The sequence below is a fragment of the Bradyrhizobium sp. AUGA SZCCT0160 genome (assembly GCF_018130105.1).
In the GTDB taxonomy this organism is placed as follows: Bacteria; Pseudomonadota; Alphaproteobacteria; order Rhizobiales; family Xanthobacteraceae; genus Bradyrhizobium.
In genome coordinates this window covers 1-53,870 of record NZ_JAFCMD010000035.1, presented here as the reverse complement: position 1 = coordinate 53,870, position 53,870 = coordinate 1, and the positions used below count along the sequence as shown (strand labels likewise).

Annotated in this window: 58 protein-coding genes and 1 pseudogene; 26 read left to right on the top strand and 33 right to left on the bottom strand. The window is 63.3% G+C overall.

Annotated features, from left to right (window positions below; all coding sequences use genetic code 11):
• Nucleotides 1–297 precede the first annotated feature (297 nt).
• Together JQ558_RS34850 and JQ558_RS34845 are read right to left on the bottom strand one after the other, a co-directional pair.
• Nucleotides 298–1,155 carry a PCC domain-containing protein gene (locus JQ558_RS34850; protein WP_212296529.1) on the bottom strand — a complete coding sequence of 286 codons (858 nt, stop codon included), beginning with the start codon at nucleotides 1,153–1,155 and terminating at the stop codon, nucleotides 298–300.
• 35 nt (nucleotides 1,156–1,190) lie between these two features.
• Entirely contained in the window at nucleotides 1,191–2,831 is a 1,641-nt protein-coding gene (locus tag JQ558_RS34845; RefSeq protein WP_212296528.1) for an acyl-CoA synthetase, read from the bottom strand.
• Between the two features lie 193 nt (nucleotides 2,832–3,024).
• Between JQ558_RS34845 and JQ558_RS38020 the strand changes: the two genes are divergently transcribed.
• Nucleotides 3,025–3,153, top strand: a complete 129-nt coding sequence (locus JQ558_RS38020) for a hypothetical protein (RefSeq protein ID WP_283813479.1) — start codon at nucleotides 3,025–3,027, stop codon at nucleotides 3,151–3,153.
• Nucleotides 3,154–3,276: 123 nt separating this feature from the next.
• On the opposite strand, the gene JQ558_RS34840 is transcribed toward JQ558_RS38020, so the two are convergent.
• The 3 genes from JQ558_RS34840 to JQ558_RS37680 form a co-directional block, all read right to left on the bottom strand.
• Complete coding sequence (locus tag JQ558_RS34840) at nucleotides 3,277–3,681, bottom strand: SPW repeat protein (protein ID WP_212210449.1); 405 nt, start codon at nucleotides 3,679–3,681, stop codon at nucleotides 3,277–3,279.
• A gap of 145 nt (nucleotides 3,682–3,826) precedes the next feature.
• The gene (locus JQ558_RS37690; protein WP_312015064.1) at nucleotides 3,827–4,177 is read right to left on the bottom strand and encodes a tetratricopeptide repeat protein; all 351 of its coding nucleotides are present in this window, start codon (nucleotides 4,175–4,177) and stop codon (nucleotides 3,827–3,829) included.
• 137 nt (nucleotides 4,178–4,314) lie between these two features.
• On the bottom strand, nucleotides 4,315–4,770 hold the full coding sequence (locus JQ558_RS37680; protein ID WP_249142766.1) for a tetratricopeptide repeat protein: 456 nt from the start codon (nucleotides 4,768–4,770) through the stop codon (nucleotides 4,315–4,317).
• A 98-nt stretch (nucleotides 4,771–4,868) separates the two neighbouring features.
• Between JQ558_RS37680 and JQ558_RS34830 the strand changes: the two genes are divergently transcribed.
• Nucleotides 4,869–5,138, top strand: a complete 270-nt coding sequence (locus JQ558_RS34830; protein ID WP_212210453.1) for a GNAT family N-acetyltransferase — start codon at nucleotides 4,869–4,871, stop codon at nucleotides 5,136–5,138.
• 20 nt (nucleotides 5,139–5,158) lie between these two features.
• Here JQ558_RS34830 and JQ558_RS34825 read toward each other — a convergent pair whose 3' ends face one another.
• Nucleotides 5,159–5,947: a fumarylacetoacetate hydrolase family protein gene (locus tag JQ558_RS34825; protein WP_212296527.1), complete on the bottom strand. Its 789-nt coding sequence runs from the start codon at nucleotides 5,945–5,947 to the stop codon at nucleotides 5,159–5,161.
• A 171-nt stretch (nucleotides 5,948–6,118) separates the two neighbouring features.
• Here JQ558_RS34825 and JQ558_RS34820 point away from each other — a divergent pair, with 171 nt between their 5' ends.
• Nucleotides 6,119–6,283, top strand: coding sequence for a DUF1127 domain-containing protein (locus JQ558_RS34820; RefSeq protein WP_212296526.1), 165 nt, complete (start codon nucleotides 6,119–6,121; stop codon nucleotides 6,281–6,283).
• Between the two features lie 82 nt (nucleotides 6,284–6,365).
• On the opposite strand, the gene JQ558_RS34815 is transcribed toward JQ558_RS34820, so the two are convergent.
• Nucleotides 6,366–6,743 (bottom strand): DUF3597 domain-containing protein, encoded by a 378-nt coding sequence (locus tag JQ558_RS34815; RefSeq protein ID WP_211996720.1) that lies wholly within the window; start codon nucleotides 6,741–6,743, stop codon nucleotides 6,366–6,368.
• Nucleotides 6,744–7,037: 294 nt separating this feature from the next.
• On the opposite strand from JQ558_RS34815, the gene JQ558_RS34810 reads away from it, so the two are divergent.
• A complete protein-coding gene (locus JQ558_RS34810) occupies nucleotides 7,038–7,967 on the top strand; it encodes a DUF2189 domain-containing protein (protein ID WP_212274934.1) in 930 nt (309 codons plus the stop codon).
• A gap of 275 nt (nucleotides 7,968–8,242) precedes the next feature.
• On the top strand, nucleotides 8,243–9,058 hold the full coding sequence (locus tag JQ558_RS34805; RefSeq protein WP_212210461.1) for a lytic murein transglycosylase: 816 nt from the start codon (nucleotides 8,243–8,245) through the stop codon (nucleotides 9,056–9,058).
• Between the two features lie 58 nt (nucleotides 9,059–9,116).
• On the opposite strand, the gene JQ558_RS34800 is transcribed toward JQ558_RS34805, so the two are convergent.
• A complete protein-coding gene (locus tag JQ558_RS34800; protein WP_212296525.1) occupies nucleotides 9,117–9,380 on the bottom strand; it encodes a hypothetical protein in 264 nt (87 codons plus the stop codon).
• Between the two features lie 876 nt (nucleotides 9,381–10,256).
• Here JQ558_RS34800 and JQ558_RS34795 point away from each other — a divergent pair.
• From JQ558_RS34795 to JQ558_RS34785, 3 genes are all read left to right on the top strand, one after another.
• Nucleotides 10,257–10,409 carry a DUF1127 domain-containing protein gene (locus JQ558_RS34795; protein ID WP_016846063.1) on the top strand — a complete coding sequence of 51 codons (153 nt, stop codon included), beginning with the start codon at nucleotides 10,257–10,259 and terminating at the stop codon, nucleotides 10,407–10,409.
• A gap of 152 nt (nucleotides 10,410–10,561) precedes the next feature.
• Complete coding sequence (gene trmFO / locus JQ558_RS34790) at nucleotides 10,562–11,995, top strand: methylenetetrahydrofolate--tRNA-(uracil(54)-C(5))-methyltransferase (FADH(2)-oxidizing) TrmFO (RefSeq protein WP_212296524.1); 1,434 nt, start codon at nucleotides 10,562–10,564, stop codon at nucleotides 11,993–11,995.
• A 4-nt stretch (nucleotides 11,996–11,999) separates the two neighbouring features.
• Complete coding sequence (locus JQ558_RS34785; protein ID WP_212296523.1) at nucleotides 12,000–13,124, top strand: serine/threonine protein kinase; 1,125 nt, start codon at nucleotides 12,000–12,002, stop codon at nucleotides 13,122–13,124.
• On the opposite strand, the gene JQ558_RS34780 is transcribed toward JQ558_RS34785, so the two are convergent.
• From JQ558_RS34780 to yajC, 5 genes are read right to left on the bottom strand one after another with little or no spacing between them, the layout of a single operon-like run.
• The gene (locus tag JQ558_RS34780) at nucleotides 13,121–13,984 is read right to left on the bottom strand and encodes a phytoene/squalene synthase family protein (protein WP_212296522.1); all 864 of its coding nucleotides are present in this window, start codon (nucleotides 13,982–13,984) and stop codon (nucleotides 13,121–13,123) included. The two genes, JQ558_RS34785 and JQ558_RS34780, sit on opposite strands and share 4 nt — an antisense overlap.
• A complete protein-coding gene (locus JQ558_RS34775; RefSeq protein ID WP_212296521.1) occupies nucleotides 13,981–14,376 on the bottom strand; it encodes an Mth938-like domain-containing protein in 396 nt (131 codons plus the stop codon). Before JQ558_RS34775 ends, JQ558_RS34780 begins: the two co-directional genes overlap by 4 nt.
• Before the next feature lie 45 nt (nucleotides 14,377–14,421).
• Nucleotides 14,422–15,426, bottom strand: a complete 1,005-nt coding sequence (secF, locus tag JQ558_RS34770; protein ID WP_212296520.1) for a protein translocase subunit SecF — start codon at nucleotides 15,424–15,426, stop codon at nucleotides 14,422–14,424.
• Between the two features lie 13 nt (nucleotides 15,427–15,439).
• Entirely contained in the window at nucleotides 15,440–17,038 is a 1,599-nt protein-coding gene (secD, locus tag JQ558_RS34765) for a protein translocase subunit SecD (RefSeq protein WP_212210476.1), read from the bottom strand.
• 39 nt (nucleotides 17,039–17,077) lie between these two features.
• Entirely contained in the window at nucleotides 17,078–17,443 is a 366-nt protein-coding gene (yajC, locus tag JQ558_RS34760; protein WP_192739505.1) for a preprotein translocase subunit YajC, read from the bottom strand.
• A 178-nt stretch (nucleotides 17,444–17,621) separates the two neighbouring features.
• Between yajC and JQ558_RS34755 the strand changes: the two genes are divergently transcribed.
• The gene (locus tag JQ558_RS34755; RefSeq protein WP_212296519.1) at nucleotides 17,622–18,593 is read left to right on the top strand and encodes an ATP-binding protein; all 972 of its coding nucleotides are present in this window, start codon (nucleotides 17,622–17,624) and stop codon (nucleotides 18,591–18,593) included.
• Nucleotides 18,594–18,728: 135 nt separating this feature from the next.
• Here JQ558_RS34755 and JQ558_RS34750 read toward each other — a convergent pair whose 3' ends face one another.
• Nucleotides 18,729–20,111, bottom strand: a complete 1,383-nt coding sequence (locus JQ558_RS34750) for a peptidoglycan DD-metalloendopeptidase family protein (RefSeq protein ID WP_212296518.1) — start codon at nucleotides 20,109–20,111, stop codon at nucleotides 18,729–18,731.
• 109 nt (nucleotides 20,112–20,220) lie between these two features.
• Nucleotides 20,221–20,865, bottom strand: a complete 645-nt coding sequence (locus JQ558_RS34745) for a protein-L-isoaspartate(D-aspartate) O-methyltransferase (RefSeq protein ID WP_409363424.1) — start codon at nucleotides 20,863–20,865, stop codon at nucleotides 20,221–20,223.
• Between the two features lie 256 nt (nucleotides 20,866–21,121).
• Here JQ558_RS34745 and JQ558_RS34740 point away from each other — a divergent pair, with 256 nt between their 5' ends.
• Complete coding sequence (locus JQ558_RS34740; RefSeq protein WP_212210483.1) at nucleotides 21,122–21,499, top strand: response regulator; 378 nt, start codon at nucleotides 21,122–21,124, stop codon at nucleotides 21,497–21,499.
• Nucleotides 21,500–21,628: 129 nt separating this feature from the next.
• Here JQ558_RS34740 and surE read toward each other — a convergent pair whose 3' ends face one another.
• The 12 genes from surE to JQ558_RS34680 form a co-directional block, all read right to left on the bottom strand.
• Entirely contained in the window at nucleotides 21,629–22,396 is a 768-nt protein-coding gene (gene surE / locus JQ558_RS34735; protein WP_212274940.1) for a 5'/3'-nucleotidase SurE, read from the bottom strand.
• A 98-nt stretch (nucleotides 22,397–22,494) separates the two neighbouring features.
• Nucleotides 22,495–23,040, bottom strand: coding sequence for a hypothetical protein (locus JQ558_RS38015; protein ID WP_212296517.1), 546 nt, complete (start codon nucleotides 23,038–23,040; stop codon nucleotides 22,495–22,497).
• Nucleotides 23,041–23,051: 11 nt separating this feature from the next.
• On the bottom strand, nucleotides 23,052–24,386 hold the full coding sequence (gene serS / locus JQ558_RS34725; protein WP_212210489.1) for a serine--tRNA ligase: 1,335 nt from the start codon (nucleotides 24,384–24,386) through the stop codon (nucleotides 23,052–23,054).
• 81 nt (nucleotides 24,387–24,467) lie between these two features.
• A complete protein-coding gene (gene tatC, locus JQ558_RS34720) occupies nucleotides 24,468–25,292 on the bottom strand; it encodes a twin-arginine translocase subunit TatC (RefSeq protein ID WP_212210491.1) in 825 nt (274 codons plus the stop codon).
• The gene (gene tatB / locus JQ558_RS34715) at nucleotides 25,289–25,807 is read right to left on the bottom strand and encodes a Sec-independent protein translocase protein TatB (protein ID WP_212210493.1); all 519 of its coding nucleotides are present in this window, start codon (nucleotides 25,805–25,807) and stop codon (nucleotides 25,289–25,291) included. The genes tatC and tatB overlap by 4 nt, the downstream gene beginning before the upstream one ends.
• A 153-nt stretch (nucleotides 25,808–25,960) precedes the next feature.
• Complete coding sequence (locus JQ558_RS34710; RefSeq protein ID WP_192739514.1) at nucleotides 25,961–26,200, bottom strand: twin-arginine translocase TatA/TatE family subunit; 240 nt, start codon at nucleotides 26,198–26,200, stop codon at nucleotides 25,961–25,963.
• Between the two features lie 231 nt (nucleotides 26,201–26,431).
• Nucleotides 26,432–27,163, bottom strand: coding sequence for an SMC-Scp complex subunit ScpB (scpB, locus tag JQ558_RS34705; RefSeq protein WP_192739515.1), 732 nt, complete (start codon nucleotides 27,161–27,163; stop codon nucleotides 26,432–26,434).
• A 21-nt stretch (nucleotides 27,164–27,184) separates the two neighbouring features.
• Nucleotides 27,185–28,015 carry a segregation and condensation protein A gene (locus tag JQ558_RS34700; protein WP_192739516.1) on the bottom strand — a complete coding sequence of 277 codons (831 nt, stop codon included), beginning with the start codon at nucleotides 28,013–28,015 and terminating at the stop codon, nucleotides 27,185–27,187.
• On the bottom strand, nucleotides 28,012–29,034 hold the full coding sequence (gene nagZ / locus JQ558_RS34695; RefSeq protein ID WP_212296516.1) for a beta-N-acetylhexosaminidase: 1,023 nt from the start codon (nucleotides 29,032–29,034) through the stop codon (nucleotides 28,012–28,014). Before nagZ ends, JQ558_RS34700 begins: the two co-directional genes overlap by 4 nt.
• A 47-nt stretch (nucleotides 29,035–29,081) precedes the next feature.
• A complete protein-coding gene (locus JQ558_RS34690; protein ID WP_212296515.1) occupies nucleotides 29,082–30,548 on the bottom strand; it encodes an SPOR domain-containing protein in 1,467 nt (488 codons plus the stop codon).
• Nucleotides 30,549–30,668: 120 nt separating this feature from the next.
• Nucleotides 30,669–32,462, bottom strand: coding sequence for an arginine--tRNA ligase (gene argS / locus JQ558_RS34685; RefSeq protein WP_212296514.1), 1,794 nt, complete (start codon nucleotides 32,460–32,462; stop codon nucleotides 30,669–30,671).
• A gap of 23 nt (nucleotides 32,463–32,485) precedes the next feature.
• Nucleotides 32,486–33,694 (bottom strand): deoxyguanosinetriphosphate triphosphohydrolase, encoded by a 1,209-nt coding sequence (locus tag JQ558_RS34680; protein ID WP_212296513.1) that lies wholly within the window; start codon nucleotides 33,692–33,694, stop codon nucleotides 32,486–32,488.
• Between the two features lie 107 nt (nucleotides 33,695–33,801).
• On the opposite strand from JQ558_RS34680, the gene erpA reads away from it, so the two are divergent.
• Complete coding sequence (gene erpA, locus JQ558_RS34675; RefSeq protein ID WP_192739521.1) at nucleotides 33,802–34,131, top strand: iron-sulfur cluster insertion protein ErpA; 330 nt, start codon at nucleotides 33,802–33,804, stop codon at nucleotides 34,129–34,131.
• Nucleotides 34,132–34,137: 6 nt separating this feature from the next.
• Here erpA and JQ558_RS34670 read toward each other — a convergent pair whose 3' ends face one another.
• The 3 genes from JQ558_RS34670 to JQ558_RS34660 are packed head-to-tail and all read right to left on the bottom strand — an operon-like array spanning nucleotide 34,138 to nucleotide 39,257.
• Complete coding sequence (locus JQ558_RS34670; RefSeq protein ID WP_249119770.1) at nucleotides 34,138–34,977, bottom strand: amidohydrolase family protein; 840 nt, start codon at nucleotides 34,975–34,977, stop codon at nucleotides 34,138–34,140.
• A 17-nt stretch (nucleotides 34,978–34,994) separates the two neighbouring features.
• A complete protein-coding gene (locus JQ558_RS34665) occupies nucleotides 34,995–38,123 on the bottom strand; it encodes an efflux RND transporter permease subunit (RefSeq protein WP_212296512.1) in 3,129 nt (1,042 codons plus the stop codon).
• A 3-nt stretch (nucleotides 38,124–38,126) separates the two neighbouring features.
• On the bottom strand, nucleotides 38,127–39,257 hold the full coding sequence (locus JQ558_RS34660; RefSeq protein ID WP_212210505.1) for an efflux RND transporter periplasmic adaptor subunit: 1,131 nt from the start codon (nucleotides 39,255–39,257) through the stop codon (nucleotides 38,127–38,129).
• A gap of 352 nt (nucleotides 39,258–39,609) precedes the next feature.
• Here JQ558_RS34660 and JQ558_RS34655 point away from each other — a divergent pair, with 352 nt between their 5' ends.
• The 15 genes from JQ558_RS34655 to xth all read left to right on the top strand — a co-directional run bounded on the left by JQ558_RS34655 (nucleotide 39,610) and on the right by xth (nucleotide 50,386).
• The gene (locus JQ558_RS34655; RefSeq protein ID WP_212296511.1) at nucleotides 39,610–40,812 is read left to right on the top strand and encodes an integrase arm-type DNA-binding domain-containing protein; all 1,203 of its coding nucleotides are present in this window, start codon (nucleotides 39,610–39,612) and stop codon (nucleotides 40,810–40,812) included.
• Nucleotides 40,813–40,947: 135 nt separating this feature from the next.
• Nucleotides 40,948–41,169 (top strand): AlpA family transcriptional regulator, encoded by a 222-nt coding sequence (locus JQ558_RS34650; protein WP_212296510.1) that lies wholly within the window; start codon nucleotides 40,948–40,950, stop codon nucleotides 41,167–41,169.
• On the top strand, nucleotides 41,166–41,369 hold the full coding sequence (locus JQ558_RS34645; protein WP_212296509.1) for a hypothetical protein: 204 nt from the start codon (nucleotides 41,166–41,168) through the stop codon (nucleotides 41,367–41,369). Before JQ558_RS34650 ends, JQ558_RS34645 begins: the two co-directional genes overlap by 4 nt.
• Complete coding sequence (locus JQ558_RS34640) at nucleotides 41,366–41,629, top strand: hypothetical protein (protein WP_212296508.1); 264 nt, start codon at nucleotides 41,366–41,368, stop codon at nucleotides 41,627–41,629. The genes JQ558_RS34645 and JQ558_RS34640 overlap by 4 nt, the downstream gene beginning before the upstream one ends.
• The gene (locus JQ558_RS34635) at nucleotides 41,626–43,146 is read left to right on the top strand and encodes a primase-helicase family protein (RefSeq protein ID WP_212296507.1); all 1,521 of its coding nucleotides are present in this window, start codon (nucleotides 41,626–41,628) and stop codon (nucleotides 43,144–43,146) included. The genes JQ558_RS34640 and JQ558_RS34635 overlap by 4 nt, the downstream gene beginning before the upstream one ends.
• A 167-nt stretch (nucleotides 43,147–43,313) precedes the next feature.
• Nucleotides 43,314–43,622 carry a MarR family transcriptional regulator gene (locus tag JQ558_RS38460; protein ID WP_409410619.1) on the top strand — a complete coding sequence of 103 codons (309 nt, stop codon included), beginning with the start codon at nucleotides 43,314–43,316 and terminating at the stop codon, nucleotides 43,620–43,622.
• A gap of 119 nt (nucleotides 43,623–43,741) precedes the next feature.
• On the top strand, nucleotides 43,742–44,092 hold the full coding sequence (locus tag JQ558_RS34625) for a hypothetical protein (RefSeq protein ID WP_212296505.1): 351 nt from the start codon (nucleotides 43,742–43,744) through the stop codon (nucleotides 44,090–44,092).
• A complete protein-coding gene (locus JQ558_RS34620; RefSeq protein ID WP_212296504.1) occupies nucleotides 44,089–44,523 on the top strand; it encodes a hypothetical protein in 435 nt (144 codons plus the stop codon). Before JQ558_RS34625 ends, JQ558_RS34620 begins: the two co-directional genes overlap by 4 nt.
• Nucleotides 44,520–44,729, top strand: coding sequence for a hypothetical protein (locus tag JQ558_RS34615; protein ID WP_212296503.1), 210 nt, complete (start codon nucleotides 44,520–44,522; stop codon nucleotides 44,727–44,729). Before JQ558_RS34620 ends, JQ558_RS34615 begins: the two co-directional genes overlap by 4 nt.
• Before the next feature lie 78 nt (nucleotides 44,730–44,807).
• Complete coding sequence (locus tag JQ558_RS34610; protein WP_212296502.1) at nucleotides 44,808–45,788, top strand: hypothetical protein; 981 nt, start codon at nucleotides 44,808–44,810, stop codon at nucleotides 45,786–45,788.
• Nucleotides 45,789–45,852: 64 nt separating this feature from the next.
• The gene (locus JQ558_RS34605) at nucleotides 45,853–46,125 is read left to right on the top strand and encodes a hypothetical protein (protein WP_212296501.1); all 273 of its coding nucleotides are present in this window, start codon (nucleotides 45,853–45,855) and stop codon (nucleotides 46,123–46,125) included.
• Entirely contained in the window at nucleotides 46,125–46,298 is a 174-nt protein-coding gene (locus tag JQ558_RS34600) for a hypothetical protein (protein WP_212296500.1), read from the top strand. The genes JQ558_RS34605 and JQ558_RS34600 overlap by 1 nt, the downstream gene beginning before the upstream one ends.
• 220 nt (nucleotides 46,299–46,518) lie before the next feature.
• Nucleotides 46,519–48,669 (top strand): phage tail tape measure protein, encoded by a 2,151-nt coding sequence (locus JQ558_RS34595; RefSeq protein ID WP_212296499.1) that lies wholly within the window; start codon nucleotides 46,519–46,521, stop codon nucleotides 48,667–48,669.
• Between the two features lie 57 nt (nucleotides 48,670–48,726).
• Complete coding sequence (locus JQ558_RS34590) at nucleotides 48,727–49,452, top strand: hypothetical protein (RefSeq protein WP_212296498.1); 726 nt, start codon at nucleotides 48,727–48,729, stop codon at nucleotides 49,450–49,452.
• A 142-nt stretch (nucleotides 49,453–49,594) separates the two neighbouring features.
• Nucleotides 49,595–50,386, top strand: coding sequence for an exodeoxyribonuclease III (gene xth / locus JQ558_RS34585; protein WP_212274948.1), 792 nt, complete (start codon nucleotides 49,595–49,597; stop codon nucleotides 50,384–50,386).
• 49 nt (nucleotides 50,387–50,435) lie between these two features.
• On the opposite strand, the gene JQ558_RS34580 is transcribed toward xth, so the two are convergent.
• The 3 genes and pseudogenes from JQ558_RS34580 to JQ558_RS34570 form a co-directional block, all read right to left on the bottom strand.
• Complete coding sequence (locus JQ558_RS34580; protein WP_212210509.1) at nucleotides 50,436–51,296, bottom strand: tetratricopeptide repeat protein; 861 nt, start codon at nucleotides 51,294–51,296, stop codon at nucleotides 50,436–50,438.
• A pseudogene (locus tag JQ558_RS34575) lies at nucleotides 51,283–51,927 on the bottom strand (dihydroxy-acid dehydratase); the annotation flags it as partial. The pseudogene JQ558_RS34575 and the gene JQ558_RS34580, both read right to left, overlap by 14 nt.
• Before the next feature lie 213 nt (nucleotides 51,928–52,140).
• Nucleotides 52,141–53,457 (bottom strand): cytochrome P450, encoded by a 1,317-nt coding sequence (locus JQ558_RS34570; protein ID WP_212296496.1) that lies wholly within the window; start codon nucleotides 53,455–53,457, stop codon nucleotides 52,141–52,143.
• Between the last annotated feature and the right edge of the window lie 413 nt (nucleotides 53,458–53,870).

The following is a 53,870-nucleotide window of genomic DNA, read 5'->3' as shown; positions in this document are numbered from 1 at the left end:
TGCAGCTTTGTTTGCACTATTCGCACACGAGACCGCGGGTGCAGCGCGCATCCGGCATTCCCTGCGCCCTCTGAATTTTTTGGGGGCGAACGATTTCAAGCACAACTCGGGCGCAACGCGTCGCGAGAATGCGAAGCCACATCCACGTGTCGTCCCGGCGAAGGCCGGGCCCCATAACCCCAGGGAGTAGTTTTGCGAATGGTCTCTGCTACCGAGCTTCATAGAGAGATCACGCGGTATGGGTCCCGGCCCCCCGTGCGCAATTGCGCACTAGGCCGGGACGACAGCAGAAACCGATCAAATCACCTCGAGCACCAGCTCCATCGTCATCAGCACCGGATTGTCGCCGCGCATCAGCCGGCCTTCGGCGATGCCGCCGAGATAATCCACCAACGCAATATCCAGCGTCGCCTCCAGCGTACCGTCGGCGGTTGACGTGATGGTGCCCGAGCGGATCGCAAGCTCGGTCGCGAACGGCACCACGGATCGGCCATCGCTGAACTGCGCGCCGATCGTGCTGCCGACCCCGCCATGAATCCGGGCCTGAAATATCCCGTGTTGCCGGCAGAATGCTTCCAGCGCACAGGCGAAATCCTGGTTCGGCCGCAACCGCAGCGCAAAGGCCCGGCTCGTGGTGTCGGCACCGGTCGCCTCGCGCGGCACCGGCCCGAACAGTTTGAAATTGGTCTCGCTATCCACCTCGGCGGTGAAGACAGCGCCATCGATCCCGAACGCTTCCACCGCGAACGGCTCGGCGACGATGCTCTCCTCGGGCAGGATGTGACCGCCATGCAGGTCGCCATCGGTCTCGGTCCACAGGCCATGGCAGTGGAAAAACGGCGCGCCGTCGCGCTCGCCAAGAGTCATCGCCGCGAACTTGAGCTGCGTGACGCCTTCAGGCCGGAAAGTGTCGCTGTAGAACGCGGCGTTGGCGCCGGTCTTGGACAGCGCCGGCATCACATAGGCAAACGGCCCGAGCGCCCCGCCCCGCATGCTCAGCACGCCGCCGGCAAATCCGGCCTCGGCAAAGCCGCGACGCGCGGCTTCCAGCAGCGGCAGGCCGGCTTGCAGCGTGAACGAGAACGCGCGGCCGCGCGCCTCGACCCACTGGATGCGTTCAGGGTTGGGCGGACCGGGCTGGACGATGCTTCGCATTGCTTCCGGCACCGGCCGGTTTGCCTTCGCCGCCGTCATCGTGGCGCGTCTTGATTGGTGAGGTCGAGCAGCCCGCGCGCCTCGAGTTCGTCGCGCACCAGCCGCTTCGGGATCTTGCCGTAGCCGGATTTCGGCAGCGCCTCCCAGAAGAAGAAGCGCTTCGGCATTTTGTAGCGCGGCACCTTCGGCGACAGGAATGCGGCCAGCTCAGCCTCGCTCACCGCAGCGGCGCCCTCGCGCGGGACGCAGACGGCAACACCGACCTCGCCCCAGAACGGGTCGGGCACGCCAAGCACCGCGACCTCGCCGATCCCGGGATGAGTCAAAATCTTCTCCTCGACCTCGCGCGGATAGATGTTCGATCCGCCCGAGATGTACATGTCGGAGGCGCGGCCGGTGATGTAGACGAACCCCTCCTCGTCCATATGGCCGAGATCGCCGGTGCGGAACCAGCCATCGCGAAAGGCCTTCGCATTGGCATCGGGGTTGTCGTAATAGCCGGCGAACACGGCGGGGCCGATCACGCAGATCTCGCCGGTCTCGAACGGTTTGAGTTCGCGCCCGTCATCGCCCTGGATCGAGACCTGCATGCCGGTGCGCTCGAAGCCACAGGTGCCGATCCGCGCATGCGGAGAGTCCTCGGGGTCGTGCAGATTGGCCGGCATGACGGTGATATTGCCGGTGACTTCGCCGAGCCCGAAATACTGCACCAGCACCTTGCCCAGCTTGTTCAGCGCGGCCTTCTGGTCCTCGCGGTACATCGGCGCGCCGGCATAGATGATGAAGCGGAGCGAGGAATGGTCGTAGCGGTCGACCGCGGGATGCTCGACCATCATCTTCAAAATGGTCGGCACCGTAAAAATGTTGCTGACGCGATGCGCCTCGATCAGCCGGAACGCCTCGTTGATATCGAATTTTTCCGACGGCAGCAGGATGGTCGGCACGCCCCGCGCCGCCTGCACCAGCTGGTGCACGCCGGCACCGTGCGACAGCGGCGCCACCACCAGAGAGGCGTCCTGCTCGGTGGTGCCGGGCATCAAATCGGCGAGATGGTTGGTGACCACAAAGGCCATCTGGCCATGGGTCAGCACCGCGGCCTTGGAGCGGCCCGTGGTGCCTGACGTGAAGAAGAACCAGCAGGGGTCGTTGTAGTCGACCGCGGTATTGGCAAAACTCTCGCCGGCATGCGCCGCAATGGCGGCGCTCACCGACTTCTCGCCAAAGGCGCCCTCGCCGATCCGCCAGATGAACTCCAGTGCGGGGTTGGCGACGGCGGCGGCGTGTTCCGGGAAATCGCCGTGGCACAAAAACCCCTTGGCACCCGAGGCAGTGGCAAGATAGGCGACCTCGTCCGGCATCAAGCGGAAGTTGGTCGGCACCCAGACCACGCCGAGCCGGAACGCCGCAAACATCGACCAGAACATCTCGTCGCAATTTTTCGAATGCACCAGCAGTCGGTCGCCCTTGACGAGGCCGCGTTCGGCAAGCGCGGCTGAAAGCCCCGAGACGGCGCGGTCGATCTCGCGCCAAGTCCAGGTCCGGTCGCCGTAGACAAAGCCGGTGCGATCGCCATGGCGGCGGGCATTCTGGGTCACCAGATGCGCCAGGTTCATCACCCGGTTCGACATCCGCACGAGGCCGCCGCGCGGCGCGGCTGTGGTTGCGGTTCCCGTCACGTCGGCACCGCTGCACTGCACAAGCCAAGCAAAATCATCATCGTTACGCTTCTCAACGCTGATCTGAACATTCCGGCCGGACGTTAGCAGAAAGCCCGGCCTCTGCCAGCGCGTCCAGGTACAGGCTGCGTGCTTATAGACGCGGCTGCATGGCTGGCCCATGGTGCCATCAGCCAAACGCCGGGAGATCAAGATGGCCAATGAAAAAGGCCCGAACATCAAGAAGAAGCAGAAATGCAAGAATTGCGAGGGCAAGGGCCTGGTGAAGAAGGGCGATAACGTCGTGAAATGCCAGCGCTGCAAGGGGACCGGCGTGCGCTGACCTCCCGATTTCCCACGCCGAAACAGGACCACCCGGCGGGTCCCGGGCGATCCTGTCGTCATCGTTACCACGCTGCCACGCAGGCCTGCCGACGAGAAAGCCGGCAGGCCCGATCGCAAGCCATTACTGCGGATGGTTGGCGAGTTCCTGGTCGGTCAGGCGCCAATCCTGCCACAGCTGAAGCGCGCCGAGCAGAGCCACGACTGCGCCGAGTATCGCGTGCCAAGCCGGCAGAAACGTGTCGCCGGAATAGCCGAAAATCCACGGTGAAGCGATCAGCCAGAGCCCGAGGACGATCTCCGCCACCTCCTCCCAGCGCTGCAATGCGACATATTCCAGCTGGGCGAGGCCGAATACCAGCATGCCGACCACGAAGGTGTTGAGAATCATGGTGCTGCGATCGGCGGTCATGACCTCGTTGGCCGGTTGCACGGGAAACCAGGGCGACACCACGATCAGCACGCCAAGTAGCATGCCGAACCAGTCCTCCCACGATCGATGTGTTCTGAAGAAACGAAAGTCCGACATAGTAAACCTCCCATTGAAAAGAGGCATACGTCAGCGGCCGGCAATCCCTGACATTTCCGATCTCGAACCATATCCGGCCGCATCGGGGCGTATGTCTTGCAAAAGACGTAGGTACACCCTAACCGGTTGCAAGACCACGAACCATCTATTGCGCTGCGCCAAGTTGCTGCAGGCCTTCACGGGCGGTGCGCAGGCTGGGGTTGATCTCCAGGGCTTTGCGGAAATCCGCGACCGCGCCGGCCTTGTTGCCCAGCCGCATCTTGGCCTGGCCGCGGTTATTCCAGGAATAGGCGTCAGCCGGATCGTATTGCAACGCCTTGTCGTAATCGGCAATGCCGCGCTTGGTATCGCCCTGATACAGCCGGATCATGCCGCGGTTGCGCCAGCCCCGGGCATCGGTCGGCGCGATTTTGGCCGCCGCACCGTAATCGGCGGCGGCACGCTCCAGTTGCTCGGTATCGCGATAGACATTGCCGCGGTTGATATAGGCCAGCACGTCCGGCTTCAGCTTGATCTGAATGCTGTAATCGGCGATCGCGCGGGTGGTGTCGCGCTTGCGATGATGGAGATAGCCGCGGTTGCCATAGGCGATGGCGAGCGACGGGTTATGTTTGATGGCGGCGTCGAAATCGGTCAGCGCGCGATCGAGGTCGCCTTTTCCGACCCAGCGTCGCCGCGATTGTTGTAGGCCAACGCGAAGGTCGGATCGATTCGGAGCGCCGCGTCATAGTCGGAAATGGCGTGATCGAGTTCGCGCTTGAAGGCATAGACCCGTCCGCGATTGGTATAGGCGCAGGCATAGTCCGGATCGAGCTTGATCGCCTCATTGAGGTCGGCCATGGCGGCGTCGAGTTCACGCTTCTCGGTAAGCCCGTGGCCGCGGTTGCAATAGGCGCCGGCGAGCCTCTTGCCGGTCTCGGTCTTGCCATCGATCACGACGCTGCAGGCCGTTACCCGCTCATTCGGCGCCGTCGTCGTGTTGGTACAGGCCTGCCAGTTCCGGTCGCCCGCGGCAGATGCGGCTGGCGCTTGCGTGAACGTCAGCGATGCACCCAGCAGCGATGCGGTCAGGCAGGTCAAAATGCGCATGATGTCACCCCGGCAAGCGATTTCTCCCTTGGTCGCTCGTTTGCATCATCGGGTTCACATGCCTACATGAGTGGGGTGAATCGCATGGAACTCCTCGCATGACCGTCCGCAACAACAAGGCCCAAAACCGCTTCGAACTCGACGTCGAGGGTACGGTGGCGTTTGCGAATTATCGGCTGACCCCGTCGGCTGTCATCATCACCCATACCGAAACGCCGAGGGCGCTGCGCGGCCGCGGCATTGCCTCCGAACTGGTCAAGGGCGCGCTGGAATTGATCCGCGCCGACGGCCACAAGGTGATTGCCGGCTGCGGTTTTGTTGTCGACTATCTGCGCAAGAATCCGCAGTTCGCCGATTTGACTGGCTAGTCTCTCGCCGGGACGAAGACCTACACAATCTTGATCGACATATCCGGCAGCCCTTCCAGCTTGCACAGCAGCACATCGCCCTTCACGACCGGGCCGACATTTTCAGGTGTGCCCGAATAGATGATGTCGCCGGCCTTCAGCTCGAAGGCATCAGACAATTTGGCGATCTGCTCGGCGACGCTCCAGATCATGTTCTGCAGGTTGGAGTTCTGCTTGACGGTGCCGTTCAGCGCCAGCGAGATCGCGCCCTTGGTGAAATGGCCGGTCTTGGCGGCGGGATGGATCGGGCCGAGCACCGCAGAACGGTCAAAGCTCTTGCCGATCTCCCAGGGCTTCTTCTCGTCGCCCAACGCGCGCTGCAGGTCGCGCCGCGTCATGTCGAGGCCGAGCGCATAGCCATAGACGTGATCGAGCGCCTTCTCCGCCGGGATGTTGGTGCCGCCCGATTTGAGCGCTGCCACCAGTTCGACCTCGTAGTGATAGTTCTTGGTCAGTGAGGGATAGGGGTGATCGGCGACACTGCCGATCGCGACGTTCTGGATTGCATCCGTCGGCTTCTGAAAAAAGAACGGCGGTTCGCGGGTCGGGTCGGATCCCATTTCGCGCGCATGCGCGGCATAGTTGCGCCCGATGCAATAGATGCGGCGGACCTGATACACGTCGGTCTCGCCGACGATCGGAATGGTCGTCGCCGGTACCGGAAACATCGACTTCGGGCCGGCCTGCGCAGCGGCCGGAGCGCTTGCCGCCGCGCCCGCCAGCGCCAACGCTCCGGTCGTTAGAATGGTTCTGCGGTCGAGGCTGTTCATGATGGTCTCCCTGGTTCACGTTTCTCGTTCAGGCTGTCTCTACAGCCTTTTCGCACAAATTGCATGGCACCTGCGCTTTGCTGCATTGCAGTGAACCGCGTCGCCGCAGCTTGCGACCAACGGCCATCAGCACCGCAAAGGTGCCTTTCACATCTTGAATAGGAAAACACCATGTTGATCTCCCTGATTGCCTCCATCAGGCGATACGCCCGCTACCGCTCCGAGCTCGCAAGCATGAGCCAGCTTGACGATCGCATGCTCCGCGACATCGGCATCAGCCGCGCCGACCTTGCCAACTCCGCGCCGCGCTACACCGGGCGCCGGCCGTATCCCTGAACGATCGTTCTCGCGCGCATCCCAAAACAAAAAAGGCCCGCGTCACGCGCGGGCCCTTTGCCTGTTGATCAGAACGAGAGCGTCAGTGCTTGATCTCCGGCGGCAGCTTGCCGCCATTCGCGGCCAACTTGGTCATCACCTGCTTGTGCAGCCAGATGTTCATGCTCGCCGAATCATTGCTGTCGCCGGTATAGCCGAGCTCCTTGGCGAGCTCCTTGCGCGCAGTGAAGCTCGAATCGATGTCGAGCGCCTTCATCAGATCGACGATCGAGGTGCGCCACGCCAGCTTCTCGCCCTTGTCGGCCACGGCCTTGTCGAGGATCGGCGCGACATCGATCGTCGCCGCCGGTGCTGCGGATCCGCCGGCGGCAGCTCCGCCTGCAGCCGCTCCGCCGGAAGCCGGCGCCGCGTCTGCTTTGGTGCCGAAAATCGCGCCCATGATTTTTCCGAAAATGCTCATCGTTGGCTCCCAGTGGAATTGAATAGGTATGTCGCTAGCGGCACTGTTGACCGGCAGCACCAGCCCGGGCTCGCCTTGCAGTTTAGCCAGCCAATTGTGGCTTGCCAATGAAACATTCACCGAAGCGTGAGTGCTATTGTCCCGGTTTGGGAGTACGCTGATGACTCAGTTCGCGACATGGCCAGTTGTTCTTCCCTGTCTTCGCGTCTGGTCTGATCGTGATCATGTTTGGAAACGGCACGTTTGCGCCCTCCAGCGAGCGCAAGATGCGGCCGCCAGAGGGAGACGACGACCATGGCGATTCCAATTCAAGGCACCTCATATCAAGGCAATGTCACATCTCTGACGCAGAGCGGACAGGAGACCGCGAACGCGCCAGAGATCCGAACCATCGGCCTTTCCGATTTGCACCGGGCCTTGCAGCTCGGCTGGGAGGATTTCAAGGCCGTTCCAAGTCACGCCGTTATCCTGTGCGTGATCTATCCCGTGCTCGGATTGGTGCTGGCGCGCACGGTGCTCGGTTACTCGGTGTTGCCGCTGTTGTTTCCGCTGGCCGCAGGCTTCGCCCTGCTCGGCCCGTTCGCAGCGCTCGGCCTGTATGAGATGAGCCGCCGTCGTGAGACCGGCGCACAGGCGACGGCGTGGGATGCGCTCGAGGTGCTGCGCTCGCCCTCGTTCGGCGCCATGCTCGGGCTCGGCGTACTCCTGCTGGCGTTGTTTGTGACCTGGGTAGCCACCGCGCAGGCGATCTACATCGCGGCGTTCGGCTATGAGGGCGCGACGGGCCTGCAAGATTTCGCGACGCGGGTGCTGACCACGCCGCAAGGCTGGTGGCTGATCGTGGTCGGCTGCGGCGTCGGCTTCCTGTTCGCCCTCGTCGCGCTCTGCATCAGCGTCGTATCGTTCCCGCTGATGCTCGATCGTCACGCCGGCGCCGGCGACGCGATGGTGACGTCCCTGCGCGCGGTCGCACGAAATCCCGTGCCGATGGCGGTCTGGGGTTTGATCGTGGCCGTGCTGCTGGTTGCAGGAACGCTGCCGTTCTTCCTTGGCCTTGCCGTCGTCATTCCACTGCTTGGCCACGCCACCTGGCATCTCTACCGGGAAACCATTGAACCGGAACTCAATCCCCAGCCGCTTCCGCCCCGCGCGCCACGCGAGCGCAAGCCCGCGGCGGACTTCCCGGCCAATCTGTTTCCCTGGCGGCGCAAGGAAGGCGCATAGGCCTTACAGCAAGTAGCGAGATCAAACCGCCGGTCGGTTGTCGACCGGCGGTTTGGCGTCCATTCATGCTGGCATCGCGCAAGACCAATCCAGGCCGCCCCTCGGCCTCGGCCTTCGGGTTCAGAATTGCCTATGAATTGAGCGCCTGTGCTGATGACACGTTTGTGTCAGCGGCGACGAAATGGCGGCCTTGTTTTGGCCGCTGTTGCTCCGAACATTCGGTGTGGTTTCGAGACTAATGTCGATCATGAATCGACTTTGGAGCGAACGACACTATGACCTCTCGCGTTTCTGTTCGGACTTTGGCGCTGGCTGCACTTCTCCTGACTTCGGCAAGCCCATCGATTGCAGCCCCCTGTGGCTCCGGCACGTTTGAGGGCTGGCTCGAAGACTTCAAAAAGGAAGCCGCGGCGAAAGGAATTTCGCCGGCGGTCATTCAAACCGGACTGACCGGCGTGGCGCTCGACAAGACGGTCATTGCGCGGGACCATTCACAGAAGGTTTTCAGCCAGAGCTTTGAGGAATTCTCCGGCCGCATGGTCCCGCCCCGGCTCGCCCGCGGCGCCAACATGCTCAAGCAATATGGATCGGTGCTCGGGCGCATCGAACAGGCCTATGGCGTGCCCGGCGAAGTACTGGTCGCAATCTGGGGTCTGGAGACCGATTACGGCGTCAACATCGGAAAATTCCCGACGCTGCGCTCGCTTGCGACGCTGGCCTATGATTGCCGTCGCACCGATTTGTTCAAGGCCGAGTTGATGGACGCGCTCCGCATCGTCGAGCGCGGCGATATCGCGCCACAGGATATGCGCGGCGCCTGGGCCGGTGAAATCGGCCAGACCCAGTTCATGCCGTCGTCCTACATCAAATATGCGGTCGATTTCGACGGCAATGGCCGCCGCGACCTGCTGCGCAGTGCGCCTGATGTGCTGGCCTCGACCGCGAACTACCTTGCAAGCTATGGCTGGCAGCGCGGCAAGGATTGGGAGCCCGGCAGCGCGAATTTCGCCGTGATCCAGCAGTGGAATAAGAGCGAGGTCTATTCCAAGACCATCGGCTATTTCGCGACACAGCTTGCGCGTGCGCCTTAATAGGTCGGGAAAATCGGAGGGCCAGGCACCAAGGCAACAGGCCCTCCGCCGGGTAGGTCTACTTCGCCGTACCTGTGTGCATCGCCTTGCTCAGATGCGCGCCGCAGACGCCCATCTTGCCGCTCAGCATGGCGTCCTGAGCCATGGCGATTTCCTTTTGCGCGGTAATCTTGCCCTCGCCGTCCGCCATCGCCTCGATGGCGGTCTCGGTCTTTTCGAGGTTGGGACCGCTGCAGCCGGCGTTCACCTTGGCGGCGTTTGCGGGAGCGATGGCGTAGGCAATGGCAGCCATTGCGGCTGCTGCGATTAATTTATTGAGCATGTTGTTTTTCCGTTTTCTGTTTTTGACAGCACCAGCGTCATTGCCGGAATCTGCGCGATGATTGTTTTCCGGTTGCAGAAAATTTTGGAATGACGTTCGCGCGAGGTGCTGAGCGCAGCATGCAATGCGCTTATGCGAAACGACGCTTTTTCATTACGGCTGCGTAATTCATTACGGCCACGTAACGACGCGGCGCAGCATGTTGATCGATGCAGCACCGGGCAAAGATCGCGTTCGATCTCGCCATGGTGCGCGCTACCCCGATAGCGATGATCAACGCATGTGGTGAGACGTTGCGTTCAAATCGGGAGCGCTGTTCGCACGGTCTTCGTCGAGCGATACGCCAAGATAGCTATCGTCGCCACGAGCAGCGGAAGTCATCAGCGGTCGCCAGCCGCAGCAAGTGTCGGCGGGTCCCGGCTGCTGGCTAATGCCCCAGCGCGGGGCTCGCGCCACAGTTGCGCCTAAGCCGCGCGCCTTGCCACCATAGACTGATTATATATTCATTCTTATGCCAAGAACTGCATGCGAATCGCGCATGCGAAGCAGAGCGACGGTTCGATTTTGTGCAGGTCGGCCAGCCATTGATTTCTGATGCGGAAGCATCTCTTGACGAGGTCGTAATAGTTGCTACCGAAATTTTGTCAACTATTTGATTTTGAATGCGTAATTCATATGTACTGAGGTCGGAACCAGCCTTTGGCCGTCGATTGAGCGAGCCGTGCCGATGGGTTAATCAAACCTTACCAAAGCCATGCGTTTCTAGCTTAGCTGCACCGCAACATAGGAACTTCTGCACTGCAAAATATCAGCTATATTCATTTCAACGATGAGGCTTCCCTCCAAGAGCTGAATCGTAATTTCAAGGAGACTACCATGTTACTCTCGCTCATCCGCATGATCCAGGCGTTCCGGGACTATCAGCGCAATGTCAGCGAACTGTCCCAGCTTAGCGATCGCGAATTGGCTGATATTGGCCTCGATCGTTCGGACATTCCGCGCGTTGCAGCCGGGACCTATAACGGCTGATCCTTTGTCAGCTGCCTGACGAACGGATAAACGCCCGCCTCGCTGCGGGCGTTGTCGTATCTGGACTTGGTCGTATCCGGGCTGGATTCCTTGTTCTAAAAACGCCATTGCCGCAGGTGCACTTGGCGAGAAAACGCGCTAACCCTGCGCGCATGACCGCAGCCAAGAATCCAACTAACACCGTCCATGTGATCGGCGGTGGCCTCGCCGGCTCGGAAGCCGCCTGGCAGATCGCCAATGCCGGCATCCCCGTGGTCCTGCACGAGATGCGCCCGGTGCGGATGACGGAGGCCCATCAAACCGAAGGGCTTGCCGAACTCGTCTGCTCCAATTCATTCCGCTCCGACGATGCCGCCAATAATGCGGTGGGCCTGCTGCACGCCGAAATGCGCCGGCTGGGCTCGCTGATCATGCGGTCGGCGGACGCCAACCAGGTGCCCGCCGGCGGTGCGCTGGCGGTTGATCGCGACGGATTTTCGGCCGCCGTCACCCGTGCCCTGCACGAGCATCCGTTGATCGAGATCGACCGCACGGAAATCGCCGGCCTGCCGCCGGCCGACTGGGGCAACGTGATCGTGGCGACCGGTCCCCTCACCTCGGCGCCGCTGGCGGACGCTATTCGCGAACTCACCGACGAGAACGCGCTGGCGTTTTTCGACGCGATCGCGCCGATCGTACACAAGGATTCCATCGACATGTCGGTGGCCTGGTTCCAGTCGCGCTACGACAAGGTCGGGCCCGGCGGCACCGGCGCCGATTACATCAACTGCCCGATGACCAAGGAACAGTACGACGCGTTCGTTGCTGATCTGCTCGCCGGCGAGAAGGTCGACTTCAAGGACTGGGAGACCAACACGCCCTATTTCGATGGCTGCCTGCCGGTCGAAGTAATGGCTGAACGCGGTCACGAGACGCTGCGCCACGGACCGATGAAGCCGGTCGGCCTCACCAATCCGCATAACCCGACGGTGAAGGCCTACGCCATCGTACAGCTGCGCCAGGACAACAAGCTCGGCACGCTCTACAACATCGTCGGCTTCCAGACCAAGCTGAAGCACGGCGCCCAGCAGCGCGTGTTCCGCAGCATTCCCGGGCTCGAGGCGGCCGAATTCGCCCGCCTCGGCGGCCTGCATCGCAACACCTTCCTGAACTCGCCAAAGCTTCTGGACGGCCAATTGCGGCTGCGCGCGCAGCCGCGGCTGCGTTTCGCCGGCCAGATGACCGGGTGCGAAGGCTATGTCGAATCCGCCAGCATCGGATTGATGGCCGGGCTCTATGCCGCCGCGGATGCACGCGCGCAGTCGCTGGCGCCGCCGCCGGCGACGACAGCGCTGGGATCCCTGCTCGGCCACATCACCGGCGGTCACATCGAGACCGTCGACGCTGGTCCGCGCTCGTTTCAGCCGATGAACATCAATTTCGGCCTGTTCCCGCCGCTTGCCAGCCCGCCGACCAAGAAGCCGGACGGCACGCGGCTGCGCGGCAACGAGAAGACGGTCGCCAAGAAGCAGGCAATGACTGCGCGGGCGCTGGCCGATCTCGACCGCTGGATCGCCGATCACCTGCGCGTCGCGGCGGCGGCGTAAGATCATGGCTTTGCCAAAGGATGACGCCGCGATTCTGTCGGCGCGATGGACCGAAGGCGTGCTGCTGAAGCGCGACGTGTTTTCGACCGTCGAGCGCGGGCGCTTCAAAAGCGACGCTGGCGAGGTCGATGCGGTGTTGCGCCGGCTCGATCAAGTGCCGATATGGTCCTATCTCCTCGCCCGCCATCTGTTCGCCCGCGAGCACCGCGCGCTGGCGCTGGCGCGTGATCTGAATGTCGGCCCAAAACTGCTGTGGGCTGGCCGGCAGGCGCTGGTGCGCGGCTTCATCGATGGCGTCGCGCTGCAAATGGCAAAGCCGCATGGCGACCTCGGCTATTTCCGTTCCGCCAAGCTGGCACTGCGAAAACTGCATCGCGCCGGCATCTGCCATAACGATCTTGCCAAGGAGCAGAACTGGCTGCGCGGCAGTGACGGACAGGCCTATCTCACCGATTTCCAGCTGGCCGCCTGCTTCAAGAGCCGCAGCCGGCTGTTTCGCATCGCGGCCTATGAGGACCTGCGGCACCTCTTGAAACACAAGCGCAGCTACGCGCCTGCCGCGTTGACGCCAATGGAGCGCAAGATCCTGGCGCGCAAATCCGTCGTCGCCAGCGTCTGGCTGATGACCGGCAAGAAGGTCTATCAGGCCATCACCCGCGGCCTGTTCAATTTCACCGATCGCGAAGGCGGCGGCCGTCGCCTGGTCAACGACGCGCCTGTGCTGATCGAGATGATCCGCAAAAATCCACACGTGCGCGATACGGCCATTGTCGCCTTTGCTGACCGCCGCACCGGCGTCGGACTCTATGCGTTCGTCGAGGCCGATCAGGTTGCGCTGGAAAAGCAGCTGCGCAGCGAGCTTTCGTCCGCCAGGGGCGTCAAACCGCCGGAGCATATCCAGGTCGTGCACGCATTGCCGCGCGATGCCGCCGGCAAGCCGCGCACCGAAATCCTGCAGCTTGTCGCGATGAACCAGCTCGACCTGATCGAGCCGATGATGAAGAACGACACTGACCGGGCGTTCCTGAAGGACATTCTGGAGAGCCGCAAGAATTTGCGAGACCGGTTTAATTTTGAAGCGGCCGATATGGATTCGCCGTCGGGCGCCTCTACGCGAACAAACTCTTAACCACCGAATTCCGGCGAGCGCGACGCCCGCCACAGCGTCCAGAGCGTCCGCAATCGCGACGAGGTCCTAGGTACGAACGGATCGGAATCCGCCCGCGACATCCACTTCAGGTCGCGGCGGACCAGCGCCAGCGGCAGGAATACCGGCCTCACCTCCGGCGGCACGGCGGGGAGCAGTTCGAAGGCGGTTTTCAGATGCTCCCGCGCCTCGCCGATCAGCTGGTCGATCGCCGCGCGCGCCTGCGGCGTCTGCCTGCCCGAATAGACTTCTTCCATGCCGCTGCCATGTTGCTGCAGCAATTGCAGCGGCACGAACAGCTGGCGCCGCGCCGCATCCCACGGCAACTTCTCGATCACCTGCACCAGGCCCTGGGCGAAGCCGGCGTGGCGCGCGAGGTGATCGACCGCTTCCGAAGGCCGCGATGCGACGAGCCCGGCCAGCGAGAACAGCGCCGAAGATGTGTCGTTGATGTAGCCTTCGAGTGCCGCCATCGACGGCATCGGATCGTTGTAGAGATCGAACTGGTGTTCGTCGATCAGGCGGGACAGCGGGTCGACCGGCAGGTGGTAGTCACGGATCACCTGCAGCAGTTCGGCGGCGACCGGGTTGCCTTCGATGCCGCCATGGCCCGCGCCGGCCAGCATGTCGGTCCACCATTGCAGCCGCATCTCGCCGGGCAGCGGCTGGCTGACCTGCTCGCGTACCCGTGATATCTCGGCATTGAAGGCGTAGATCGCGAGCAGCGCGCGGCGCTGGGCCGCCGGCATGAACAGCGTCGACGCGTAGCGGACGAAATCATGGGTGCGCACCAGGTCGGCGCAGAAGCCGGCGGAATCCCTGGATGCCTCGCTTGCGCTCATGGCACCGCGATCAGCGCGGCGGCAACGCGCCGGCGCTCACCCATCATGATGTTGTAGGTACGGATCGCCGGCCCGGTCTGCATCGGGTCCAGCACCACCCGCACCGCGCGCAGCGCCTCGCGCAAATGTTTGGGCGGAATCCAGACGTCGGTCCCGGTGCCGACGACCAGGGTATCGATCGCATTGGCTGACTTGAAGACGCGCGCCAGCGAGTACTCATCGATCTCGTCGGGCTTCGTGACCGGCCAGGCCCAGATGCCGTCCGGCAGGCACAACAGCGAGCCGCGGTGCGACATGTCGGCAAACGCAAAACCGCCCTTGCCGTAGGCCTCGATCGGCGCCGACCTCGGAAAATGCGGTACGTCCGAGGAACCAGTGTTTTGATTGGGCATGATCTTGTCCGAAAGCCGGCTCCCACTTTTCGGGATCCTGCCCGCCTACTTCTTTGCAGGCTTCTCCGGCGCGTCGCGGTGCTCACCAACGCCGAGATAGATCAGGATCGGCGCCGCGATGAAAATCGAGGTGTAAGTGCCGACCAGCACGACGCCGAACATCATGACTGCGGTGAAGCTGTGGATCGCGTGGCCGCCGAACACCAGCAGCGCCAGCAACGCCAGCGTCACCGTGACGTGGGTGATGATCGAGCGCGACAATGTCGAATTGATGGATTCGTTGAGCAGTTGCGGCATCGGCATTTTCTTGTAACGCCGCAGCATTTCCCGAATCCGGTCATAGATCACGACCGTGTCGTTCAGGGAGTAGCCGAGGATCGTCAAGAGCGCCGCGATACTGGTGAGGTCGAAATCGACCTGGGTGAGCGACATGAAACCGATCGTGAGCACGATATCGTGAACGTTGGCGATCATGGCGCCGAGCGCGAACTGCCATTCGAACCGAAACCAGAGATAGAGCAGGATCGAAAAGATCGCGAGCATCAGACCGATCATGCCGTAGGCCAGCAATTCGCCGGAAACGCGCGGGCCTACCACCTCGACGCGGCGATACTCCACGCTGTCTCCGAGGGCGCTGCGGACCTTCGTCACCGCCTCTTGTTGCGCCTGGTCGCCGCCGGCCTGCTCGGCAACCCGGATCAGGACGTCGGCCGGACCACCAAACTGCTGAAGCTGAACCTCGCCGAGGCCGAGATTGCTCAACGTCGCACGCATCGTGGCAATGTCGGCGGAGCCCGACTTGGACTGCACCTCCAGCAACGTTCCACCCTTGAAGTCGATGCCGAAATTCAAGCCGTGGGTGAAGAACAGGATGATCGCCACGATCGAAAGCGCCGCCGAGATCGGAAAGCTGATGCGGCGAAAGCGCGTAAAATCGAAATGCGTATCGTCAGGGACGATCCGCAGCGGAGGCAGCAGATCGAGCACGGCGACGACTGTCAGCACGGCAATCAGGATGCCAAGCCCGATGAGGACGAATTGTGTTGTCAAAGCCGACTCCGCTTCAAATTGGCACGGTCTTCGGCCGCTTCCATCGTACCCAGCCGGCGACGATCAGGCTGGTCAGGGTAAACGCGGTGAACACGGTGGTGATGATGCCGATGCCGAGTGTCACGGCAAAGCCGCGTACCGGCCCGGTGCCGATATAGAACAGCACAGCGGCGGCGATGAAGGTCGTGATGTTGGAGTCGAGAATGGTCGACAGCGCGCGCGTGAAGCCGGCGTCGATCGCCGAAATCGCGGTGCGGCCGTGGCGCAGCTCTTCGCGGATGCGCTCGTAGATCAGCACGTTGGAGTCGACCGCAATGCCGACCGTGAGCACGATGCCGGCGATGCCCGGCAATGTCAGCGTGGCGTTCAGAAGCGACAGGATGCCGAAGATCATGGCGACGTTGATGGCGACCGCAATATTGGCGAACACGCCAAACAGGCGGTACGTCACCAGCATGAACACGATGACCAGGATTGAGCCTACATAGGCCGCGAGTTCGCCCTTCTCGATCGAATCCTGACCGAGGCCCGGACCGACGGTACGCTCCTCGATGATGGTCAGCGGCGCAGGCAGCGCGCCGGCGCGCAACAGAATCGCCAGATCGTTGGCGGCCTGCACCGTGAAGTTACCGGATATCTGACCGGAGCCGCCAGTGATCGGTTCCTGGATAACCGGCGCCGAGATCACCTTGCCGTCCAGCACGATCGCGAACGGTTCCTTGACGTGTTGTGTTGTCGCCGCCGCGAACTTCCGTGATCCGGAGCTGTTGAACTTGAAAGAAACGATCGGCTGGTTGGTGCGCTGGTCGAATCCCGGCTGGGCGTCGATCAGTTCACCGCCCGAAACCAGCACTTGCTTCTTGATCACATAGGGCTGCGGATACTGCGGGTCGGCGCTGGGCAGCAACTCCGAGTCCGCCGGCACGCTCCCCCGTTGATCCGGCGGCACCGTGAGATCGACCATCCGGAATTCCATCTTGGCGGTCTTGCCGAGAATGTCCTTCAGCCGGGTCGGATCTTGCAGGCCCGGCACCTGCACCAGGATGCGGTCGATGCCCTGGCGCTGGATCAAGGGTTCCACCGTGCCGAGTTCGTTGACGCGGCGCTCGACGATCTGGATCGATTGTTCGACCGACTGGCGGATGCGTTCCGTGACCGCGGCCGGAGGCACTGTCAGCCGGATCACCCCACCGCCACCGTCAGCCACCTCAAGGCCACGCTGGCCGCTCGACCCCAACAACCCGCCAAGCGGTTGCGACAGTTCGCGCAGTTTGGTCAGCGCGGTCGGCGCGTCGGTGTCCTTGGTGATGCGCACTTCGACGACATCGGCACGGGCACTGAGGCCGGTGTACTGGATCTTGGCCTCACGCAGCACACGGCGGACGTCGTCGCGCACCTGGTCGAGCTTTTCCTTCTTGACGTAGTTGGAGTCGACTTCCAGCAGCAGGGACGAGCCGCCCTGCAAGTCGAGGCCGAGCACGATGTGGCGCTGCGCCCATTTCGGCCAGGTCTTTACCGTGGCCTCAGGGAAGAAATTCGGAACGGCGCACAGGCACACCACCAGCGCGGTCAGAATGATCGCCAGCGCCTTCCACCGCGTGAAATACAACATCGAGTTGACCCGTCAGATCAGGAGTATGCAGAGCGCAAATCAGCTCGCGGACGTCTCGTCCTTGGCGGTCTCGGCCTTTTCCTTGGCCGGCTCGCCCTTGGCGCGCACGCCGGAGATCATCTGCCGCATCTGGCGCACGCGCACACCGTCGGAGATCTCGAACTCGATCTGGTCGTCGTCGACGACCTTGGTCACCTTGCCGACCAGGCCGCCGGAGGTCACGACGGTATCGCCACGCCGGATGTTTTTCACCAGTTCGGCATGGTCCCTGATCTTCTTCTGCTGCGGGCGCAGAATCAGGAAGTACATGATGACGAAGATCAGTGCGAACGGCAGCAGCGACATCAACATGCTGTTGGCATCGCCACCGGCTGCAGCCTGGGCGTACGCAGGGGTAATCAGCATTCGAACAATCCTCGTGAGACGGGAAACGACCGGCGACGCAAGCGTCTGACCGGTCCGGGCAAATTCGCGCGGACTATAGCGGCGGCCGTCCCAATTGCAACGCTGCCAGCTCCCTCATTTAGGGCGCTTGCGGGAGCTTCCAAGGCCCGTTAAGGCTGCGCCGTCAGGAACACGGAAAATGTCGAAAAAACCCAATAAAACAGCGGCTCGCGCCACCTCCAAAGCAGCCCGGCGGAAGCCCGCAAAAACCGCGACAAAACGTCCGGCGACCCCCTCGAAAGACGCCACCGCCGAGCGCATCGCCGACGCGCTGGAGGCCATCGCGAGCCACCTTTCCGCGGCCTCCCCGGCCAACGTGGGACCTGAGTCGTTCGGGGCTGCGGACGCCTTCGTCTGGCACCCGGACGGGCGGCTGGCGCCGGTACCGCGCGTCAGCCGGGTCGACCTCGGGTTGCTCAAGGGGATCGACCGGATGCGCGACATCCTGATCGAGAATACCGAGCGCTTTGCCGACGGCCTGCCCGCCAACAATGCGCTGCTGTGGGGCGCGCGCGGCATGGGCAAGTCGTCGCTGGTCAAGGCCGCGCATGCCGACATCAACCTCAAGCGCAAGCCGGCCGGCAAACTCAAGCTGATCGAGATCCATCGCGAGGATATCGAGAGCCTGCCGGGCCTGATGGACCGGGTGCGCAGCTCTTCATTCCGTTTCATCGTGTTCTGCGACGACCTCTCCTTCGACGGCAACGACGCCTCCTACAAATCGCTCAAAGCGGTGCTGGAAGGCGGCATCGAGGGACGCCCGGACAATGTGATCCTCTACGCCACCTCGAACCGCCGGCATCTTCTGGCGCGCGAGATGATCGAGAACGAACGCTCGACCGCGATCAATCCCGGTGAAGCGGTCGAGGAAAAAGTCTCGCTGTCGGACCGCTTTGGTCTGTGGCTCGGCTTCCACCGCTGCAGCCAGGACGAATATCTGGCGATGGTCCGCGGCTATTGCGGCCATTACGGCATCAAGCTTGCCGATGAGGAACTGGAGCGCGAAGCGCTGGAATGGTCGACGACCCGCGGTTCACGCTCGGGGCGCGTCGCCTGGCAGTTCACGCAGGAGCTGGCGGGACGGCTAGGTGTAAGGCTGGTGGGAAATTAGGACGCGGCAGCCGCGAACTCGCTCCGTCATACGCGGGCTTGACCCGCGTATCCATCGCACTTCGCAAGAGCGCTTTCTTCAGGGATGGATTGCCGGGTCAAGCCCGGCAATGACAGTTGAGGAGATACTGCGCCCTCACGCCCCGTTCAGGAATTGAAGCGGGTCAACCGGTGAAGATCCTTTGCGGATCTCGAAGTGGAGTTGCGGCGACCCCACCTCACCCGATTGGCCCGACTTGGCAATGATCTGGCCGCGCTTGATCGTGTCGCCGCGCTTCACCATCAGCTCACTCGCATGGGCATATGCAGTGACGTAACCGTTGGAGTGCCGAACCAGAATGAGATTGCCGTAACCCTTCAATTCATTGCCCGAGTAGGCGACGACGCCGTCTTCGGCAGCCTTCACCGGGGTGCCTTCCGGCACCGCCAGATTGATGCCGTCATTGGCCTTGCCGTTGGTCTTGGCGCCGTAGGTCGTGATGACCTTGCCGCGTACCGGCCAACGGAACGTCGGCAGCGCGCCAGTGGCTTCACTCGGCTTCACGGCCGGCGCTTCCGAGACGACCGGCTTTTCCTCGACATTGGTTGTCGCCTGCGCCAAGCGCGCGCTTTGCGGCTGCGCGGCAGGCGTCCCCTGCTTGGCAGCAGGCGCGGCGACCGCTGCGACCTGCACCGGTGCAACAGGCTGCGCCGCAGGTGCGGCGGCGGTCTTGGCGCCGGGCACGGTCAGCTTCATGCCGAGGCTGAGCTTGGCCGATGTGTCGAGGTTGTTGGCCTTGGCGAGATCCGCCACCGGAAGGTTGTTGCGGCGTGCAATGCTCATCAACGTGTCGCCGCGATTGACGACGTGCACGCTCGACGGCCCCGCAACAGCCGCGACCGGCTTGCTGGCCGGCGGCGCTACCGCCGGCGCGGGCGCGGCGGCAACGGTCTGGCGCGGGATGATCAGTTGCTGGCCGGGCGATAGCGCGCGCGGTCCCTTGTAACCATTGGCCTGCAGGATCGCAGCCGACGAAACGTTGTAGCGCTTGGCCAGGATGTCGAGCGTGTCGCTGGTACCGACGATGATCGTGGTGCCGCCATGCGCGGGCGCAGCGGCAACCGAGCGCGGCGCAACGGTGGCGGTGGTCTCAAGCTTGGGTTGGCCCGGCGGGGTATAGGACGAAAGCCCGCGGCCTCCGCCCGACACGCCGTTGCCTGCGGCCTGATAGGATCGCGGCGCCGTGACCACCGGCGGCGGTGGCGGCAAGGCCGACGATTGGTATTGGGGCTGCGACTGATACGGCTGAGTTTGCGGCCGAGAATATTGCGGCAGTTCGCGACGCTCGACCTGGGGCGCCGGCGCCTGCTGCACCGAACCGGTCGCGTCCGGCTGATAGTTGAACGGGTTTGACAGGGTGTTTTGCGAGAAGCGCGTCGACATATCGGCGCTGCAGCCGGCAAAGCCAAACGACATCAGCGTCAGCACCGCCACTTGCGGTACGCGACGCGAGCGAAGCAACTCGACGACACGGGACATGGTTACTCACTCATACGCAACTAAATACTCTTTTGAGTAAACACGTCCCGAGTAAATAACCGCTTAACCCTTCAAATAAGATGTTGGCGGGAACCGCCAATCCGTGATTCTACAGTTCGCGGGCAATCCCCGGCAGCGCCGGCACGAAGCGCACGTCGACCAGCGCCTTGCGGTCGAACCCTGCGTCAGTCCTCGTGACGCGCAGCAGAGTCTGGACACCCTGGTGGGGTCCGACCGGTGCGATCAGGATGCCACCGGGCTCAAGCCGCGCCAGCAGCTTCTCCGGGATTTGCTCCATCGCCGCGGTCACGATGATGCGGTCGAAATCCCCGGCACCTGGCGGGATATCGAAGCCGTCGCCAAGCAGGACCTCGATATTGTCGTAGCCCAGCTTTTCCAGCCGGGCCCGCGCGCTATCGGCCAGCGTCCGGTACCGCTCCATGGTCAGGACGTGCTTGCAAAGCCGGGACAGGATCGCGGCCTGGTAGCCGGAGCCGGTGCCGATCTCGAGCACCTTGTGTTGCTTTTGCAGCTGCAATTGCTCGGTCATGTAGGCGACCACGAAGGGCTGGCTGATGGTTTGCCCGCAGGCGATGCCGAGCGCGCTGTCGCGATAGGCATGGCCGCGATCGGCCGCGGTCACGAACATCTCGCGCGGCACCTCTTCCATGGTGCGCAGGATGGTCTGGTCGCTGATCCCCCGCCGCCGCAGGGAGAGCTGGAACATCATCTTTTCGGGCGGTTCTTGCGACATTAGAGACTCGGGGGCGCGGCCTGGCCATTCATCTAGTGCTTCGCTCGGGATTTGATGCAATAGCCAGCAGAGCTTTAAGGAAGAATTTCCTCAAAAATGGGTTCCGCTTGTGGAACTACGGTCCGGGAACAGCGTTAGAGCCCGGAAATTGGGGCTCTTGACGGGCGGGCCGCAGGCCTTGGCCTGACCCATCTTGTCGTTGCGCCGATTGGTGTTATTTGCGAACCTTGAGCTCGGGAAGGGCAAGGATTCCATCATGATGGCGACGCGGCCGCAGGGCTGTTCAGTGTTTCTCGTCGAAGACGAGGTCATGATCCGGATGATGGTCGCCGACATGCTCGAAGAGCTCGGCTACAGCGTCGCCGCCGAGGCCGGCGAAATCGGCGAAGCCGTCAAGCTCGCCCAATCGACCGAGTTCGATCTCGCCATCCTCGACGTCAACGTCAACGGCAAGGTGATCACGCCGGTGGCCGAACTGATCAAGGCGCGCAACCGGCCCTTCATTTTCGCGACCGGCTACGGCTCCTCGGGCCTGCCCGAGGAATATCGCGACCGCCCGGCGCTGCAAAAGCCGTTTCAACTGGAAACGCTGGCGCAGATGATCAACAACGCGCTGAAGAGCGCGGCGGCTTAGCCGCTCTATCCGCACACCCTGCCCGTCATCATCCGCGAAAGCGGATGATCCAGTATTCGAGCGACCGTCGATTGAACCGCGACGCCGCGGCGTACTGGATACCCGCGTTCGCGGGTATGACGCTTCGCGTCACTTCAACGTCGTCGTCAGTGCTTCCGAAAACGCTTCATCGGTGCGGTCGAGCCGCAGCGGCGTGACTGACACGTAGCGCGCGGCCAATGCGGCGAGATCGGTGCCTTCGGCCGGCGTGTCCAGCATCGCGGCGCGTTCGAACCCGATCCAGAAATAGGGATTGCCGCGGCCGTCATGGCGCTTGTCGACTTTCAGGAAACCGAGATTGCGCTTGCCCTGCCGCGTGACGCGGATGCCATTGACCTCGTCGGGGGTGCAGGCCGGAAAGTTGACGTTGATCACGGTGTTCTTGGGCACGCCGGCGTCGATCACCTTGCGCACGATATCCGGCCCGAATTTCACGGCCGTGTCCCAAAGCGGCGCGTTCCGCGTTTCGATCGAGAATTCCTGGCTCAGCGCAAACGATGGAATGCCCAGAATGGTGCCTTCCAGCGCGCCCGCGATGGTGCCGGAATAGACCACGTCCTCGGCGACGTTGCGGCCCTTGTTGACGCCCGACAGCACGAGATCCGGCAGCTTTTCGCCGAGGATGTGGCGCGCGCCCATGATTACGCAATCGGTCGGCGTGCCGCGCACCGCAAAATGCCGCGGGCCGACTTCGCGCAGCCGCAGCGGATCGTTCAGCGACAGCGAATGCGAGACGCCGGATTGATCGAGTTCGGGCGCCACGATCCAGACGTCGTCCGACAGCGCGCGGGCGATCTCCTCGACGACCTTCAGACCGGGAGCGTGAATGCCGTCGTCATTGGTGCAGAGAATGCGCATCCGTCAAAATGCCTTCCGGTTCGATTCGAGGCCGTTTTCCATGTCGCCGGCGCCGTATTATCCGCCTATCGCCGCCGAGGCAAACCGGCAAGATACGGTCATTCCCGCATCCGGACGCGCCAGGGACGAACGAACTTGGCGTAGCCTGAAAACACCATTTGAAATTTTGGCGGCACGGACTGAGCCGTCTCGGGCTCAGGTGTTGGGATCGCAATTGCCCGCAATATGACGGGCGGAGTCGGAGGCGGTTTGATCGGATCCGGCTTTGGAGGCCGGGGCTCTTCCAACGTTGCGATCTGAGGTGGCGGCTCAATTGGTGCGATGGGCGAAACCACCGCCGGCGCCGGCGTAACCGGCGGCGCAGCCTGACGCACCGTTGGCGCAACGGGCGGAGCCGGCGCGATTGTTTCCGGCTGCGTCACGCCGCCCGGAGGAAACCGCTTCCGCGCCACCTCGAGGCCCTTGTCGAAATCCGCGACATTGAGCCATTCCTTGGCCCGCATGGTTTCGATCAGCGCCTCGTCCCACAACTGCGGGACCTCGATATCGAAGAAGCCCTTCAGCTTCTGGTCGATCAACTGCATCCCGAGGCCGGTGACAGCCCATTGCCGGCCGATCCAATGGATGTCGCGATGCAGGGGCATTTTCGGCTTTGCTATCTGTCGTGCTCGATGACTTTGAGGCCGCCCATATAAGGCTGCAGCACGTCGGGCACTGCAATCGATCCATCCTGTTGCTGATAGGTTTCCATGACAGCAATCAGCGCGCGGCCGACCGCAGTGCCGGAGCCGTTCAGCGTATGCACGAAACGCGGCTTGCCATCGGGCCCGCGATAGCGCGCATCCATGCGCCGCGCCTGGAAATCGCCGCACACCGAACAGCTGGAGATTTCGCGAAAAGCACCGCCGTCGCCCTGCCCCGGCATCCACACTTCGATGTCGTAGGTTTTCTGCGCGGAGAAACCCATGTCGCCCGCACACAGCGTCATGACACGATAATGCAGATCGAGGCGGCGCAATACTTCTTCAGCACAGGAGAGCATGCGCTCGTGCTCGTCCTTGCTCGCCTCCGGTGTGGTGATCGAGACCAGTTCGACTTTTGTGAATTGATGCTGGCGGATCATGCCTCGGGTATCACGGCCGGCGGCACCTGCCTCCGCACGGAAACACGGCGTCAGCGCCGAAAGACGCATCGGCAATTCCTTGTCGTCGACAATGGATTCGCGGACAAGGTTGGTCAGCGATACTTCGGCCGTGGGAATGAGGCCAAGACGTTCAGTCTTTAGGCGGCCATCATCCGGAGCCGCCAGCAGCTCGCCCTTGATCGCCCAGAACTGATCATCCTCGAATTTCGGCAATTGCCCGGTGCCGAACATCACGTCGTCGCGCACCAATAGCGGCGGATTGATCTCGGTGTAGCCATGTTCGTTGGTGTGGAGATCGAGCATGAATTGACCGATCGCACGCTCCAGCCGCGCGAGGCCTTTTTTCAGCACGACAAAACGCGCGCCGGAGAGTTTCGCTGCCGTCTCGAAATCCATATAGCCGAGCGCGCCGCCGAGATCGTCATGCGGCTTCGGCGCGAAACCGTAGGTGCGCGCCTTGCCGAACACCTGACGCTGCACATTGCCGAGCTCGTCAACACCGTCGGGCACTTCGTCGAGCGGCAGGTTCGGGATCGCGGCCAACTCTTTGGCGAGTTCGTCGTCCGCCGTCTTTGCCGCGGCTTCGAGCTCCGGCATCGTGGTCTTGAGTTCGGCGACCTCGGCCATCAACTTCGATGCACGCGCCTCGTCCTTTGCCTTCTTGGCGTCGCCGATTTCCTTCGAGGCCGCATTGCGCCTAGCCTGCGCCTGTTCGGATGCCAGGATTGCCGCGCGGCGCTTTTCGTCGATCGCCAGCAGCGACGGCGACAGCGGCGCCAGGCCACGGCGCTTCAGTCCGGCGTCGAATGCTTGCGGGTTATCGCGGATCGATTTGATGTCGTGCATGGCGGATCATTCCTGAATCGTGCCGGTGACGGCGCGCATCCAGTAACCCGAATGGACGGCTTTTGGAACAGCGAAGCGGCCCTACTCCGCCGGATTGGCCGCGGGCGGCGGGGTCGCGGAGGGTGGCGTACCGGTTGCGGCCTTGGCTGCGGCGACCCGCTTCTCCACCAAGGCGACCGCGAGGATCGAGCCTTCGTAGAGGACCATCAAGGGCAGCGCGAGCGAGGCCTGGCTCAGCACGTCCGGCGGCGTCAGGACGGCCGCGATGACGAAGGCGACCACGATGAAATAGCGCCGCTTTTCGCGCAGCTGCTGCGCGGTGAGGATGCCGATCCGGCCCAATAGCGTCAGGATGACTGGCAGCTGGAACGCGATGCCGAAGGCAAAGATCAGCGACATCATCAGCGACAGATATTCGCCGACCTTCGGCAACAGCTGGATCTGCGCGGTCTCGTCGCCGCCGGACTGCTGCATGCCGAGCGAGAAGCGCACCAGCATCGGCAGCACGATGAAATAGACCAGGAGCGAGCCGAGCACGAAGAAGAACGGGGTCGCCACCAGGTACGGCAGGAACGCGCCGCGCTCGTGCTTGTAAAGCCCGGGCGCCACGAATTTGTAGATCTGCGTCGCGATGATCGGGAACGAAATGAAGCCGGCGCCGAACAGCGCGAGCTTCAGCTGCGTGAGGAAATATTCCAGCAGCGCCGTGTAGATGAACTTCGAATTCTCGGGGCCGGCGATCCAGACGAACGGCCACACCAGCACGTTGTAGATCTGCTTGGCGAAGAAGAAGCAGAAGATGAAGGCTATACCGAACGCCAGCAGCGCCTTGATCAGCCGCGAGCGCAGCTCGATCAAATGGTCCATCAGCGGCGCTTTGCTGGCCTCGATGTCTTCGTCGCTCATGACGCTTTGGCGTCCTTGAGAATGTCCGGCGCCGCTGGCGCGATGTCCTGTGACGCGGCCTGAGCTTCGCGGGTGATGATCAGCGGCTCGGAGACCGCCTGATGGGTTTCGGCCTCGACGAACGTCTCGGCCGTCGGGGCGGCCGGCGTGGTCGGTGCGACGATTTCGGGCGTCACGGTTTCACCGATCGAGGTTTCCACCTGCGAATTCACGGGCTTGTCGATGTCCCCGATCTGCAGGGCGTCACCGACGTCCTTTTGCAGCGAGGTGATCAGACCGGTGGGAGACATACCTGTCGCGACGTCCTTGACCTCGTCAAAGCTCTTCTTGAGGTCGGCCATTTCGGCCTCGCGCATCGCTTCCTGGAACTGGCCCTGGAATTCGCTAGCCATCTTGCGGGCCTTGCCCATCCATTGCCCGACCATGCGCAGCACGCCCGGCAGCTCTTTCGGGCCGATGGCGATCAGCGCGACAACCGCGATGACGACCAGTTCACTCCACCCGATGTCGAACATGAAAATTTCCGCTTACGCGACCCCGCCCTACCCAAATCTCCATAGCAAGATTTTGGGGCGGCCCGCGTCTTTTCTCAACCGGCGTCCATGACTTCAATAGGCCATGGCTTCACCGGACACCGGTCCGCGCCCGACGGCGCCTGCGACTAAACGTCAAACAGCCTTGCTGCCGACATCGGTGCGGGCCGCCGTCGGCGCCGCATTGTGATCGATGGTCTTGGTCGGCTCGACCGCGGGCTTTTCCGCAGGCTTGTCATCGTCCTGCAAGCCTTTCTTGAAGGACTTGATGCCCTGCGCGACGTCGCCCATCAGGTCCGAAATCTTGCCGCGGCCGAACAACAGCAGGACCACTGCGATCACGACGATCCAGTGCCAAATGCTAAGCGAACCCATCCTGCAACCCTCCAAAAGAGACGGCCGGCATCCGGCCCAAGCTTTGCCGGAAGGTAGGCCCGGGAGGTGTCAAAAACAAGGACCCAGGCCGCGGCAAATCGCTGTCGCGACTACGGATTATTGCTACCGTTAATCCGGTTTCGAGGACTGAACGGCCCCTAGCGGAACAGGCCCCGAACCGGGGCCCGTTCTACTTTGCATGGGGTTGTTTTCGATATTTTTGTCCACGCCCTAGCTTTCGCTAGGGGTCTCGGGCTCGGCCGCCGGCGCCAGCAGGAGTTCCAGGGTGTCGCCGGCATCCAGCGGGTCCTCGTCCTCTCGCAGCGCCACGTCGTCCGACGGGGTCGGAACGCTGAAGCCGGAAGGCAGCCGCGAATCCAGCAGGCCGGTGCCTTTCAGCTCTTCCAGGCCCGGCAGATCGCCGAGTGCTTCGAGGCTGAACTGCGACAGGAACCCGTCGGTAGTGCCGAACGTCAACGGCCGGCCCGGCGTCTTGCGGCGGCCGCGGGGACGGATCCAGCCGGTCTCCAGCAACACATCCAGCGTGCCCTTGGAGGTGATCACGCCGCGGATTTCCTCGATCTCGGCGCGCGTCACCGGCTGGTGGTAGGCGATGATCGCGAGCACCTCGATGGCCGCGCGCGACAGCCGCCGCGTTTCCGTGCTCTCCCGCGTCATCAGCCACGACAGATCGCCGGCGGTGCGGAACGTCCACTTGTTCGCGACCCGCACCAGATTGACGCCGCGCGTGGCGTATTCCGCCTGCAGTTGCGCCAAAGCGACCTTGACATCGACACCGTCTGGCATCCGCTTGGCCAGCGCCGCCTGATCGACCGGCTCGGCGGAGGCAAACAACAGCGCTTCCAGCAGCCGCAATTCTTCGGGCCTCGCTTCGGGCTCGTTCGTGGGGTCGACGGAATGTTCCTCGGCTTCTTCCATGCGCTTTTCCGCGAGGCTCGCCATGGCTAGGTCTCCTTCTTCCACTTACTCGACCGAGAGATCCGAAGCGGACATCGCTCCGGACGCTTGCGGCTGACGCTTACGAAAATACAACGGCGCGAACGCCTCTTTCTGGTTCAGTTCCATCTCGCCTTCCCGCACCAGCTCGAGCGCGGCGGCAAAGGTGGAGGCAAATACCGTCGCTTTCTGCGAGGGATCGACAACATAACTGAGGAGAAATTCGTCGAGGCAGCTCCAGTCCTCGGCCATGCCGACCAGCCGCTCCAGCGAGGCGCGCGCTTCCGACAGCGACCACACCGTGCGCTTGGCCAGATGCACCGTTGCCAGCACCTTCTGTTGACGCTGCGTGGCATAGGCCGTGAGCAGGTCGTATAGCGTCGCGGTGAATTTGGGGTGGCGGATTTCCGCGATCGATTCCGGATTGCCGCGCGGGAAAATATCGCGCTGGAACTGCGGCCGGTTCATCAGCCGATTGGCCGCCTCGCGGATGGCTTCCAGCCGGCGCAGCCGGTTGGCGAGCGCGGTCGCCATCTCCTCGGCGCTCGGGCCGTCCGGCGTCGCCGGCTCCGGCAGCAGCAGCCGCGATTTCAGGAACGCCAGCCAGGCCGCCATCACCAGATAGTCGGCCGCAAGCTCGAGGCGGATCTTTCGCGCCGCCTCGATGAAGACGAGATACTGGTCGGCCAGCGCCAGGATGGAAATTTTGGACAGGTCGACCTTCTGTTGCCGCGCCAGCGTCAGCAACAGGTCGAGCGGACCCTCATAGCCCTCGACGTCGACAACCAGCGAGGGCTCGCTGTCGGTGCCGTCAGCGGCGGGCCGTCCGGTCTCAAACGATAGAATCTCCGCGGTCATACCGTCCCTACCCGATCCATCAACGCGTCCAGTTCAGCCCGCGCCGCCTGCCGGTCGAGCGGCAGCGGCGCCTTTCGCGAGGCCAGCGCCCGGTTGGCGCGATTGAGGGCCTCGCCCGTCAGTTCCGGCGTCTCGGCTGCGACATCGCGCATTTCGTCGAGCTTGCCGTTGCAATGCAAAACCATGTCGCAGCCGGCGTTGACGATGGCTCGGGTCCGCTCGGCGATCGATCCCGCCAACGCATTCATGGACACGTCATCACTCATCAACAAACCCTGGAACCCGATTACGCCGCGAATCACCTGCCGGATGATTGTCGCAGAAGTCGTCGCCGGATGGACGGGGTCTAGCGCGCTAAACACAACATGTGCGGTCATCGCCATCGGCAGGTCCGCCAGCGGTTGGAAGGCGGCAAAATCGGTCCGATCGAGCTCTTCCCTCGTCGAATCAACCGTTGGCAGCCGAAAATGACTGTCCGCTGTGGCCCTTCCATGGCCGGGAATGTGCTTCAGGACCGGCAACACCCCGCCCTGCTCCAGCCCCTCGGTGACGGCGCGGGCGATCGCGGCCACTCTGCCCGGCTCGGTTCCATAGGCCCGGTTGCCAATGACGGCGTCGGCCCCCGCAACCGGCACGTCCGCCAGTGGCAGGCAGTCCACCGTGATTCCGAGGTCGATCAGGTCGGCTGCGATCAGCCGTGAGCTCAAACGGGCGGCCTTGAATCCCAGTTGAGGGTCGATGTCGTACAGCGCCCCAAAGACGGCGCCTGGCGGATAGACCGGCCAATGCGGCGGTCCGAGCCGCTGCACCCGCCCGCCTTCCTGGTCGATCAGGACGGGCGCATCGGCGTTTCCGACCAAATTGCGCAATTCGCCAACCAGCGAAGCAACTTGCGCGGGGGTCTCAATGTTGCGTTTGAATAGGATAAAGCCCCATGGCAGCTCGGCACGGATAAACGCGCGCTCGTCAGCGCTCAATTCCAGTCCGGATATGCCTGTGATGAATGCGCGGCTGCTCATGGGGGCCGATTAGGCCCCTCACAGCTCCCGGGTCAAGGAAACGGCCGTTAATTCCTGAGGATGACGCACTGTCCGCCGGCGGTTTTCAGGTTGCCGCACAGCTGCGCCGCCTCCTCCTGAGAACCAAACGGTCCGACCATCGAGCGGTAAACGACGCCCTTGTCGCCGAGGTCCGCCCGCCTGATCGAAGCCGAACGTGTCCCCAGCACGGATGGATACTTGCCCTGCAGCGCCCGGTAGGAAGCCAGTGCATCAGCCTCGTTCTTCTGCGAGGAGACCTGAACGAGATATCCGACGCCGGAGGGCGCGGCCTGCGCCTGACCGGTTGCCGCGACACGGGTGGGCGCCGGATCGGGCGCTGCGCCGCCTTGCGGCGTCAGCGCGAGCGGGCCATTGGCGCTGGCGTTGGCGTTGGCGGATGACGGGCTGCGCGGCGCCGCGGCCGGGGCTGGCGCCGGTGCGGCCGTACGGGCAGCCGGCGCCGGCTTTGCCTGTGCAACCCCTGCAGGAACGCCACCATTATCGGCGTCGCCCTTTACGGCAAGGGTCTTGACCTTGCGCGGTTCGTTGTTCGGCAGGGAGCCGTTCGCGGCGGTCGCCGGCGGCGGAGCGGCCGGAGAGACGCTTGCGACCGAGGGCGGGCTGCCATTCGGGTTCAGCGGCGGAAACACCACGCGCGGACCGGACCTGGAGTTGACGTCGACCGGAGCCTCTTCACGCGAAACGATCTTTTCGCCGCCATCGCCGGGCACCATGCGGTCCGGTGTCTTGGCAGCGGCACCATCGCCCGGCGTCGCCATGACCTTGGTCGGGCTGTTGTCGGCCTTGATGATCGGCGGCTCGCCGCTGCGGGGTGAACCGACATAGGTTCGGTAGGCGAAGGCAGCCCCCGTCCCGACCACGGCCAGCGCCAGCACCGCGGCGACCGTAATCAGGCCGTTGCTGCGCTTGCGCGGCGGCTCCGGCTCTTCCTCGTAATCGCTCTGATAGGCGTAGGGATCATCCGGAAAGGCCGGATCACGTGCATATTCATGCTGCCCTGATTCCAGCTGGCCATACAGCGCGTCGTCATACCGCGAGGGATCCACCGGCTGCTCGTCCGCGTATTGCTGCGCCGGCGCGTGATGGTCCTGTTCATGTGCCGCCGGCTGCTGAGCCGCGTAGCGGTGCAAGGGATGCACGGGGCTCGGCTGGTAATCCTGCTCCGGCTCTTCGTATTCCTGCTGCGGTGGCAGTGGCGGCGCATCGTGCCTGGCGCGCTGCATCCATGGCGGCGGGCCCGCGGCTACACCGACCTCTTCCTCGTCCACGGCGTCGTGTTGCGGTCGCACGTTGGCCCGCGACTGCAGTGGGTGCGGGGTCTTGGCGCCGCTGCTAAACGGATCGGACTGCCCGATCAGCCGCGCCAGCTCCGCCAGCGGATCGCTGTCGCCCCTCGCCGGGGCAGCCGGGTTCGCGCCGCGATCATCGTCGGCGTCCGAAGGAAAAGTTCGTTCCTGGTATCTATCAGCCATCGTGAAGATGCATCCCCTTCGGGACAGCGCCAACCCGCCATGACCATACGAGCCATGAACACGAATTGGCTCCTGCCAGATACCCTCACAATCCCCATTGCGAGGGCCTATGCCCCTTGCCTACCGCATCTCGGTCGGAGCGTGGACGCCGAGAACGGCTAAGCCCGATTCCAGAACCGAGACGACGCCCTGGACCATTGCCAGTCGCGCCCTCGTAATGTGTGCATCATTAGTGATAATGAAGCGTAAATAGGGCAAATCCCGCCCCTTGGTCCAAAGCGCGTGAAATTCACTCGCGAGATCATAGAGGTAAAAAGCGATTCGGTGGGGTTCATGCGCCACCGCCGCCGCCTCGATCATCCGGGGATAAAGCGCCAGCTGCTTCAACAGGCTGAGTTCCGCAGGGTCCGTCAGCCGCTCCACCGCGGCATCCCCGAGATAGGCCGCCCGGGCGGAATCGCTCTCCGGCAGGTCCGGAAGCATTTCCCGGGCGTTCTTGAAGATCGAATGGCCGCGGGCGTGGCCGTACTGGACGTAGAACACCGCGTTATCCTTGGACTGCTCGATCACCTTGGCAAGGTCGAAATCCAGCACCGCGTCGTTCTTGCGGAACAGCATCATGAAGCGCACGGCGTCAGAACCGACCTCGTCGACCACCTCACGCAAGGTGACGAACTCGCCGGAGCGCTTTGACATCTTCACCGGCTCGCCGTCGCGCAGCAGCTTGACCAGCTGCACGATCTTGACGTCGAGGGCCGCCTTGCCCGAGGTCACGGCCTTCACCGCCGCCTGCATGCGCTTGATATAACCGCCATGATCGGCGCCGAACACGTCGATCAGGTTGGTGAAGCCGCGATCGAACTTGTTCTTGTGGTTGGCGATGTCGGAGGCGAAATAAGTATAGCCGCCATCGGACTTGATCAGCGGACGATCGACATCGTCGCCGAATGAGGTGGCCCGAAACAGCGTTTGCTCGCGGTCCTCGTAGTCGTCGACCACCTTGCCTTTGGGCGGCGCCAGGCGGCCTTCATAGACATCGCCTTTGGCACGCAGATAGTCGATGGTCTCGGTGACCTTGTTGTTGCCGGTCTCGATCAGCGAGCGCTCCGAGAAAAACACATCGTGCTTGATGTGCAGCGCCGAGAGATCGCCCTTGATCATCTCCATCATCATGTCGATGGCCTTGAGGCGCACGATCGGCAACCAGGCGTTTTCCGACATCGCCTTGAGCTTGCCGCCGTATTCGGCGGCCAGCGCCTGCCCAACCGGGACGAGATAATCGCCGGGATAGAGGCCTTCCGGGATCGCGCCAATGTCCTCGCCGAGCGCTTCCCGGTAACGCAGATACGCGGAGCGGCCGAGCACATCGACCTGCGCGCCGGCGTCGTTGATGTAGTATTCGCGCGTGACGTCATAGCCCGCGAACTGCAGCAGGCTGCACAGTGCGTCGCCGAACACGGCGCCCCGGCAATGTCCGACATGCATCGGCCCGGTCGGATTGGCCGAGACGTATTCGACATTGACCTTTTCGCCGCCACCAATCGCGCTCTGGCCGTAGGTGACGCCCTCGCGCAGCACGGTGCGCAGCGCGTCCGCCCACACCCCTGGCTTCAGGGTGAGATTGATGAAGCCGGGCCCGGCGACTTCGACGGAAGCGATCAGATCGTCGGCGCGCAGCTTTTCGGCGAACTTGTCGGCAAGATCGCGCGGCTTTGCCTTGGCTTCCTTGGCGAGCACCATCGCGGCATTGGTCGCCATGTCGCCATGGGTCGCATCGCGCGGTGGCTCGACCACCACTCGGGAGAAATCGATGCCGGCAGGCCAGTTTTCCTCGGCCGCTAGCACGGCACAAATCCTGTGCACGCGCGCAAGCACATCGGCAAAAAGGTGCGGAGAAGTGGGTTTTTCGGCCATTTTTTGAAGTCCTCGGCCGCCGCCTAACGCAAATCCGGGGTCAAGTCAAAAAGCCTCTGGTGCTCGATCAGGGCGAAACGGTCGGTCATCCCGGCAATGAAATTGCCAATCCGGCGGGCACGCCCGGCTTCGGTCTCCCGCTCGGTCTCCTCGACCCACTCGGCCGGCAGGTCAGCCGGCGATTTCTGGTAGCGCGCGAACAGGTCGAACACGATCTGCTCCGCCTCACCCATCACCCGCATCACCCGCTTGTGGCGGTACATCCGCTGCTTCAGGAATGCCTTGATGTCGGCCTCCTCCGTCGCCACGGCAGGCGGAAACGCGACCAGGGGCTGAGCGCAGTGGCGCACATCGTGGGCCGATTGCGGCTTGGCCGCTTCGAGCCGCCTGCCTGCCTCGGCGACAACAGCCGAGATCATGTAGGAAATCAGCTCGCGCACCAATTCCGCCCCGCGCCTGCCGTCATCGAGATCGGGATAGTGCTTGCCGATGTCGGCGATGATGGCGGCCGTGAGCGGCATCACGTTGAGGTCGTCGACGCTGAACAGGCCCGCGCGCAGGCCGTCATCGATATCGTGGGCGTCATAGGCGATGTCGTCGGCGAAGGCTGCGACCTGGGCCTCCAGCGAGGCGTAGGTCCACAGCTCCAGATCATATTTGCGGTTGAAATCGGCGATCCCGACCGGGATCCCGCTGTCGCTGTAGCGCCCGGTGGGGTCCCCGCTCCGCATCGTCAGCGGGCCATTGTGCTTGACGATGCCCTCCAGCGATTCCCAGCTCAGATTGAGCCCATCGAATTCGGGGTAGCGATGTTCCAGCGAGGTTACGACGCGCAGGGTCTGGGCGTTGTGATCGAAGCCGCCATGGGCCGCCAGGCATTTGTCCAGCGCCCGCTCCCCGGCATGGCCGAACGGGGGATGGCCGAGGTCGTGGGCCAGCGCCAGCGTCTCGGTGAGGTCTTCGTCGAGCCCGAGCTGGCGGGCCAGCGCGCGGGCGATCTGGGCCACCTCCAGCGAATGGGTCAGCCTTGTGCGGTAATGATCGCCTTCATGGAACACGAAGACTTGGGTTTTGTGCTTCAGGCGACGGAAGGCGGTGGAATGGATAACCCGGTCGCAGTCGCGCCGGAACGGGCTGCGGGTCTTGCTCGGCGGCTCCGTAAACAGCCGGCCGCGGCTGCGATCGGGATCGCAGGCATAGAGCGCGCGGGGGGCAGCCATTCCGACCGACACGTTTTTTTAGTCCTTATCCATTTGATTCTGCGAGATTACATACTTAACTATGGGGAGCGCGGGATACCAAATGAATTGGGTATGACGCCTTCGACCGGAGACCACGCATGACCACTGCCATCACCGTCAGCGAGCGGGCCGCCCGCCGCATCGGGCAAATCCTCAAGACCGAGGGCGACGGCGCCATGCTGCGCATTTCCGTCGAAGGCGGCGGCTGCTCCGGCTTCCAGTACAAATTCGACGTCGAGCATGCCCAGGCCGAGGACGATCTGGTGATTGCGCGCGAGGGCGCCGTGGTGCTGGTCGATCCGGCATCGGTGCCGTTCCTGGCCGGCTCGGAAGTCGATTTCGTCGACGATCTGATCGGCGCGTCGTTCCGGGTGGTCAATCCGAATGCCACCGCCTCCTGCGGCTGCGGCACCAGTTTTTCGATCTGAGCGACATCAGCGCGGCGTGGCGAACAACGCCTTCGCATTGCCGCTCGCGATCTGCTCGGCGATTTTGGGCGATAGCTGCGCCAGCCAGGCGCGATAGCTCGCCATGATCTCACCATAGCTCGCCCAGCGCTCCGGCACCCAGGTGTCCGAACCGAGCAGGAAGCGATCGGGATAGCGTTCGAACAGCGTCCGCCACTCAGCCGTCAGCTTGCCCGCGCCGTCGGTGATGCCGCTGCGATACGACAACTCTCCCCACAGCTTTGGGTATTTCGACAGCATCGCCGTGACGCGATCGGTCGACAGCCCAAAGCCGGTATGCGCCCAGATGATCCGGGCTTTCGGATTGTGCCGCATCAGGATCTCGACCGCCTCGTCATCGGCATGGGCGTGCAGATAGAGGTCGTTGGCGACCGCAAAATCGACGGTCTTCTTGACCCACTCGTTCTCCGCCGACTTGCCCGACAGATGGAATTCGCCGATGCCGCGGTAATAGCCGCGCTTGAATTCGTCCTGCACCAGATCGAAGATCACGGGGTCGCCGAACCAGCTCTGGATATCCGACCGGACGCGGTACGGACGGATGAAAGGCACGACCTGCAGGCCATCGGCCTTGGCATCCACCAGCGCATGCGTTCCGCTGTTCGGGCGGCTGGTCGCGAGGATGCCGGTGACGCGATGCTTCTTGAATAGCGCGAGCACCTCGTCGAGCTGGTAATACGGCTTTGGTTCCCAATTGTAATGCAGATGCGCGTCGAAGATTTCGATCGGCTCGGCCGCAACGGCCCTCGTCCCGACGTTCCACGCAAGCGCGGTCAGGATGACGATGCATCGCAAGGCGGTCCGCATTGCCCGCGCCGGGATCATTACTCGGCCGCGACCACGTGCGGCCGCTTCTCGTCGCCGGTTGCTTCGAGCTGCGGTTCGAGCCGGCGCTTCAGGCGGCGGTCGAGACGGTCGAGATAGATGTAGATCACGGGGGTAATGTACAGCGTCAGCAGTTGCGACAGGCACAGACCGCCGACCACGGCGACGCCAAGTGGCTGGCGCAGTTCGGCGCCGGCGCCGGCGCCGAGCGCGATCGGCAGCGTGCCGAAGATCGCGGCGAACGTCGTCATCATGATCGGGCGGAAACGCAGCAGCGCGGCTTCCCGGATCGCATGCTCGGCGCTGAGGCCGACGCTGCGCCGCTCCAGCGCGAAGTCGACCATCATGATGGCGTTCTTCTTGACGATGCCGACCAGCATCACGATGCCGATCATCGCGATGACGGACATCTCCATTCCGAACAGCATCAGGGTCAGGATCGCGCCGATGCCGGCCGACGGCAGGCCGGAGATGATGGTGATCGGGTGGATGAAGCTCTCGTAGAGGATGCCGAGGATGACGAAGGCCGCGAACACGGCGGCGAGGATCAGGACGCCCTGCCCGCGCAGCGAATCCTGGAACACCTGCGCCGTGCCGGAGAAGCCGGTGGCGATGGTTGCCGGCAGGTTGGAGCTCTGCTCGAGCGTGGTGATCTGGTCGACCGCATGGCCCAGCGAATAGCCGGGCGCGAGGTTGAACGAGATCGTCACCGCCGGCTGCTGCGCCTGGTGGTTGATTTGCAGCGGCCCCACCGTCGGAACCAGCTTCGCCACCGCTGACAGCGGAATGGTCTGGTTGTTCTGGGTCTTCATGTAGAGCTTGGACAGATCGGACGGATCGACCCGGAACTGCGGCTGCACTTCCAGGATAATCTGGTAGTCGTTCGACGGCATGTAGATGGTGCCGACCTGGCGCGAGCCGTAGGCGTTGTAGAGCTGGTTGCGAACCTGATCGACGGTGACGCCGTAAACGGCGGCCTTCTCGCGGTCGATGTCGACCGTCATCTGCGGGTTCTTGATGTAGAGATCGGTGGTGACGTCGAGCAGTCCCGGCACCTTCTCGATCTTGTCGCGCATCTCCGGCGCCAGCCGGTACAGCGAGTCGGTGTCGCCGCTCTGCATCACATACTGGTACTGGCTCTTGGAGATCCGCCCGCCGATATTGAGGTTCTGGATCGGCTGGAAGAACGCCTGCATGCCTGGAATCTGGCGGGCCTTGGTCCGGAGCCGCCCGATGATCGTCGTGAGGTTGTCGCGTTCCTTTTTCGGCTTCAGCGCGATGAACAGGCGCCCGTAATTCGCCGTCGCGTTCGGTCCGCCGGCACCGACGGTGGAGTTGATGTATTCGACCGCGGGATCGCCTCTCAGCACGGCGACCAGCGCCTGCTGCCGCTCCTTCATCGCATCGAAGGACGTATCGGTCGCAGCCTCGGTCACGCCGATCAGGAAGCCGGTGTCCTCCTGTGGGAAGAAGCCCTTCGGCACGATCATGTAGAGGTAGACGGTGCCGCCGAGCGTCGCCAGCGTCACGGCCAGCATCAGCGCCTTGCGCGCCAGCACCCAGTCGAGCGTCCATTCATAGGCACGCAGCCAGGATTCGAACATCGCCTCGAAAGCGCGAAGCACGATATTCGGCTTCTTGTTCGGGTCGTGCGCCCGCAACACGCGCGCGCACAGCATCGGTGTCAAGGTCAGTGAGACGAATCCTGATACGATGATCGCAACCGATACCGTCACCGCGAATTCGCGGAACACACGGCCGACGATACCGCCCATCAGCAGCACCGGGATGAACACGGCGATCAGCGAGAAAGTGATCGAGATGATCGTGAAGCCGATCTCGCGCGCGCCCTTCAGAGCGGCCTCAAACGGCCGCATCCCGCGCTCGATGTGGCGGACGATGTTTTCGAGCATGACGATGGCGTCGTCGACCACGAACCCGACCGACAGGGTCAGCGCCAGCAGCGTCATGTTGTTGATCGAATAGTCGAGCGCATACATCACCGCGCAGGTGCCGAACAGCGAGATCGGAACCGCCAGCGCCGGAATGAAGGTCGCGGACGCCGAGCGCAGGAACAGGAAGATGACGAGGATGACCAGCCCGATCGCGATCAGCAGCGTCTCCTCGACGTCGGCCACCGCCTGACGAATCGATACCGAGCGATCCATCAGCACGTTGATCGACACCGATGGCGGGATCTGCGCCCGCAGCACCGGCAATTTGGCCAGGATGCCATCGACCACCGCCACCGTGTTGGCGTCCGGCTGTTTCTGGATGCCGAGCACGATCGAGCGCTCGTCGTTCAGCCAGGTTGCGATCCGCTCGTTCTCGACGCTGTCGTAGATCTTTGCGACCTCATCGAGCTTGACCGGCGAACCGTTGCGCCAGGCCACCACGATCTTGCTGTAGTCGGCCGCCTTGTCCATCTGGCCGGAGGCCTGCAGGGCCACGTCCTGCTTCGGTCCGTTCAACGTGCCGACCGGGGTCGACGAATTGGCGGCCGAAACCGCGGAACGGATGTCTTCGAGCGACAATCCACGCGCCGCGGCGGCTTCCGGATCGGCCTGGACGCGAACGGCGAACTTCTGCGCGCCGTAGACGCTGACCTGCGCGACGCCCGGTATCTGCGACAAAGTCTGGCCGATGGTGATTTCGCCATATTCGTTGACCGCCGACAGCGGCAGCGTTGGTGAACCGAGCACCACGAACAGGATCGCGAAATCGGCCGGGTTCACCTTGCGGAAACTCGGCGGGATTCTCATCTCGATCGGCAACCGGCGTTGCGCGATCGTCAGCGCCGTCTGCACGTCGAGCGCGGCGGAATCGATGTTACGGTTGAGATCGAACTGGATCGTGATCGAGCTGGTGCCCTGCGAGGAATTCGACGACATCGAGGAGATGCCGGCGATGGTCGAGAGCTGGCGCTCGATGACGCCGGCGACAGATGATGCCATCGTTTCCGCGCTCGCGCCCGGCAAGGTTGCGGTCACGGCGATGGTCGGGAAGTCGACCCGCGGCAGCGCCGATACCGGCAGCAGGCGGAAGCCGAAGATGCCGAATGCAATGATCGACGCCGTGATCAGCGTCGTCATGACCGGCCGGCGGATGCAGAGCTCCGAAAGCGTCATCGGCTACGCCCCCGCCTTCTTTGTCCGCGGCTCGACCCGGGTTCCGTCCGACAGCAGCAATTGTCCGTCGACCACCACGCTCTCGTCGCCCGCGAGCCCTTCTGAGATCACCGACATGCCCTGCGAGGTGCGATCGACCGTGACCGGTTGGACCTTGGCTGTGCCGTCCTTGACGACGAAGACGAAATTGCCGGTCTGGCTGCGCTGCACGGCGACGGTCGGCACCACGATCGCATCTTCGCTGCGGATCGTCAGCCTGGTCGCGACCAGGGTGCCCGGCCACAAGGTCTCGTTCTCGTTGCTCATGATGCCGCGCACGGTGACCATGCCCGTGGTGGCATCCACCGTATTCTCGACCATCGCGACCTTGCCGGTCTCGGAGCGCTGATGGCCCGGGATGGTCGCCGTCACCCCGGATACCCCTTTCGCCATCGACTCCCGCAAATCCACCAGCACGCGCTGCGGAACCGCGAAGGTCACGTAGACCGGCGCCATCTGGTTGATGACGGCGAGCGGCGCGGTATCGGCGGGACGGACGAAGTTTCCAACTTTCACATTGGCCACGCTGATCCGGCCCGAAAACGGCGCGCGGATCGTGGTGTAGCTTTTCTGGACCTTGAGATTGTCCAGCGACGCCTGGTCGGACTTGATGGTTCCTGCCAGGATGTCGGCCGTCGTCTTGGCGTTGTCTAGATTGACCTGCGTGGTCGCGCCCTTCCCGATCAGTTCGCTGAACCGCCGGACATCGCGCAGCGCGCCTTCGAGTTGGGCGCGATCCTTCGCCAAAACTCCCTCAGCCTGCTCGATCTGGGCATCGATCTGGCGCGCATCGAGCGTGAACAGCAAGTCGCCTTCGTTGACCTTGGCGCCGTCCTGGAAATGGACCGACAGGATGGTGGTTTCCAGCCGCGACTTCAACGCCACGCTGGAGATCGGCGTAACCGTTCCGTTGGCGTCGACATCGACGGGCACGGACTTGCGCTCCGCCTTCGCCAGTTCGACCGAGACCATGCGCGGACGCTGCGGCCCCTGCGCGCTGGCGTTGCTCCCCATCCACGACGAGCGGGTTGTGTAGGCCGCGACGGCGACGATGCCGATAATGCCGGCAACAAGTATCCAGTTACGCTTTTTCATAATTTTTCACGTCCGTCGGCCCGCAAAGGACGGGACAGCTGCTCCCGGCCCCTTGACGGCGACTTTTACGCCTTATTTCTAGATAGTTATCACAGCCTCGCAGCACATGGTATGCCACTGGGCGAAAATGTGTTGTTACAATCCGGTCATTTGCAATGCGTATTGCTACGTGGAATATGCATTGGGATAATCCGGGTTCACGATGAACCGTTATGGACAGTCGAAAATTGCGTTTAAACGAGCTGTGACAACGACTTAGGGCAAATCAACCGTCCGATTGCGTCCGAAGCTCCACCATTGCAGCCGGTAACTTTTCGGGTACTCTGCCGGGTATCAATCACCGGATACCCGAATGCTCACAGTCACCGAAGTCAAGAACGCGAAGGCCCAGGACAAAGCAATAAAACTGCCCGACGCTGGGGGTCTGTACCTGCTGGTTAAGCCCAGCGGCTCGAAGCTGTGGCACTACCGCTTCTGGCTGCACGACAAGGAGGGCCTGGCGTCCCTGGGTCAGTTCCCCGACATCGGCCTTGCTGAAGCACGCGAGCGCCATGCAGCAGCCAGGAAGCTGGTGGCAAACGGCATCAACCCAGTACATGCGCAGCGCCAGGCAAAGCTGGAAGCGACACAACGGGAACAGCTGGCGGCCCAGGGCACGTTCGGTGCCGTCTGCGCATCGTGGCGCGCCTTGACCGACCCCGAGCTAAAGGCATCTTCAGTGCGTCAGCGCGAACGCGAACTGGACAACGATGTTTTGCCGGTGCTGCGCCGCCGCCAGGTCAAGAGCATCACGCGCCTGGAACTGGTGGCGATGCTCCACACCATTCAGCAGCGCGCGCCCGAGACTGCGCGCAACGTTCGCACCCACCTTGATGCGATCTTTGAACATGCTTGCAATACGGGGTTGTTGAGCGCGAACCCAACGCCCCCCAGGTCGATCCTGAAGAAGCGCCAGCAGAATGGCCACGCCGCCATCGCGGTGGATCGCGTGGGCGACTTTCTGCGCGCCGTTGATGCGGCCGGCATGAACCCGGAGACGCGCATTGCGATGCTGCTGGTGCTGCTGTGCGCTTCGCGGAAAGAGGAAGTGATCGGCGCGCCATGGTCGGAGTTCGACATTGAAGGCGGGCTGTGGTTGATCCCCGCGAACCGCATCAAGGGCAAGCGCGACCACTTGGTGCCCCTGCCCCGCCAGGCCGTCGCCTTGCTGCGCGAGCTGCGCGCCATAACGCCGCCGGAACGGACCTACCTATTCCCGAATCGGCGCGACCCCCAGCGACCGATGGCCAATCGGTCGTTGAACGCGGTGATGGAGCGCTTAGGCTTCAACGGCGAAGCAACCGTGCACGGCTGGCGCTCGGTGTTCAGCACGCGGTACAACGAGCTGGGGGTGAACGCCGATGTGATCGAACGCTGCCTGGCGCACGTCCATGGCAACTACACGCGAGCCGCCTACAACCGCGCCGAGTACCTGGATCAGCGGCGCAAGCTGCTGGCGCAATGGGCCGATTGGCTGGACAAACAGCGCGCCAAGAAGCCGACTTCGAAGAAGTAATTTCCTTCGACAGCACATCAACGAGCCCGCCGCCGAGCGGGCTTTTTTGCGTTTGAACGCCCCCGGAAATCCCCCCGGAGGACCGAATGCGTCCTACATCGTCCAATCGGGTCGTTTTCAACGAAAGGACCCACAGTGGAAACACTCTCTGAAATCGAACTGAAGCCCGTTCAACTGATGCAGGTTGGCGACGTTCTCAAGCTGACGCGCATCGGAAAATCGAAGCTGTACACGCTGCTGGCGGCCGGCGAATTCCCCAAGCCACTCAAGCTCGGCAAACAGAACCTCTGGCTGCTGCGCGAAGTTCACGCGCACATCGAGGCTGCGGCGCTGGCGCGCGATGGGAGCCCGGCATGAAAAAAAGAAACGCCCTGACACTGCAGGGCGCTTCGGCAAATCGTCTTGGCGGACCGGTTTTGCTTGAAGCGAAGTTTACCCGAGTAAGCGCAAATATTCAATCACCAGTGCTGCGCTGCGTGGCACTGGCCCGACAGATCGAGCGCGCGAATTACCGCATTGCCGACCAAATGCGCGCCGCGTTGGAGGGCATGCAATGAGCGAAAAGCAATTGCTGACGGTCGAGGATTTCAAAGGCTGGCAGCGCGTCAACGCGGCTGCGCTCGCCCAGTCCGAGGAATACGCTCGCGCCACCATGGTGGACGCGCTGCTGCGCGACGTGCTGCTGCGCATGAACTGGGGGCTGCAGGCCGCTTGCGATCACGCGTGGAGCACGCGCGCCAAGCATGCACCCCATTTCCACCGCCAGGCTGCACGCGAAGCGCTGGAGGCCATCGGCTGGCAAGGGGCGAACGAGTGAGCGCCCTGGACGAAATCTTCAAGCTGGCCAACGACCGCATTGCGCGCGAGAGCGCAGCGCGCGAGGCGCGGGGCGAGCCGCCCCCAGAGCTGCCGAAGCTGGAGCCGCGCGCGAAGCGCGGCACTGGTGGCGCAAGGCTGCCTTCGCCGTATGCGGGCAAGCCTCGCGCAGTGCCAGCACCGAAGCCGACACCAGCCCGCCAGGCGGCGCCGGCAGAAGCTGAAAGCGTACGCCTGGAGGACTTCCACGCGCACATGCCAAGCCACGCCTATCTGTTCACCCCGACCCGCGAGCTGTGGCCCGCCGCGTCGGTCAATGGTCGCATCCGCGAGTGGCCGACGAACCCGGGCACGATGAAGGCAATGAAGCCTTCGGACTGGCTGGACGCACATCGCCCTATCGAGCAAATGGCGTGGCACCCTGCAGAGCCCGAGCTGATCGAAGGCCGCGTGATGCAGATCAACGGATGGGCCGATCACGCAGGGGCGAAGGTGTTCAACCTCTATCGAGCCCCAGCCGTCATCAATGGCGACGCCAGGCGCGCGGACAAGTGGCGCGAGCATCTGCGCACGGTGTACGCCGCAGAGGCTGACCACATCGAGCAATGGCTTGCGCAGCGTGTGCAGCGGCCTGGCGTGAAGGTGAATCACGCGCTGGTGCTGGGCGGATCGCAGGGCACGGGCAAAGACACGCTGCTGGAGCCAGTGCGCGCCGGTATCGGGCCGTGGAACTGGCAGGACATCAGCCCCGTGCAGATGCTCGGCCGCTTCAATGGCTGGGCTAAGGCTGTGGTGGTCCGCGTGAACGAGGCGCGCGACCTGGGGGACGTGGACCGCTTCGGCTTCTATGACCACTCCAAAACCTACATCGCCGCGCCGCCCGATGTGATCCGCGTTGATGAAAAGAATTTGCGCGAGCACTACGTGGCGAACGTCATGGGCGTCATCATCACCACGAACAACCGGGTTGATGGCCTGTATCTGCCCGCAGATGATCGGCGGCACTTCGTGGCGTGGAGTGAACTGACGCGCGACGCTTTCACAGAGGGCTACTGGTCCGACCTATGGGGCTGGTATGAGCGCGGCGGCATCGGCGACGTGGTGGCATTCCTGCGTTCGATGGACCTATCGCGGTTCGACGCAAAGGCCCCGCCGCCCAAGACGCCGGCTTTCTGGGCCATCGTGCAGACGAACGAGGCGCCCGAATCGAGTGAACTGCGCGACCTGCTGGAGAAGGCCGGCGAACCCGAGGCCACCACGATCAGCGACATCATTCTGCGCGCTGAAGCAGAGCGCATGTTTGACTTGGCGGCCGAGCTGCGCGACCGGAAGAGCCGCCGATCCGTGCCGCACAAGTTCGAGCGCGTTGGATACGTGGCGGTCCGCAACCCCACTGCCGAAGATGGCTTATTCAAGATCGCCGGCCGCCGCCAGTGCGTCTATGCGAAGAAGTCGCTTCCGCTCCCCCTCCAGGTGCGTGCAGCGCGTGAGCTGGCTGACCGTCAGACTGGTCAGTGAATCGGTGAAGTCAGTGAAAAACCATCCGCATCCTGAAGACACCACCACTCCCGCGTATTTCGTGATCGATCACGGTATACGCGGGGGAAGGTGGGGCGCTATGGATGGAGATAGAAAAACCACTGACTGCACTGATTCACTGACCAGGCGAAGGACGACGCTAGACCATGGGGCATCACGCGGCGTCATTGCGGCTAACTCTGAGCGCCATGCGCAGCTTGTGTTTGGCTATGTTCGGACACGAACGGTACGGCGCATGCTCGCGCGACCTGATCCTGTTGGCTGGGTTGGCAGGTGGGCCGCTCACACCACACAAGGCATCCGAGGTGTGCGGCGTCCCGCGCGGCACTGCGGCTCGACGCTTGGCACACCTGGAGGCCAAGGGCTTGGTACAGCGTCGGGCTAGTGGCGCGTACACGTTGACGCGCGAGGCCATGAGCAGGCTGGAGGCGGCGAGGACGGCCAGGCCCATGTAATACCAAAAGGTACTCCGACGCACCCGACCCTAGGGCGGGGGCACCGTCCCCGAGACAGCGCCTATCTGCCTGCCTTTTTTTTCAGCACTTCTACTTCCTAACCGAGAAGCCAAACCATCATGAGCGAACCAATCTATGCGATGACCGCCACCGAGCTGGGCGAAATCTTCAATCTGAGCGCGCGACGCGTGGCACAGCTGCACGAAGAAGGCGCGCTGCCACGGCTGGAGCGCAACAAATACGATTGCGGCTGGCTTACCCACCTACTCGCCGGCCGCAAGATCACGCAGCGCTACGCGAAGAAGCCGGATGCAGGCCAGACCGTCGCAATCGGCTGGCTGTCGTCGCTCGGTAAAGACCCCACCGACGCAGACCTGGAGGCGTTCGGTGACCTTTGGATTCGCAATGGGCTTACCCGAGCGGCGGCAATGATGGCTGTCGGCGCGGCTCAAGCGAGGCGCGTAGCATGACGGTGCTTGTCTTTGATGGCCAGGTGCTGGCAGCCGACCGGCGCACAACGGACATGCGTGGCCGGTTGACCACCACCACCAAGATTCACCGCGCGCCAGGCGGCGAGTTGCTGGCCGGAACAGGCGACGCAGCGGTGTGCGCTGAACTGAAGGCGTGGTATCTCAGCGGCGCTCGCCCTGACGATTTCCCGGTGACGGCTCGCGCCAATGTCGCCGACCTGTACGTGTTCTCACGCAGCGGCGTCCTGCACTACTACTCTGGCCCCCATCCTTGCACCATCGAATGCCAGCACGTTGTCGCCGGCTCTGGCGGTGAAGTGGCCAGGGGCGTCCTGCACATGGGCGGCACCGCCGTGCAAGCCGTGGAGGCCGCGTGCCTTTATCGCGGTGACTGCGGCGACGGCATCGACGTGCTGGAGCTGGTCGCATGAAACAAAACCCTGAAGACCTGGAGGCAATCATTGCCGCGTCCTGGCCCGAGTGCGTCGGCACGTTGATGGGCGCCGACCACGGCGACCCAGCCAGACGCGAGCGTCAGCGAGTGGATGCGCTGCGCCTTGCCGCTGCCGCGCTGGACTTCGCAGGCGAAACCGTCCTGGCCAACGAAGTGCGTGAGCGCATCGAGGACGCCGCCTGAGCGGAAATCCCCCCGGAGGATTTCGGAGTTCGGAAGTCAGAAGATCGAATCTAGATCAACGACGACCAAGCCAAAAAAATGCCTTCCCTGATTGACCAACTTGACCAAGCCTTGGAGCGCTCGCGCAGCACCACCGCAGCGCAATCCCTGGGTATCTCCGAACTGATTCGCGGCGCACTGCGCGAAACCGGCAGCTACGCGCACTACCCCGTGGGGATGTCTGAGCCCAGCTACGTGACGCGCAAAGAACCGGCGGTTGTCGGCAGCTTCCGCATGACGGATGTGTTTCCCGCTCCCACCGGCGAACTGGTGCGACAGCTCGACATCGGCAGCAGCCACCGCACCGCCGGCAACATCTACACGATTGCCTCGGCCGTTTTCAATTCCAGTCGTGTGCTGCAAGCCGGCGCCCGACTGGTCCCAATCAAGGACGCGCCCGCCCCGGTGCAGCGCGATGGCGTGACCGCGTTCTATCGCCGCCCCGCAGAATTCAAAGTGGTCACGGCCCCCGCCATGTCGGTGGTCACAGACGGTGCCGATGTCACCGTGAGCCCGCTGCCGGTGGCCAGTGCCAGCATCGATTTCCCGGATGCGCCGAGCCACGCAATTAGCTTCAAGCTCTCGCGCCGGGAGCGGAAAGACAATGACGAAGCCGACACCGAATACATCGTCGCGCGCGCCTTGACGCTCGGCCTGGCGCGGCTCTGCGATGCGGTGGTGTTAAATGCCATCGTGGTCGCGGCCCCCGCGCCCTTCAGCCTGGCGGCAGCCGCCGCGCGCGGCCTGCGCTTCGGCGAACTCGCCGCCATTGCGGGACGCCTGGCGACCGGCGCGACCGTTGCGCAAGACGGCACCCTGCGCGTGGCGGGCATCCGTGCCGAGCTGACCGATGTGGTTGATGAAAGCGTCGTCGCCTGCTGGTCGCGCATCGGCGTTGCCTGCGAAGATGAATGCCGCGTAATCGTGCGCCGAACGAACACCAACGGTGACATGGAAATCACCATGTTCACGAACCTGGCGGCGATGCTGCCAACTGCCGACTACTGGCTGGCGGCCTGACATGCGACGAGAACCACGTCAGCGCACGCCGCGCGCCCAGGCGGTAGACCTTCCTGGCGACGTGATGGCCGAGCTGGCCATGGCCGGCGAAAGCTTTTCCGAGCGCGCTGCACCTGAAGGCGAAGAGCGCACTGCTGTGCAGATCGGAAACAACCAGGTCACGCTGATGGAGAGCCTGACGCCGGCCGCCATGCAGCGGTATTTCCCGGAGCTGAAGGAACCTGGCCAGCCAGAGAGTGCGCTCGCGTACCTGCGCCGGACGGTCCGCGCAGCCAAGCGCGCGCTTCGCAGGCAGCGCGGTGGCGGCGGCTTCGTAAACCGCTGGAAGGAAATGTGATGCACGCCACCGAACGCCGAAGCGAAAAGCTGACCCTGGTACTGAAGCCCGAGCAGCGCCGGCAGATTGAGGCCGTGCGCCACCAACTCGAACAGCGGGGCCGCAAGGCCAGCCTGTCCGCCGTCGCCACGGCACTGATTGAACAAGCGCTGCGCCAGCCGGCTGCGGTCTAAAAAACTCGGCTCCGAAGTCGGTCTGTCCCATCCTCGAAAAGTAACGGGTTTGATGACATGGGGCAGACCGGATCGGGCACCTACAACGCGACGGCCTGGCGCGCCTTCCAGGTCAGGGGCATCACTTGAAAAAGTGGTCGAATTTTTCCGGCGGGGCCTACGGGCGCCGGTGAGCGCGAGTCCCGGCGCACCCGAAGGCACCAATACGGTTTAGACACCCATGAGCCAGAAGAAACTTTCAGCGGTTATCTCAATTGGCGGCGTTGTTGCCTCCAGTCTGAAGAGTGCAATCGGCACCACGACGAGCAGCTTCAACAAAGTCGGCGCGGCCATCAGCGAAGTCACGAAGCGCCAGCGCGAGCTGAACGCCGTGATTGCCCAGCAGGAGCGCCTGGGGGCTGCCGGCAGCGCCATGAAGGTGCAGCTGGCGCAAAAAGAGTTGGCAACGCTCGACAAGAAAATCGGCAAGCTGCGCACCATTCAAAGCCTGGAGGCAAAGGGCGCGGCCCTGGCCACCAAGCGCGCGGAAATCGGCGGCGCATTGCGCGGCAGCGTTGCCACCGCTGGCGCCGCTGCGCTGCCCGTTGGCGCAGCCATGATGAAGTCGGCGCAGTTCGGGCTGAACTCCGCGCGGATCGGCGTCACCGGCGACATGTCGCAGCCGCAGATTGCCGGCATGAACGCGGAAATCCTGGCCGCCAGCAAGGCCACAAATCAATTCGCAACCGACATGCAGGCGGGGCTGGGTTTCCTTGTCGCCTCTGGCCTCACGATGGACAAGGCGCGCACCCAACTTACCCTGCTGGGCAAAACAGCGACGGCCACGGGCGCCGAAATGGCGGACGTGTCGAAAACGACTTTCACCATGGTGGACACGCTGAAGGTTGGCCTGGGCGACACGCAAAAGGTGTTGGACACGTTGCTGGTCACGAGCAAAGAAGGGAACGTCGAATTCAAAGACATGGCCCGCGCGGTGCCGGCGCTGGGGGCGTCGTTCGCATCCCTCGGCATGTTCGGCCGCGAGGCAGCCGCCAGCATGGGCGCCGCGCTGCAGATCGCGCGCAAGGGCACCGACACGGCGGACAAGGCGGCCACCAACATGGAAAACTTCCTTGCGAAGATTCAAAGCCCCGAGACGCTGAAGAAAGCCGGCAAGGAATGGGGCGTGGACTTTAGCGAGGTCGTCGCCAAGTCGATCAAGGCAGGCCAGAACCCGCTGGACGCAGTGCTGGAAGTCATCAAGGCGAAGTCCGGCGGCAGCCAGAAGGAAATTGGCGAAATCTTCGGCGACATGCAGGTGCAGGCATTCCTGCGGCCGATGATGCAGAACTTCGATGAGTACAAGCGCATCCGCGACAGGGCCATGGGCGCCGATGGCGTGATCGAAACCGACTTCCAGAAGATCGTCCGCGAGGACTACCAGGCGATGCTGGCCGTGGGCCAGGCGATGCAGCGGTTTGCCATCAAGGTGGGCGGCGCGCTGAACAAAGCCTTCGGTGGCGCTGGTGGCCTGGCGGACAAGATCGACGCGACGGCGGAATGGATCGGCAAGAACGAAGCGCTTGTGGGCACGCTGGCCAAGGTTGCGGCTGGCGCGCTGGTGGGCAAGATCGCGTTCAACGCGCTTCGCTACGCCGTGGTGGGCGTGCAGTCCGCCGTCACCATGGGCCGCCTGGCATGGGCGCGCTTCGCCGTGGCGCTGCCGGCCATCGGTGCGGCCCTGGCGCCTATCGCCTTGCCGTTGGCTGCAGTCGGCGCCGCCCTGCTGGTGGGCGGCCTGGTGCTGCGCAAGTATTGGGAGCCGGCCAGCGCGTGGCTGTCTGGTGTTGGCGCCGGCTTCACTGAAGTGCTGGGCCGCATGGGGCCGCTGGGCGATGCCTTCAAGCTGGTGGGCGATGCCGTGGGCACGGTGTGGACTTGGTTCACCAAGCTGCTGGAGCCCATCAAGAGCAGCGCGGCCGAGCTGGACGCGGCGAAGAATGCCGGCGTGCGGTTCGGCGCGGCCCTGGGGGCAGCGTTCGACTTCGCGTTCAAGCCGCTGACGCTGCTAATCGGTGGCATCCAGTGGGTCATCGCCAACGTGGGCGCGGCCATCGGCAAGGTCAGAGCCATGGCGGGGTCGGGTGCGCCTTCCCTGTCCGGCGGCTATGACGCCATGGGCAATTCCACCGGCATGCCGGACCTGCCGGCGCCGGCCATGGCTTCGGGACGCGGCACGGTGAACAACACCACCCAGGTGGTGAACAACAACAGCGTGGTGGTCAATGCGAAGTCCGACGCGAAGGAGACGGCGGCAGAGGTGGATCGGCTGCTGAAGCGGCAGAACGCCGTGAACGGGCGAAGCTTGATGTACGACGGCGCTACGCCGTGACCTGGAGGCCCGCTTCGGCGGGCTTTTTGTTTGGGGCAATGCTAGGCTGTGCGAATCATGACCGTGAACCCCGAAACCCTTTACCTGCAATTGCAGCGCCTGGTGGCGACGATGCCCGACCTTGCAAAAGGCCCGCTAACGCCGGAAGTCCATCAGTGGCTCGGCCGCGCTGCGGTGCTGGTGGAGGCGGCGGGCGATGGTGTCGATGCGATTTCGCTGAAGGTCTCCGTAGACAGCTTGGACGGCCCGATTCGGCAAATGAATGCCGGCACTATCGTCTCTGTGGTCCATCGAGCGCTGGCGCGAGCGGAGGCTTTGGCGCCAGTCACTGCGCAAGGCGCCTTCATTGCAGCGGGCGACACGCTGGGTGCGTTCGCAGCGGCAGCCAAGGTTCTGGCGCAAGCCAAGAAGGACATCCTGATGGTGGACCGCTACGCGGATCAAACCATCATCACTGACTTCGCCGTGACGGCCCCTGACAGCGTGCCGGTGCGCATCCTGGCCGGCGACAAGGAAGGCCGCAAAGCGACGATGCGCCCCGCCGTCGAGCGCTGGGGGCAGAAGTTTGGCGCCACCAAGCCGATTGAAGTTCGCGTCATCCAGGAAACCAAGCTGCATGACCGGCTGATTGTGATTGATGGCGCCGAGGCGTGGAGCCCGCACCAGTCGTTCAACGGCATGGCGAAAAGCTCGCCCACGTCCATTGAGCGATCAGACCCCGAGCTGGGCGCGGCGAAGATCGCGGCCTATGAAGAACTGTGGCAGGCCGGCGACCCGCTTTGAGCTGTTTGCCGGTGGTGTGCTAGTCTGCCCACGCCCCCGATACGGCGCCCCTCGCCTAGCCTAATTTTTTTCGGGTATCAGGCCGGGTACGATCGCCATCGATAAAACAAATTCCCTTGCAAGACAATAGGTTACGTCCGATATGCGCATAGCCACCTGGAACGTCAATTCGGTCCGGCAGCGGATCGACCATCTCCTGACCTGGCTGAAGGACTGCGCGCCTGACGTCGTCTGCCTGCAGGAAATCAAATGCATCGATGAAGCCTTTCCGCGGCTCGAGATCGAGGCGCTCGGCTACAACGTCGTCACCCACGGACAGAAGACTTTCAATGGCGTTGCGCTGCTGTCGAAGCTGCCGTTCGAGGAAACCAAATCCGGCCTCGCCGGCGACGACGAGGACGCCCATGCAAGGTTCCTGGAAGGCGTGATTCCCCTGAAGAAGGGCGTGCTGCGCATCGCCTGCCTTTATCTGCCCAATGGCAATCCTGCGGATTCAGATAAATATCCCTATAAACTCAAATGGATGTCGCGGCTTCTTGAGTATTCCAGAGAACGACTTAAAGCGGAGGAGCCGCTGATCCTGGCGGGCGACTTCAACGTCATCCCGGCAGCAGGGGACGTCTACAATCCCGCCGCCTGGGCCAATGACGCGCTGTTCCGCCCGGCAACCCGCGAATCCTTCCAATCGCTGCTCGGGCTCGGACTGACGGACGCACTGCGCGCCGTGAACGACGCGCCCGGCCAGTACACCTTCTGGGACTATCAGGCCGGTGCCTGGCAGAAGAACTGGGGCTTGCGGATCGACCATTTGCTGCTGTCGCCGCAGGCCAGCGACCGGCTCACCAATGTCGGCATCGACAGCTACGTGCGGACCTGGGAAAAGCCGTCCGACCATGTCCCGGTCTGGGCCGATTTCGATCTCGAAACCGCCTGAGCGAATAAGCGCCGCTCAAGCCGCGGCAGCAACCAAGCTGCGGCGGGAATCAGTCCCGGCGGCCCTGCACCCAGTGCTCGAGCATCTGCAGCGCCATGGCGCGGTCGTCGCCGGAGGCTTTCGACATCGCCCGGGTGTAGCTTTCCTTGATCCAGACCTCGTCCGGCGCCGCGCTCTCGCTCGCCAGGGTCAGCCACATCAGCCCGCGCGCGCGCTGCGGCGGCAGCCGGTCGCCGTTGAACAGCATCTGGCCGAGCAGCGCCTGTGCCTGATGCTGGCCCTTCTGGGCGGCCAGACCAAGCCAGCGGGCGCCATAGCGGAAATCTTCCCGCGAGGCGTCGGGGGTCTTCAGATAGAGCCGCGCCAGGTCGTACTGGGCATCGGCATTGCCGAAATAGGACGCGGCATAGGAGAACATCTCCCGCGCCCGCTCCCGGTCGACCTTGACCTTCGAATTGGGAATGCCGTTGAGGTAATACCGGCCCAGCGCCACGAACGCGTTGGCCACAATCGTCGCCTGAGGCGCCGACGGGCTATCCTCGGCATGCTGGTTGGCAATGCGGCTGAAATATTCGAACGCCCGCAGGTCGTCCTGGGTGACGCCATCGCCGTTGGCATACATCCGGCCGAGCTTCCACTGGGCCACGGGATGACCGCCTTCGGCGGCGTATTGCAGGGAGGTCAGCGATGGCGCGGTCGCGGCAGCCGCCGCGGTTGCCGGCGGAATCGCCTTTTTCTGGCCCGGAATACCCAAGGCCTGAGCGTTCAACGCCTGGGCAGCGGGCTGGGAAACCACGGGAAGAGCGGCATCTTTGGGATTTACCGGCGCACCATCGAACGCGAATCCGGAGCCTGCCACCGGTGCGGCCCCTAACATCAACGCAAGAATGATACGCCTAGATGTCCGCATAACACTGTTTCTCGTGCGCGCCGTCTGGGTGGGAAACAGCGCCACCCATCGCCTGCCCGATCCTTTGGGCGTCCTTCCACAGCGCAGCCGATTTGAAGTTAGTCGCTCGGGACTGCCGTTTGGTCTCACGTTCAGGGGCGTCGGCGCCGGTCAACTTTACGTTAAGACTCGCCGCGGCGGCCTCCTCGCGGTCCAAGCCGCGGACAGAACCTGGAAATTCAGAACCTGAAAATTTCGGCTTCGACATGCCCGCGACCTTCACGACCGCACCTTCCTGCGCAAAATTATCATTTGGGCCGACGACAACGCCGGTGACGGCCATCACCTTTACGCTCTTGAGGTTTTCGGCGATCGTCCGGCCCGAGGCGGTAAGGCAATTCCCGCGCAGGTGGCCATTGTCGAGCAGCGTCTTCATCAGAAGCGATATGCTCCCAATTTCCTGTATGTCTTTGGCAACATCACGGCCGCCCGGCTGCAAACCCGCGGCATACGGAGTCTTTTTGAAGATTTCCCCCGCCAAGATTTCGGCCGCCTCGACCAAATTGAATTTGATGCTGCGTTGATCGGTGGCGATCCCGGACGGGTGCGGTGCAGCATTGCTCGCGTCGCGGGAAGCCGCGACGACGGCGGCATAGGCTTGCGGCGCGCACGAGGGACCCGCCGTCACTTGACAGCTCGGCAGCCTGTTCTTGATGTTGGTCCCTGCGTGCATCGCGAACCTGTTTCCCCAGCCGTCTCGTCTTCGCGAGCGCTGTGGCCATCAGCCAATGAAGGCATGATTTCATGCAGGGGTGTGGCTAAAAAGCGGCGCAGGCAATAGCTGGCTGCTTTGACGGTTAAATGTTCAGGAACTGTTGCGGCCACGCAACAATAGTGGCAAGTGGGCAACGATCGACGGCACAACTCGCACAGGCTGTGGAACAAAATTCGCGCTACCTTGCTTGGCGCCACCCGGACTGCGTGTTTGCCTGATCGTCACAACCGGCAACCGGTCGATCGCGCGCAGGCCAGGCCGCTTGCGCCATTTGATTTCGGATGGATCGGCCGCCTGCGCCAGGTCGGGCCAGCGCCGCAACAGCGATTTGAGCGCACATCGGCCTTCGATCCGCGCCAGCTGATGGCCGAGGCAAAAATGGATTCCGGTGCCAAACGCGATGTGGCGGTTGGGCCTGCGCTGCAGGTCGAGCCGCTCGGGATGCGGATTGGCCTGCGGGTCCATGTTGGCGGCGGCGAGCATCGCCATGACCTTTTCGCCCTTCCTCACCTGCACGCCGCCGAGATCGACATCCCGGCGCACATAGCGCGGCTTGGTGAATTGCACCGGCGTGATGAAGCGCAGAAATTCCTCGACCGCCAGATCGAGCCGGCTTTCATCCTCACGCAGCCAGTGGCGCAGTCCGGGATTCTTCAGAAGCTCGAACGCCGATCCGCTGATCAGATGCGTCGTGGTCTCGTGGCCGGCGAACAGCAGCAGGAACACCATCGACACGATCTCCTCGCGGCTGATCTTCCCGCCGTCCTTTTCGACGCGCACGATCTCGGCGATCAACCCCTGCCCGCCTTGCCGGCGAACGGTTTCCAGATGCTGCTCGACATAGCGCCGCATGGCAAAAATCTTCGGCATCATGCCGAGAAAGCCGAGCGCACCGGTGAAGCGGGTAAAGCCGCTGGCCCAGGCGGTGAATTTGGCGCGGTCGGCGAGCGGCAGCCCGAGCAGTTCGCAAATCACCGACAGCGGCAGCCGGCGCGCAAAGCGCTCGACGAGATCGGCGGGACTGCCATCGGCGAACAGTTCATCGGCAAGCTGGTCGCCGATCGCCTGGATATGCGGCTCCATGTCGAGCACGGCACGGCGGCGGAACGCTTCGTCGACGATGTCGCGCAGCCGCTTGTGGTCGGGCTCGTCCATCGACAGCATGCTGTTGGCGAGCGTGCGCACGATGCCCGGCATCCCGGCGACGTTGCCGTCCTCCCGGCGGATGGTGAAGGTCCCGGTATCCTTCAGCACCTGATCGGCGAGCGCTTGCGTGGTCGTGGCCCACACCTTGCCGATGATCGGAAAGCGCACTTCCACCACCGGCCCGATGGTGCGCAGCTTCTCGATCGCGGTGGCGGGATCGCGAAAGAACTCCTGGCTGGTGAAGTCGGCCTGTAAACTCATGCGCGGTACCTTCGACGAATGCCGGGAGTTCTATATGCGTTCGTGGCGAGAGAATTCCAGATCGGGCAACAGCTATAACTCGTCGTCCCGGCCTTGAGCACAGATGCGCAATTGCGCATCGGGGGACCCATACCGCGTGATGCTCATTGTTGCAGAAGGTATTTGACACTTGCGTTCTCACCGATGGGCCGCGGCGTATGGGTCCCGGCTCAAGGCCGGGACGACAGCGTATTTGTAGCTGCACCGTGCACTGAACGTACTTACGCATTCTCGCGACGCATTGCGCCCGAGCTCTGCCAGAAATCCGTGCCCTCGAAAATAGAGGGCGCAGGGAAGACCGGGTGCGCGCTGCACCCGCGGTCCCGTGTGCGGTTTGCACTAAGTAGGCTGCACACGAGCATACAGGGCAGCGG

What these genes read in the sequence shown, in the direction of transcription:
- JQ558_RS34850 (WP_212296529.1), bottom strand. Translation starts at nt 1,155, where the DNA reads ATGCGAAGCATCGTCCAGCCCGGTCCGCCCAACCCTGAACGCATCCAG.
- JQ558_RS38020 (WP_283813479.1), top strand. Translation starts at nt 3,025, where the DNA reads ATGGCCAATGAAAAAGGCCCGAACATCAAGAAGAAGCAGAAATGCAAG.
- JQ558_RS34840 (WP_212210449.1), bottom strand. Translation starts at nt 3,681, where the DNA reads ATGTCGGACTTTCGTTTCTTCAGAACACATCGATCGTGGGAGGACTGG.
- JQ558_RS37680 (WP_249142766.1), bottom strand. Translation starts at nt 4,770, where the DNA reads ATGCGCATTTTGACCTGCCTGACCGCATCGCTGCTGGGTGCATCGCTG.
- JQ558_RS34830 (WP_212210453.1), top strand. Translation starts at nt 4,869, where the DNA reads ATGACCGTCCGCAACAACAAGGCCCAAAACCGCTTCGAACTCGACGTC.
- JQ558_RS34825 (WP_212296527.1), bottom strand. Translation starts at nt 5,947, where the DNA reads ATGAACAGCCTCGACCGCAGAACCATTCTAACGACCGGAGCGTTGGCG.
- JQ558_RS34820 (WP_212296526.1), top strand. Translation starts at nt 6,119, where the DNA reads ATGTTGATCTCCCTGATTGCCTCCATCAGGCGATACGCCCGCTACCGC.
- JQ558_RS34815 (WP_211996720.1), bottom strand. Translation starts at nt 6,743, where the DNA reads ATGAGCATTTTCGGAAAAATCATGGGCGCGATTTTCGGCACCAAAGCA.
- JQ558_RS34810 (WP_212274934.1), top strand. Translation starts at nt 7,038, where the DNA reads ATGGCGATTCCAATTCAAGGCACCTCATATCAAGGCAATGTCACATCT.
- JQ558_RS34805 (WP_212210461.1), top strand. Translation starts at nt 8,243, where the DNA reads ATGACCTCTCGCGTTTCTGTTCGGACTTTGGCGCTGGCTGCACTTCTC.
- JQ558_RS34800 (WP_212296525.1), bottom strand. Translation starts at nt 9,380, where the DNA reads ATGCTCAATAAATTAATCGCAGCAGCCGCAATGGCTGCCATTGCCTAC.
- JQ558_RS34795 (WP_016846063.1), top strand. Translation starts at nt 10,257, where the DNA reads ATGTTACTCTCGCTCATCCGCATGATCCAGGCGTTCCGGGACTATCAG.
- trmFO (WP_212296524.1), top strand. Translation starts at nt 10,562, where the DNA reads ATGACCGCAGCCAAGAATCCAACTAACACCGTCCATGTGATCGGCGGT.
- JQ558_RS34785 (WP_212296523.1), top strand. Translation starts at nt 12,000, where the DNA reads ATGGCTTTGCCAAAGGATGACGCCGCGATTCTGTCGGCGCGATGGACC.
- JQ558_RS34780 (WP_212296522.1), bottom strand. Translation starts at nt 13,984, where the DNA reads ATGAGCGCAAGCGAGGCATCCAGGGATTCCGCCGGCTTCTGCGCCGAC.
- JQ558_RS34775 (WP_212296521.1), bottom strand. Translation starts at nt 14,376, where the DNA reads ATGCCCAATCAAAACACTGGTTCCTCGGACGTACCGCATTTTCCGAGG.
- secD (WP_212210476.1), bottom strand. Translation starts at nt 17,038, where the DNA reads ATGTTGTATTTCACGCGGTGGAAGGCGCTGGCGATCATTCTGACCGCG.
- yajC (WP_192739505.1), bottom strand. Translation starts at nt 17,443, where the DNA reads ATGCTGATTACCCCTGCGTACGCCCAGGCTGCAGCCGGTGGCGATGCC.
- JQ558_RS34755 (WP_212296519.1), top strand. Translation starts at nt 17,622, where the DNA reads ATGTCGAAAAAACCCAATAAAACAGCGGCTCGCGCCACCTCCAAAGCA.
- JQ558_RS34750 (WP_212296518.1), bottom strand. Translation starts at nt 20,111, where the DNA reads ATGTCCCGTGTCGTCGAGTTGCTTCGCTCGCGTCGCGTACCGCAAGTG.
- JQ558_RS34745 (WP_409363424.1), bottom strand. Translation starts at nt 20,865, where the DNA reads ATGTCGCAAGAACCGCCCGAAAAGATGATGTTCCAGCTCTCCCTGCGG.
- JQ558_RS34740 (WP_212210483.1), top strand. Translation starts at nt 21,122, where the DNA reads ATGATGGCGACGCGGCCGCAGGGCTGTTCAGTGTTTCTCGTCGAAGAC.
- surE (WP_212274940.1), bottom strand. Translation starts at nt 22,396, where the DNA reads ATGCGCATTCTCTGCACCAATGACGACGGCATTCACGCTCCCGGTCTG.
- JQ558_RS38015 (WP_212296517.1), bottom strand. Translation starts at nt 23,040, where the DNA reads ATGCCCCTGCATCGCGACATCCATTGGATCGGCCGGCAATGGGCTGTC.
- serS (WP_212210489.1), bottom strand. Translation starts at nt 24,386, where the DNA reads ATGCACGACATCAAATCGATCCGCGATAACCCGCAAGCATTCGACGCC.
- tatC (WP_212210491.1), bottom strand. Translation starts at nt 25,292, where the DNA reads ATGAGCGACGAAGACATCGAGGCCAGCAAAGCGCCGCTGATGGACCAT.
- tatB (WP_212210493.1), bottom strand. Translation starts at nt 25,807, where the DNA reads ATGTTCGACATCGGGTGGAGTGAACTGGTCGTCATCGCGGTTGTCGCG.
- JQ558_RS34710 (WP_192739514.1), bottom strand. Translation starts at nt 26,200, where the DNA reads ATGGGTTCGCTTAGCATTTGGCACTGGATCGTCGTGATCGCAGTGGTC.
- scpB (WP_192739515.1), bottom strand. Translation starts at nt 27,163, where the DNA reads ATGGCGAGCCTCGCGGAAAAGCGCATGGAAGAAGCCGAGGAACATTCC.
- JQ558_RS34700 (WP_192739516.1), bottom strand. Translation starts at nt 28,015, where the DNA reads ATGACCGCGGAGATTCTATCGTTTGAGACCGGACGGCCCGCCGCTGAC.
- nagZ (WP_212296516.1), bottom strand. Translation starts at nt 29,034, where the DNA reads ATGAGCAGCCGCGCATTCATCACAGGCATATCCGGACTGGAATTGAGC.
- JQ558_RS34690 (WP_212296515.1), bottom strand. Translation starts at nt 30,548, where the DNA reads ATGGCTGATAGATACCAGGAACGAACTTTTCCTTCGGACGCCGACGAT.
- argS (WP_212296514.1), bottom strand. Translation starts at nt 32,462, where the DNA reads ATGGCCGAAAAACCCACTTCTCCGCACCTTTTTGCCGATGTGCTTGCG.
- erpA (WP_192739521.1), top strand. Translation starts at nt 33,802, where the DNA reads ATGACCACTGCCATCACCGTCAGCGAGCGGGCCGCCCGCCGCATCGGG.
- JQ558_RS34670 (WP_249119770.1), bottom strand. Translation starts at nt 34,977, where the DNA reads ATGCGGACCGCCTTGCGATGCATCGTCATCCTGACCGCGCTTGCGTGG.
- JQ558_RS34665 (WP_212296512.1), bottom strand. Translation starts at nt 38,123, where the DNA reads ATGACGCTTTCGGAGCTCTGCATCCGCCGGCCGGTCATGACGACGCTG.
- JQ558_RS34660 (WP_212210505.1), bottom strand. Translation starts at nt 39,257, where the DNA reads ATGAAAAAGCGTAACTGGATACTTGTTGCCGGCATTATCGGCATCGTC.
- JQ558_RS34655 (WP_212296511.1), top strand. Translation starts at nt 39,610, where the DNA reads ATGCTCACAGTCACCGAAGTCAAGAACGCGAAGGCCCAGGACAAAGCA.
- JQ558_RS34645 (WP_212296509.1), top strand. Translation starts at nt 41,166, where the DNA reads ATGAAAAAAAGAAACGCCCTGACACTGCAGGGCGCTTCGGCAAATCGT.
- JQ558_RS34640 (WP_212296508.1), top strand. Translation starts at nt 41,366, where the DNA reads ATGAGCGAAAAGCAATTGCTGACGGTCGAGGATTTCAAAGGCTGGCAG.
- JQ558_RS38460 (WP_409410619.1), top strand. Translation starts at nt 43,314, where the DNA reads ATGGGGCATCACGCGGCGTCATTGCGGCTAACTCTGAGCGCCATGCGC.
- JQ558_RS34625 (WP_212296505.1), top strand. Translation starts at nt 43,742, where the DNA reads ATGAGCGAACCAATCTATGCGATGACCGCCACCGAGCTGGGCGAAATC.
- JQ558_RS34620 (WP_212296504.1), top strand. Translation starts at nt 44,089, where the DNA reads ATGACGGTGCTTGTCTTTGATGGCCAGGTGCTGGCAGCCGACCGGCGC.
- JQ558_RS34615 (WP_212296503.1), top strand. Translation starts at nt 44,520, where the DNA reads ATGAAACAAAACCCTGAAGACCTGGAGGCAATCATTGCCGCGTCCTGG.
- JQ558_RS34610 (WP_212296502.1), top strand. Translation starts at nt 44,808, where the DNA reads ATGCCTTCCCTGATTGACCAACTTGACCAAGCCTTGGAGCGCTCGCGC.
- JQ558_RS34605 (WP_212296501.1), top strand. Translation starts at nt 45,853, where the DNA reads ATGGCCGAGCTGGCCATGGCCGGCGAAAGCTTTTCCGAGCGCGCTGCA.
- JQ558_RS34600 (WP_212296500.1), top strand. Translation starts at nt 46,125, where the DNA reads ATGCACGCCACCGAACGCCGAAGCGAAAAGCTGACCCTGGTACTGAAG.
- JQ558_RS34595 (WP_212296499.1), top strand. Translation starts at nt 46,519, where the DNA reads ATGAGCCAGAAGAAACTTTCAGCGGTTATCTCAATTGGCGGCGTTGTT.
- JQ558_RS34590 (WP_212296498.1), top strand. Translation starts at nt 48,727, where the DNA reads ATGACCGTGAACCCCGAAACCCTTTACCTGCAATTGCAGCGCCTGGTG.
- xth (WP_212274948.1), top strand. Translation starts at nt 49,595, where the DNA reads ATGCGCATAGCCACCTGGAACGTCAATTCGGTCCGGCAGCGGATCGAC.
- JQ558_RS34580 (WP_212210509.1), bottom strand. Translation starts at nt 51,296, where the DNA reads ATGCGGACATCTAGGCGTATCATTCTTGCGTTGATGTTAGGGGCCGCA.
- JQ558_RS34570 (WP_212296496.1), bottom strand. Translation starts at nt 53,457, where the DNA reads ATGAGTTTACAGGCCGACTTCACCAGCCAGGAGTTCTTTCGCGATCCC.